Source organism: Collinsella sp. CLA-AA-H167 (assembly GCF_040095305.1).
Lineage (GTDB): Bacteria > Actinomycetota > Coriobacteriia > Coriobacteriales > Coriobacteriaceae > Collinsella.
On sequence record NZ_JBBNGA010000005.1, the window covers coordinates 1 to 57,671 of the forward strand.

55 protein-coding genes (1 of these 55 running past the window's edge) are annotated in these 57,671 nt (G+C 59.9%); 10 read left to right on the top strand and 45 right to left on the bottom strand.

What is annotated here, in order from left to right; genetic code table 11:
* A partial coding sequence (locus AAAT03_RS04375; protein WP_349102669.1) for a hypothetical protein occupies nucleotides 1-520 on the bottom strand: 520 nt, incomplete at its 3' end.
* 1,548 nt (nucleotides 521-2,068) lie between these two features.
* Here AAAT03_RS04375 and AAAT03_RS04380 point away from each other — a divergent pair.
* On the top strand, nucleotides 2,069-2,263 hold the full coding sequence (locus tag AAAT03_RS04380) for a ribbon-helix-helix domain-containing protein (RefSeq protein ID WP_349102670.1): 195 nt from the start codon (nucleotides 2,069-2,071) through the stop codon (nucleotides 2,261-2,263).
* 12 nt (nucleotides 2,264-2,275) lie between these two features.
* Here AAAT03_RS04380 and AAAT03_RS04385 read toward each other — a convergent pair whose 3' ends face one another.
* The 6 genes from AAAT03_RS04385 to AAAT03_RS04410 form a co-directional block, all read right to left on the bottom strand.
* Nucleotides 2,276-3,043, bottom strand: a complete 768-nt coding sequence (locus AAAT03_RS04385; RefSeq protein ID WP_349102671.1) for a HAMP domain-containing sensor histidine kinase — start codon at nucleotides 3,041-3,043, stop codon at nucleotides 2,276-2,278.
* A 657-nt stretch (nucleotides 3,044-3,700) separates the two neighbouring features.
* Nucleotides 3,701-4,363 (bottom strand): response regulator transcription factor, encoded by a 663-nt coding sequence (locus AAAT03_RS04390; protein ID WP_117770652.1) that lies wholly within the window; start codon nucleotides 4,361-4,363, stop codon nucleotides 3,701-3,703.
* A 45-nt stretch (nucleotides 4,364-4,408) separates the two neighbouring features.
* Nucleotides 4,409-4,567 (bottom strand): hypothetical protein, encoded by a 159-nt coding sequence (locus AAAT03_RS04395; protein ID WP_349102672.1) that lies wholly within the window; start codon nucleotides 4,565-4,567, stop codon nucleotides 4,409-4,411.
* 16 nt (nucleotides 4,568-4,583) lie between these two features.
* Nucleotides 4,584-5,399, bottom strand: a complete 816-nt coding sequence (locus AAAT03_RS04400; protein ID WP_349102673.1) for a lantibiotic ABC transporter permease — start codon at nucleotides 5,397-5,399, stop codon at nucleotides 4,584-4,586.
* Entirely contained in the window at nucleotides 5,399-6,169 is a 771-nt protein-coding gene (locus AAAT03_RS04405) for a hypothetical protein (protein WP_349102674.1), read from the bottom strand. The genes AAAT03_RS04400 and AAAT03_RS04405 overlap by 1 nt, the downstream gene beginning before the upstream one ends.
* Nucleotides 6,166-6,894, bottom strand: a complete 729-nt coding sequence (locus AAAT03_RS04410) for a lantibiotic protection ABC transporter ATP-binding protein (protein ID WP_349102675.1) — start codon at nucleotides 6,892-6,894, stop codon at nucleotides 6,166-6,168. Before AAAT03_RS04410 ends, AAAT03_RS04405 begins: the two co-directional genes overlap by 4 nt.
* A 396-nt stretch (nucleotides 6,895-7,290) precedes the next feature.
* Here AAAT03_RS04410 and AAAT03_RS04415 point away from each other — a divergent pair, with 396 nt between their 5' ends.
* From AAAT03_RS04415 to AAAT03_RS04440, 6 genes are all read left to right on the top strand, one after another.
* Nucleotides 7,291-7,995 carry a CDP-alcohol phosphatidyltransferase family protein gene (locus tag AAAT03_RS04415; protein ID WP_349102676.1) on the top strand — a complete coding sequence of 235 codons (705 nt, stop codon included), beginning with the start codon at nucleotides 7,291-7,293 and terminating at the stop codon, nucleotides 7,993-7,995.
* A 66-nt stretch (nucleotides 7,996-8,061) separates the two neighbouring features.
* Nucleotides 8,062-8,496, top strand: a complete 435-nt coding sequence (locus AAAT03_RS04420) for an FHA domain-containing protein (RefSeq protein WP_006236002.1) — start codon at nucleotides 8,062-8,064, stop codon at nucleotides 8,494-8,496.
* Between the two features lie 3 nt (nucleotides 8,497-8,499).
* Complete coding sequence (locus AAAT03_RS04425; RefSeq protein WP_055250118.1) at nucleotides 8,500-9,378, top strand: MerR family transcriptional regulator; 879 nt, start codon at nucleotides 8,500-8,502, stop codon at nucleotides 9,376-9,378.
* A gap of 40 nt (nucleotides 9,379-9,418) precedes the next feature.
* Nucleotides 9,419-9,949 (top strand): adenine phosphoribosyltransferase, encoded by a 531-nt coding sequence (locus AAAT03_RS04430; protein ID WP_118449692.1) that lies wholly within the window; start codon nucleotides 9,419-9,421, stop codon nucleotides 9,947-9,949.
* 32 nt (nucleotides 9,950-9,981) lie between these two features.
* Complete coding sequence (locus tag AAAT03_RS04435; protein WP_349102677.1) at nucleotides 9,982-11,100, top strand: NlpC/P60 family protein; 1,119 nt, start codon at nucleotides 9,982-9,984, stop codon at nucleotides 11,098-11,100.
* 178 nt (nucleotides 11,101-11,278) lie between these two features.
* Nucleotides 11,279-12,145: a DegV family protein gene (locus AAAT03_RS04440; protein ID WP_349102678.1), complete on the top strand. Its 867-nt coding sequence runs from the start codon at nucleotides 11,279-11,281 to the stop codon at nucleotides 12,143-12,145.
* Nucleotides 12,146-12,217: 72 nt separating this feature from the next.
* Here AAAT03_RS04440 and AAAT03_RS04445 read toward each other — a convergent pair whose 3' ends face one another.
* Together AAAT03_RS04445 and AAAT03_RS04450 are read right to left on the bottom strand one after the other, a co-directional pair.
* Nucleotides 12,218-12,829 carry a DUF1836 domain-containing protein gene (locus tag AAAT03_RS04445; protein WP_172674580.1) on the bottom strand — a complete coding sequence of 204 codons (612 nt, stop codon included), beginning with the start codon at nucleotides 12,827-12,829 and terminating at the stop codon, nucleotides 12,218-12,220.
* Between the two features lie 154 nt (nucleotides 12,830-12,983).
* The gene (locus tag AAAT03_RS04450) at nucleotides 12,984-13,922 is read right to left on the bottom strand and encodes an FAD-dependent oxidoreductase (protein WP_349102679.1); all 939 of its coding nucleotides are present in this window, start codon (nucleotides 13,920-13,922) and stop codon (nucleotides 12,984-12,986) included.
* Nucleotides 13,923-14,040: 118 nt separating this feature from the next.
* On the opposite strand from AAAT03_RS04450, the gene AAAT03_RS04455 reads away from it, so the two are divergent.
* Nucleotides 14,041-15,342: a glycosyltransferase gene (locus AAAT03_RS04455; protein WP_349102680.1), complete on the top strand. Its 1,302-nt coding sequence runs from the start codon at nucleotides 14,041-14,043 to the stop codon at nucleotides 15,340-15,342.
* 393 nt (nucleotides 15,343-15,735) lie between these two features.
* On the opposite strand, the gene dut is transcribed toward AAAT03_RS04455, so the two are convergent.
* Genes dut through AAAT03_RS04470 form a run of 3 tightly spaced genes read right to left on the bottom strand, consistent with a single transcriptional unit; the run spans nucleotide 15,736 to nucleotide 17,128 of the window.
* Nucleotides 15,736-16,179 (bottom strand): dUTP diphosphatase, encoded by a 444-nt coding sequence (dut, locus tag AAAT03_RS04460; protein WP_349102681.1) that lies wholly within the window; start codon nucleotides 16,177-16,179, stop codon nucleotides 15,736-15,738.
* Nucleotides 16,180-16,183: 4 nt separating this feature from the next.
* A complete protein-coding gene (gene nrdR / locus AAAT03_RS04465) occupies nucleotides 16,184-16,627 on the bottom strand; it encodes a transcriptional regulator NrdR (RefSeq protein ID WP_022093781.1) in 444 nt (147 codons plus the stop codon).
* A 51-nt stretch (nucleotides 16,628-16,678) separates the two neighbouring features.
* On the bottom strand, nucleotides 16,679-17,128 hold the full coding sequence (locus AAAT03_RS04470) for a LysM peptidoglycan-binding domain-containing protein (protein WP_161194491.1): 450 nt from the start codon (nucleotides 17,126-17,128) through the stop codon (nucleotides 16,679-16,681).
* A gap of 163 nt (nucleotides 17,129-17,291) precedes the next feature.
* Here AAAT03_RS04470 and lexA point away from each other — a divergent pair, with 163 nt between their 5' ends.
* Both lexA and AAAT03_RS04480 read left to right on the top strand, forming a co-directional pair.
* Nucleotides 17,292-17,936, top strand: coding sequence for a transcriptional repressor LexA (gene lexA, locus AAAT03_RS04475; RefSeq protein ID WP_117839906.1), 645 nt, complete (start codon nucleotides 17,292-17,294; stop codon nucleotides 17,934-17,936).
* On the top strand, nucleotides 17,936-18,640 hold the full coding sequence (locus AAAT03_RS04480; RefSeq protein ID WP_349102682.1) for a heparan-alpha-glucosaminide N-acetyltransferase: 705 nt from the start codon (nucleotides 17,936-17,938) through the stop codon (nucleotides 18,638-18,640). The genes lexA and AAAT03_RS04480 overlap by 1 nt, the downstream gene beginning before the upstream one ends.
* On the opposite strand, the gene hflX is transcribed toward AAAT03_RS04480, so the two are convergent.
* The 33 genes from hflX to thiI form a co-directional block, all read right to left on the bottom strand.
* The gene (gene hflX, locus AAAT03_RS04485) at nucleotides 18,625-19,914 is read right to left on the bottom strand and encodes a GTPase HflX (RefSeq protein WP_349102683.1); all 1,290 of its coding nucleotides are present in this window, start codon (nucleotides 19,912-19,914) and stop codon (nucleotides 18,625-18,627) included. The genes AAAT03_RS04480 and hflX overlap by 16 nt on opposite strands.
* Nucleotides 19,914-20,852, bottom strand: a complete 939-nt coding sequence (gene miaA / locus AAAT03_RS04490; protein ID WP_349102684.1) for a tRNA (adenosine(37)-N6)-dimethylallyltransferase MiaA — start codon at nucleotides 20,850-20,852, stop codon at nucleotides 19,914-19,916. The genes hflX and miaA overlap by 1 nt, the downstream gene beginning before the upstream one ends.
* Nucleotides 20,852-22,222: a tRNA (N6-isopentenyl adenosine(37)-C2)-methylthiotransferase MiaB gene (gene miaB / locus AAAT03_RS04495; RefSeq protein ID WP_117736849.1), complete on the bottom strand. Its 1,371-nt coding sequence runs from the start codon at nucleotides 22,220-22,222 to the stop codon at nucleotides 20,852-20,854. The genes miaA and miaB overlap by 1 nt, the downstream gene beginning before the upstream one ends.
* A 45-nt stretch (nucleotides 22,223-22,267) precedes the next feature.
* Entirely contained in the window at nucleotides 22,268-22,585 is a 318-nt protein-coding gene (locus AAAT03_RS04500; protein ID WP_006235982.1) for a stage V sporulation protein S, read from the bottom strand.
* Nucleotides 22,586-22,659: 74 nt separating this feature from the next.
* Nucleotides 22,660-23,745, bottom strand: a complete 1,086-nt coding sequence (locus AAAT03_RS04505; RefSeq protein ID WP_006235981.1) for an ATP-binding protein — start codon at nucleotides 23,743-23,745, stop codon at nucleotides 22,660-22,662.
* A gap of 1 nt (nucleotide 23,746) precedes the next feature.
* Nucleotides 23,747-25,297, bottom strand: a complete 1,551-nt coding sequence (gene rny / locus AAAT03_RS04510; RefSeq protein WP_089573375.1) for a ribonuclease Y — start codon at nucleotides 25,295-25,297, stop codon at nucleotides 23,747-23,749.
* Nucleotides 25,298-25,554: 257 nt separating this feature from the next.
* A complete protein-coding gene (locus tag AAAT03_RS04515; RefSeq protein WP_349102685.1) occupies nucleotides 25,555-26,247 on the bottom strand; it encodes a regulatory protein RecX in 693 nt (230 codons plus the stop codon).
* 11 nt (nucleotides 26,248-26,258) lie between these two features.
* Entirely contained in the window at nucleotides 26,259-27,407 is a 1,149-nt protein-coding gene (gene recA, locus AAAT03_RS04520) for a recombinase RecA (RefSeq protein WP_349102686.1), read from the bottom strand.
* A 257-nt stretch (nucleotides 27,408-27,664) separates the two neighbouring features.
* Nucleotides 27,665-28,195 carry a CinA family protein gene (locus tag AAAT03_RS04525; RefSeq protein ID WP_349102687.1) on the bottom strand — a complete coding sequence of 177 codons (531 nt, stop codon included), beginning with the start codon at nucleotides 28,193-28,195 and terminating at the stop codon, nucleotides 27,665-27,667.
* Between the two features lie 12 nt (nucleotides 28,196-28,207).
* Complete coding sequence (pgsA, locus tag AAAT03_RS04530; protein WP_099431788.1) at nucleotides 28,208-28,846, bottom strand: CDP-diacylglycerol--glycerol-3-phosphate 3-phosphatidyltransferase; 639 nt, start codon at nucleotides 28,844-28,846, stop codon at nucleotides 28,208-28,210.
* Nucleotides 28,847-28,855: 9 nt separating this feature from the next.
* A complete protein-coding gene (gene rimO / locus AAAT03_RS04535) occupies nucleotides 28,856-30,205 on the bottom strand; it encodes a 30S ribosomal protein S12 methylthiotransferase RimO (RefSeq protein WP_349102688.1) in 1,350 nt (449 codons plus the stop codon).
* Between the two features lie 27 nt (nucleotides 30,206-30,232).
* Nucleotides 30,233-30,730, bottom strand: coding sequence for a YajQ family cyclic di-GMP-binding protein (locus AAAT03_RS04540; RefSeq protein WP_022094699.1), 498 nt, complete (start codon nucleotides 30,728-30,730; stop codon nucleotides 30,233-30,235).
* A 26-nt stretch (nucleotides 30,731-30,756) separates the two neighbouring features.
* On the bottom strand, nucleotides 30,757-32,268 hold the full coding sequence (locus AAAT03_RS04545; RefSeq protein WP_349102689.1) for a helix-turn-helix transcriptional regulator: 1,512 nt from the start codon (nucleotides 32,266-32,268) through the stop codon (nucleotides 30,757-30,759).
* Nucleotides 32,268-35,051, bottom strand: coding sequence for a DNA translocase FtsK (locus AAAT03_RS04550; protein ID WP_349102690.1), 2,784 nt, complete (start codon nucleotides 35,049-35,051; stop codon nucleotides 32,268-32,270). Before AAAT03_RS04550 ends, AAAT03_RS04545 begins: the two co-directional genes overlap by 1 nt.
* 1 nt (nucleotide 35,052) lies before the next feature.
* Nucleotides 35,053-36,723, bottom strand: coding sequence for a ribonuclease J (locus AAAT03_RS04555; protein WP_349102691.1), 1,671 nt, complete (start codon nucleotides 36,721-36,723; stop codon nucleotides 35,053-35,055).
* 639 nt (nucleotides 36,724-37,362) lie between these two features.
* Nucleotides 37,363-39,609 (bottom strand): polyribonucleotide nucleotidyltransferase, encoded by a 2,247-nt coding sequence (locus AAAT03_RS04560; RefSeq protein WP_349102692.1) that lies wholly within the window; start codon nucleotides 39,607-39,609, stop codon nucleotides 37,363-37,365.
* Between the two features lie 149 nt (nucleotides 39,610-39,758).
* Nucleotides 39,759-40,037, bottom strand: coding sequence for a 30S ribosomal protein S15 (gene rpsO, locus AAAT03_RS04565; RefSeq protein WP_035138510.1), 279 nt, complete (start codon nucleotides 40,035-40,037; stop codon nucleotides 39,759-39,761).
* 138 nt (nucleotides 40,038-40,175) lie between these two features.
* Nucleotides 40,176-40,925, bottom strand: a complete 750-nt coding sequence (recO, locus tag AAAT03_RS04570) for a DNA repair protein RecO (protein WP_161154657.1) — start codon at nucleotides 40,923-40,925, stop codon at nucleotides 40,176-40,178.
* A gap of 15 nt (nucleotides 40,926-40,940) precedes the next feature.
* Entirely contained in the window at nucleotides 40,941-42,008 is a 1,068-nt protein-coding gene (gene era / locus AAAT03_RS04575; RefSeq protein ID WP_187361808.1) for a GTPase Era, read from the bottom strand.
* 12 nt (nucleotides 42,009-42,020) lie between these two features.
* On the bottom strand, nucleotides 42,021-42,398 hold the full coding sequence (locus AAAT03_RS04580) for a diacylglycerol kinase family protein (RefSeq protein WP_117635248.1): 378 nt from the start codon (nucleotides 42,396-42,398) through the stop codon (nucleotides 42,021-42,023).
* A gap of 9 nt (nucleotides 42,399-42,407) precedes the next feature.
* Complete coding sequence (gene ybeY, locus AAAT03_RS04585; protein ID WP_117564282.1) at nucleotides 42,408-42,917, bottom strand: rRNA maturation RNase YbeY; 510 nt, start codon at nucleotides 42,915-42,917, stop codon at nucleotides 42,408-42,410.
* Nucleotides 42,914-43,900, bottom strand: a complete 987-nt coding sequence (locus AAAT03_RS04590; RefSeq protein WP_349102693.1) for a PhoH family protein — start codon at nucleotides 43,898-43,900, stop codon at nucleotides 42,914-42,916. The genes ybeY and AAAT03_RS04590 overlap by 4 nt, the downstream gene beginning before the upstream one ends.
* A complete protein-coding gene (locus AAAT03_RS04595; protein WP_117776232.1) occupies nucleotides 43,881-45,173 on the bottom strand; it encodes a MiaB/RimO family radical SAM methylthiotransferase in 1,293 nt (430 codons plus the stop codon). The genes AAAT03_RS04590 and AAAT03_RS04595 overlap by 20 nt, the downstream gene beginning before the upstream one ends.
* Before the next feature lie 9 nt (nucleotides 45,174-45,182).
* Nucleotides 45,183-46,331, bottom strand: coding sequence for a molecular chaperone DnaJ (gene dnaJ, locus AAAT03_RS04600; protein ID WP_117776231.1), 1,149 nt, complete (start codon nucleotides 46,329-46,331; stop codon nucleotides 45,183-45,185).
* Nucleotides 46,332-46,412: 81 nt separating this feature from the next.
* Nucleotides 46,413-47,516 carry a DnaJ domain-containing protein gene (locus AAAT03_RS04605; protein WP_349102694.1) on the bottom strand — a complete coding sequence of 368 codons (1,104 nt, stop codon included), beginning with the start codon at nucleotides 47,514-47,516 and terminating at the stop codon, nucleotides 46,413-46,415.
* A gap of 58 nt (nucleotides 47,517-47,574) precedes the next feature.
* Complete coding sequence (hemW, locus tag AAAT03_RS04610) at nucleotides 47,575-48,807, bottom strand: radical SAM family heme chaperone HemW (protein ID WP_195404096.1); 1,233 nt, start codon at nucleotides 48,805-48,807, stop codon at nucleotides 47,575-47,577.
* Between the two features lie 2 nt (nucleotides 48,808-48,809).
* Complete coding sequence (gene dusB, locus AAAT03_RS04615) at nucleotides 48,810-49,853, bottom strand: tRNA dihydrouridine synthase DusB (protein ID WP_349102695.1); 1,044 nt, start codon at nucleotides 49,851-49,853, stop codon at nucleotides 48,810-48,812.
* 4 nt (nucleotides 49,854-49,857) lie between these two features.
* Complete coding sequence (gene lepA, locus AAAT03_RS04620; RefSeq protein ID WP_117776228.1) at nucleotides 49,858-51,669, bottom strand: translation elongation factor 4; 1,812 nt, start codon at nucleotides 51,667-51,669, stop codon at nucleotides 49,858-49,860.
* A gap of 96 nt (nucleotides 51,670-51,765) precedes the next feature.
* Entirely contained in the window at nucleotides 51,766-52,032 is a 267-nt protein-coding gene (rpsT, locus tag AAAT03_RS04625; RefSeq protein WP_022094714.1) for a 30S ribosomal protein S20, read from the bottom strand.
* Between the two features lie 133 nt (nucleotides 52,033-52,165).
* Nucleotides 52,166-53,128 carry a DNA polymerase III subunit delta gene (gene holA / locus AAAT03_RS04630; RefSeq protein ID WP_349102696.1) on the bottom strand — a complete coding sequence of 321 codons (963 nt, stop codon included), beginning with the start codon at nucleotides 53,126-53,128 and terminating at the stop codon, nucleotides 52,166-52,168.
* 78 nt (nucleotides 53,129-53,206) lie between these two features.
* Complete coding sequence (locus AAAT03_RS04635) at nucleotides 53,207-55,288, bottom strand: DNA internalization-related competence protein ComEC/Rec2 (protein ID WP_349102697.1); 2,082 nt, start codon at nucleotides 55,286-55,288, stop codon at nucleotides 53,207-53,209.
* A 218-nt stretch (nucleotides 55,289-55,506) separates the two neighbouring features.
* Nucleotides 55,507-56,184: a helix-hairpin-helix domain-containing protein gene (locus AAAT03_RS04640; RefSeq protein ID WP_349102698.1), complete on the bottom strand. Its 678-nt coding sequence runs from the start codon at nucleotides 56,182-56,184 to the stop codon at nucleotides 55,507-55,509.
* Between the two features lie 249 nt (nucleotides 56,185-56,433).
* Nucleotides 56,434-57,671 carry the 3' portion of a tRNA uracil 4-sulfurtransferase ThiI gene (gene thiI, locus AAAT03_RS04645; RefSeq protein WP_117773526.1) on the bottom strand. It continues 7 nt past the right edge of the window, so the window shows 1,238 of its 1,245 coding nt (coding positions 8-1,245); its start codon lies off the right edge, out of view — the gene reads right to left on this strand; it ends in the stop codon at nucleotides 56,434-56,436.

Sequence of the window (57,671 nt, forward strand, 5' to 3'; positions counted from 1 at the left end):
GCACGAGTATCGACGAGAGAAGGAAGGGAATGAAGGGAAGGAAAGACGGCACCATGGCAACGGCGTAAGGCAGGAAGGAAAGGAATGGCAGGTCGTTTGCGGAGGCCGGGATATCCGTGATGCCGGAGCTGCTCAGGGCACGGCAATATGCGAGCTCCGCGTCATTGGTCTCTCGGTCTCCCACGATGGACCCGGATTGGAAGCCTTCGCCCATGAGCGCGTAGTAGCTCTCGGCAGAATCGAGAAAGGCGGCGTCGGTTTGAGCGGCAAGGGCGGCGTTCGCGTATCTTGCAAGCTCCGCGTCAGCTTGCTGCTCTGGCGATAGGTCTGTGCCGTTGGCCTGGGGCGCGCGCGTATTGAATGCGTCGACAAAGCTCTGCATGCCCTGCTTCATAAAGAAGGGCCCGTAGATGGGTGAATTGAACGCAATGGGGACGGAAAAGGCTGCAGCGAGAACGAGCGTACAAATCCATGCGGCCTTGTCTCTTAGGATCAGTTTGAGAAGAAGTCGACAGTACATTTGGAAGCACCTACGTTCCTCAAAGAATCGTTAGATTAAAAGTAACAGACCGGATGAAGATGCGTGCGACGGGGGCGAGGCGAATGGCTGAGCGGTATCGATACGCGGGTTCAACGGCATCATATTGACCACGTAGATTATTAACTTGCATTTCTAACAGTTAAGGAGACGGGTGCTTTCCAGCACACTCCTTCGATGATGCCTTCCGCTAGTTGCTATGCCGGTTTCAGCCAACAAAGAATGTGCCCGGGCGCTCAGGTTCACCGTTAGCGTTGGCAACATATGAGATGGGCCAGACCCTTGCCGCGCGCCGATTGCGCGAGAGGTGTCGGGCTCCATGTTTATTCCACCTGCTTGTTATCAACCAGCTTCGTTCAACGTCAGACATTCAAGATGTCAGACGTCGAACCTGCGCTAAAGACGCAGCTGGGGCTACTAGTTGCCTACAATCGCTCGCGAAGCTCACCTGTTCGTGCGTGAATGTCTGACAGCTCCGTCAGACATTGTCGGACATTTGATTGTTCGACAAATGCGCACGTGGTCGCGTTCGCAAAGATAACTGAACGGTCGATGGGTGCGTTGAGACCGGAGCAAACGGCGGATGCCAGAAAAATGGCCTCACAGAATCGCACCCATGGTTGATAAAATTGACCGCCCGGGCGCAAATACCCGGGCGGTCAATTCATCCCCTCGTTCGCGATCCTGTTGGGTTTTGGGGCTTTGACATGTTGTTGACGGATGGATCAGCCGTACAGCTTGATCTCCCGGGGTTCCATGTGGTCGTCCCCCAATAAGACGTCCCTGATGTAGCCCTGCGGCAGGAACTCGACGGGCAGCACTGGGTCGTCGACGTAGCCGGGCACTGGGAGTAGGCGTGGCCTTTGGACATAGCGTGGCCGCCTGCCGGCGGTCGGACTGCCACTTCAGCCAAAAGCTCAGGCGCGCGCATTAAAATAATGAATATATCGCTTGATGGGCTTTTGACCAAGCATGAACATCGCAGGTAAATCCGTGTACCAATTTTTGGTACACGGATTTACCTGCGGTTTGTTGAAAGCTCTGACACGCGCTGTCGACTTCATTAAAATCGATTACCGATCAAGTCTTCCTATATATGCGAGCCCCAAGAAACTGCGCTGTGAACCTGAGTCCTCTATCGATCGGCCCGGTGCACCGGGCCGCTGTCCTCGAGCCGGCAACAGCTTGCCGGTCTCAAAACGTATGCCGTCCGGCACGACCGACAGCCGAGCCTAGTGCCCCACTCGAGCAGTGCCAGAACCCCGTGCCGGAACCCACGCAGACGATGGCAGGGGAATTCAGCCGCGGCCATCGAGGAGCCGACCTAGGGACGGCGCCCTCATTCCTCAATGGATTTCCGCCGCCCCTTATAGGTCTGGATTGATTTAATGCTTGATTTAATCCGGCTGAATAAGCCGACCATGGGCCGGTTGACATAATGTAAGGTAAAAGAGCAGATGCGGCCGTACGCCGGTGCGGGTGATGTGACAGAATGTAATACACGTATTGCATCTAACCGGGAGGTGCATCATGGCAACCGCCACCGCAGTCCTGAGAATCCCCGAGGACCTCTCGAACAGGTACGACCACCTGGCGAAGTCGACGGGCCGCACGAAAACCTTCTACATGACGGAGGCCCTCGCCGCGGAGATAGACAGGCTCGAATACGAGTACGGCCTCATGAATTATTCGGGAGGCGTTTGGTTGCGAGGCATGCCAGTGTGAGGGCCTGATTCGTCAGGCCCCGCACAGGGGGACCGCGATGGTGACCACCGCGCCGCCCGAGGGGCTGTTGGCGAGCGAGACGGAGCCCCCGTGGGCGCTCGCGGCCTCGGAGGCGACGTGGAGGCCGAGCCCGTAGTGGCGGCCTCCGTCGCGCGAGGAGCGGGACGAGTCGTCTGTGAAGAGGCGCTCGCAGCCGCGTTCGAGGGCGGCGGGAGAAAAGCCCGGTCCGTCGTCGGCCACCTCGATGACGAGGTGTCCGCCCGCGACGTCGCAGGAGACCGCCACGCGCGAGCGCGCGTGCTCGGCGGCGTTGGCCACGAGGTTCGCGGCGGCTCGCGCCAGGGCGGTTCGGTCGAGTAGGGCCTCGGGCGCGCCCGCGACAGCGGGGCCCGTGGCCGCGTTGAGCGTCACGCCTCGCGCCCGGGCGATCTGGGCGGCCTCGGCGAGGACCTGTTCGCAGAGCTCGGCCGGCCGCATGGGGGCCCTCTCCGCCCCGCCGGACCCGCGCGAGGCCTCGATGAGCAGGCGCACGTAGTCGTCGAGCCTTTCGACACTGCCGGCCATGTCGCGCACGGCGGCCGCGAGGTCGGCGTCTTTCTCGTCTTCCAGCTCCTCCGCCACGAAGTCGGCGTTGGCGCGCAGCACAGTAAGCGGCGTCTTGAGGTCGTGGGCGATCGACGTCATCTGCTCGCGCTGCCCCCGCTCCGCGGCCCAGCGGGCCTCGAGCGACTCGGCGAGGGAGGCCCGCATGGCGTCCATCGCGGCGAGGACGTCGTTCACCTCGCGCACATTGGTGCTGCCGACCGCGAAGTCGAGCTCTCCCGCGCCGACGCGCCCCCCCCGCCTCCGCGAGCGGCGCCATCTTGCGCGAGATCACGCGGCTCGCACGACGCGCCACGAGCGCGAGCGCGAGCGCGCTTCCCACAGCGGCGCCGACGAGCATGAGGTTCTGCGGGTTGGGAAGCAGGCTGGCGAGATCGCGCGAGACCCACTGCGGCAGGTACTCGCTGACGAGTGCGCAGGCCCCGCCGCCCTTGAGCGGGAACGCAGCGTAGGTGAAGCCCGAGCCCCCGCCCTCGATCTCCACTGTGCCCGGATCCGCGGCGAGTGCCGTACTGGCCATTTCCGTCGCATCCTCGAGCCGCGTGCCCTCGAGGTCTGTCATCAGCACGTATCCGTCCTTGTTCAGGATGAGGTAGCGGTAGGCCGTCGGCACGTCCTGCTGCCCGCAGACGCCGTCGCGTGCCAGGCCCTCCGCGACCTCGCGCGCATTGGCCGGCCCCCAGCTTGCCTCGTAGACGAAGCCCGCGTTGATCGCCACGGAGAGCACCATGAACGAGGCGAGCCACGCCGTGGCGACCGCCGCGAACGCGTAGGCGAAGTAGCGCGCGATGACGAAGGAGAGCGGCATGCCCCCGCGACCTCGCGCTCCGATCTTCAGAGCTGCCACTTGTACCCCATCCCCCAGACGGTCGCGATCGGATCGGCGCCGGCCTCGGAGAGTTTCCTCCGGGCGCGGCTGACCTGCATGGATATGGCCGCGTCGTCGGCGTCGCTCTCCCAGCCGAGCACCGCCTCGCGTATCTGCGCGCGGCTCATGACCTGCCCGGGGTGGCGGGCGAGGTACTCGCAGATGGCGTACTCGGTGGGCGTGAGCGGCACGGCCTCGCCGCCCACGGCGAGGCCGCGCGCCCCGAGGTCGATCCGCACCTCCCCGAAGGAGAGGGCGTGCGAGCGCGGCCGGCGCTCACGGCGTAGATGGGCCGCGACCTTGGCGCGCAGTTCCGCGGCCCCGAAGGGCTTGCGGACGTAGTCGTCGGCGCCCAGGCCGTAGGCGGCCACGGCATCCTCCTCGGCCACGCGCGCGGTCAGGAAGACGATGGGGCCGTCGAAGTCCGGGCGGATCTGCCGCACGAGCTCGAAGCCGTCAAGCCCCGGCATCATGACGTCGCAGAGCACGAGGTCGAAGCGCGAGAGGTCCATCCCCGGGACCGCCGTCGGGTCCGCCGCCCTGACGACCTCATGGCCGTCGCGGCCGAGGACGCGCGCGAGCGCGTCGAGGATCGCCCGTTCATCATCCACTGCCAGTATCCTCGCCATGTTCGACCTCCTGAAACTCTCGTCGGAATTGTACTAACGCCGCGCTCAGCGGTCCAGAGCCCTGCGCGCAGCCGCGGGCGCCAACATGACGATCTCAGGGTTGGGCAGCACGCGGTCGGCGATCGAGCGCAGCGCCGACCCCCAGCCGGCGTCGAGCAGGGCATTCCCGCCCAGAAGGAGCGCTGCGGAGAGGAGGGCGAGCATGGCGGCGAGCGGCCTCCTACGCATCTGCCCTCCCGTCCTCGAAGCGGCAGAACCAGGCGAGAAGGACGGCGTCGGCTGCCAGGGTGAGCACGAGGCCAGCGAGCGCAGTCGTGAGGAGTGGGCCCGCCGCGCGTGCGGCGTCGATGAAGGCCTCAACCCCGAGCGACCCCAGGCGCGCGGGCCAGGCGAGCGGCACCCAGCTCAGGGGCGTCGCCAGGGCACCGGTGAGCTCGCCGGTCATGAGACCGTGCGCAAGTCCGCCCACCGAGAAGAATGCGAGGAGCATCCCCGCCGCGCCGCCGCCGATGGCGGCGTTGCGGCCGAGGCGCAGGGCCACGCCGAGCCCCAGCGCGTAGAGGGGCAGGCTGCCCAGCACGATGCCCGCCCAGGCGACCGCAAGCGGAGCGGGCCCGAGCGGCAGGCGCCCGGCGACGGCGAGCACGGCCCCGAACACGCCGAGCGCCACGGCCAGCGCGCCCGCGCCGAGCGCCGCAAGGGCGAGCAGCTTCGCCGCTACGGCGCGCCCGCGCGAGGGGACCGCCGTGAGGTTGGCGAGGCGCCCGGCAGCGCGCTCCTCGTCCACGGCGAGCCCGCAGACGATGGCGGACATGAGCGGCATGAGAGCGCCGAGGAACTGGGCGTAGGCGTCCGCGCTCAGCGCCGGGTCCCATCGGGTTACGGAGAAGTACTCGCCGCAGGCAAGACCGGCTGCCAAGCCGCAGACGAGATGCATCGCCGTGAGCGGGGAGCGCGCCAGGCGCAGGGCCTCGGAGAGCAGGGCCCGCGGGAGAGTCATGCGCGGCATCGGGTCGGAGAGTCGCGTCACGGCCATCACCTCTCCTCGGAGCGCGCGAACCAGGCCGCGCCCGCCGCCGTGAGCGCGGCGAACGCGAGCGCGCAGACCGCAAGGCCCGCCAGCGTGAGCATGCCATCCGCCGCGAGCGCCCCGCCGAGCGCCATGTCCGCCGCGAGTGGCTCGCCGCTCGGCAGCACGGGGATGAAGCTCGTGGGGATGACCATGCTCGCCGACGGCGGAAAGAGCTGCGGCAACGGCACCAACGACCAGGCGAACCCACCCACGAGCTGCGCGACGAGCGGGCAGAAGATGCCCGCGAGCATGCCGAGCCGCACCGTGAGAAAGAGCCCTGCGGGGATCATCCACGCCGCGGTCACCGTGTTGACGAGCGCGCAGAAGAGCATCGTGAGCGTACCCGCGGCCGTGAGGCCCTGCGAGGAGAACGCCGATCCCGCGAGGTAGATGCCGAAGACCACGAGGTTCGAGAGCGTGCAGAGCGCGAGGCACCAGAGCGCCTTGGCCCACCAGGCGCGCCCGAGCGGGAAGCCCAGGCCTAAAAGCCCCCGCATCCGCGTGCGAGCGTCCGCCCGCGCGACGCACGCCACCACGAGCGAGAGAGACACGGGCAGGAAGAGCGCGTACCAGTAGTTCCACGCGCTGAATATCTGCACGCCCCGGTAGGGCATCGCGCCGAGCAGCGGCATCGGCAGCGCCATGAGCACGGCCAGGCGAACCGGTGCCGCGTGGCGCGACTTCAGGGCCTCGGCGCGCAGGCCCGCGAGCAGGCCGCCTTTCTCGCCCGTCATGCCGCCACCTCCCCGCGCGCTCGTCGCCCTTCCCGGCAGAAGCTCATGAAGAGTTCCTCGAGGTCCTGCCCGGGCCGAAGCGCATCCTCGTAGGCGAGGCGCCCCTCGCAGATGATGCCGATGGTGTCCGCCATCTGCTGCACCTCGGAGAGGATGTGGCTCGAAACGATCACCGTCGTACCCGCCGCCGCGAAGCCGCGGATCTGGTCGCGCAGCTCCTCGATGCCGATGGGGTCGAGGCCGTTGGTGGGCTCGTCGAGCACGAGCAGGCGTGGCCGGGCGATCAGCGCCAGCGCGAGCCCCAGGCGCTGCCGCATGCCCATCGAGAAGCGCCCGGCGCGCTTCTTCCCGGTGTCCGCGAGGTCCACGGCGGCGAGCACCTCATCTATGCGGCTCTCGGGAAGGCCCAGAAGCGTGGTACGCACGCGCAGGTTCTCGCGCGCGGTGAGGTTGGGGTAGAGCGGCGCCTCCTCGATGAGGCTGCCGATTGCGTAGAGGTCCTCGCGGCACCAGGCGTGCCCGGCAAAGAGGATCTCCCCGGCCGTCGGCCGCAGCATCCCGCAGATCATCTTGAGCGTTGTCGACTTGCCGGCGCCGTTGGGACCGAGCAGCCCGTACACCTCGCCCCCGCGGATATGAAGGCTCACGTCGGCCACGGCGTCCTGCGCCTGGTCGCCGCGGCCGAAGCGCTTGGTGAGCCCACGCGTCTCGAGCATGTAACCCATGGGTTTATCCTTTCTCTTCCGGGCGCGCGGGCCGAGCCACCGTGCCCGCGCGCCTTACCTTTCGGGTTCACCATCCATGGTGGGGCGCGTTTCTAACGAAGCCGTAACGGCCGTTGGGTTCTTTTAGCGCCAACCCTTCTCGACCCGCACATCATGATTAATTTGCTTAAGGCAACAACTTTCCCGATCGATGTAATCACCGAATCAAAACGTGTACATCAGCCATCAAAGATGCCGAAAAATGTCATATTTGGAGGCTGATCTACACAAATGCAGAATCCCGCACAACCCAGTAGCATCCTCCATATGTCTGGACTCTCTATGCTCGCGCTGGATAGACATCGCCGGAACGGGTATAGTATCGAAAGTTTTGTCGTTAACCAGCGGGGGAGTCCTGTGGGCATCAAAAAGAAGATCAAAAAGGAGCTTATCGGCACTTCCGATTACCCGTCGAATAAGATCTTTACGATCTCCAATTTCATCACCTTTACGCGCCTGATCCTCACCCTGGTATTTCTGTACCTGTTTGTGACGGATAACAACCGCGTCATCGCCATCGTTATCTACGCCGTTGCCGCCTCCACCGACTGGATGGACGGTCAGATCGCCCGCATGACTAAGACGGTCTCGTGGCTCGGCAAGGTCATGGATCCCATTTGTGACCGTGCGCTGCTGTTCACCGGCGTACTTGGGCTGGTGGTCCGCGGAGAGCTGCCCATCTGGGTCTGCGTGCTCATTATCGGCCGCGACATCTATCTGGGCATCGGCACGCTTATCGTGCGTCATTATCACCCTCGCCCCATCGATGTCGTCTTTCCCGGAAAGATTGCCACTGCGCTGCTCATGACCGGCTTCTCACTCATGCTGCTCGGGTTCCCCGTTGTTGGCGGCCTGCACCTTTTACCTCCGACACTCGCGGCCTTCCCGGGTCTCAACGGAAGCTCGGTGCCCCTCGGCATCTTCTTTGTGTATGGCGGCGTGATCTTCTCCATGCTCACCGCTGTCATCTACTCCATTAAGGGCGGAGCGGCCATTAAACAGGCTCTCGCGCATCCCGAGGACGAGGACATCGACTTTCTGAACCCCGAAATCGAAGACTGATTCGTTGGGGTATGATTACGTACGGTTCATTATTTGCGGCTCGTCCGCGATAAGTTAGGGGTTGTCATGGACAACATGGTTAACAATATGCCTCAGAATGATAAGACTGCTGACGCTACCTGCGTATTCCGCGTGCCTTCAAGCGATGTCACCGTTCCCGACCTCATGGCCAACGTGCGCATCACCGCCCCCGTTCTGTCCATCGTCAAGGGTCCGCAGACTGGTGCCGCCTTTGAGCTCGAGGACGACGTGACCACCATCGGCCGCGATCCTGCGAACGGCATCTTCCTCAATGACATGACCGTTTCGCGCAGCCACGCGCGCATTATTCGCGAGGGCCTCGGCGCTCGCATCGAGGACTTGGGATCGCTCAATGGCACCTGGGTCGACGGTGCCATCGTCAATGCAGCCCCGCTGCACGACGGCTCTTCCGTCCAGATCGGTACCTTTACGCTCATCTACCACGAGAGCACGCCGGAGCGCATCGAAACCGGTGAGTAGGGCATGGCCGAACGCAACTATCTGAGTATCGGCCAAGTCGTCAACCTACTTCGAGGCGCATATCCCGATCTTTCGAACTCAAAAATTAGATTTCTAGAGGATGAGGGGCTCATTACCCCTCATCGTACGCCTAAGGGATACCGTCAGTACTCTAAGGAGGACGTTGATCGCCTGGAGGTCATCCTGCACTTGCAGAAGACCCGTTACATGCCGCTCAACGTGATTAAGCAGCGCTTGGAAAACGCTACGGACCTGTCAACGCTCGCCTACGAGGTGGGCTTGCTGTCCGATGTTCCGCTCAAGACGGAGCCCAAGGAGACTAAGCAAAAGCTGCATCCCATCGAGACCATTCCCGATATGCTGGGCGTCGAGATTTCGTTTATCCGCTCGCTCGCCGAGAACGACCTCATTCGCATCATCAAGAGTCCGCAGAATCGTGAGCTCGTCGATGGTCGCGATTTCCCGATCATCCGCTACTGCTCCGAGCTGTCACGCTTCCATATCGAGCCCCGCAACCTGCGTCAGTACGTGTCTTCCGCCAACCGCGAGTCCTCGATGTTTGAGCAGGTGCTCGTGAGCATGCTCGGAATGGATACCTCCGATGACGAGCGCGACGCCAAGCTCGAGCGTGCGTTTAAGAAGCTTCACGACCTGACCGAGGGTGTGCACACTGCGCTGCTCAAGAACCGCGTTTTTGAGTCGCTCAACGCCGTGGTCGAGGACGCCGACATTGATGCACTCGATGAGGAAATCGCTCGCTCCGAGTCCACCAAGGCCAAAAACGAAGAAACTGCCGCGCCGGCTTCGCACGAGGATTCTCTCGTAAAGCCGCTCAAGGTCGTCGCCCCTTCGCAATCCGGCACCGTCACCGCGGGCAAATAACCGCTGCTGATATTTCGGCAACCCATTGAAAGGTCATGCAATGTACGACTTCGAATCTCAAATCGTCGACATCCCCGACTATCCCGAGCCCGGAGTCATCTTTAAAGACATCACGCCGCTCTTTGGCAATCCCGAGGCGCTCAAAGCCATGACAGATACCCTCGCCGAGCACTTTGCCGGCATGGGGATCACCAAGGTCGTGGGTCCCGAGGCTCGCGGCTTTATGGTTGGCGTACCGGTGGCTGTAGCCCTTGGCGCCGGCTTTGTTCCCGCACGTAAACCGGGCAAGCTGCCGCGCGAGACCGTAAGCCAGAGCTACGAGCTCGAGTACGGCACCGATTCAATTGAGATCCATGCCGACGCTATCAGCTCTAAAGATACCGTGTTGATTCTGGACGACTTGGTCGCGACGGGCGGAACCGTCGAGGCAACAGGTAAACTGGTGCGAGATATGGGCGCAAAGCTTATCGGTTACGGTTGTATACTTGAGCTTGCGTTTCTCAACCCGCGCGAGAAGCTCACGCCGTCTAATGACGATGTGGAGCTCTTTAGCCTGGTGACGGTAGACTAGCCGTTACCCTTAGTTACTGGAAAGGAAGCTACATGCGCACAGCAAACACGCACAAAAACATGGCACGCTGCGCTGCTACGGCAACCCTCGCTTGTGTTTTGGGCTTGGGCCTCGCGGCTCCTGCCTACGCCGATACCGCATCCGACCTTGCCGCTGCTCGTACGAAGCTCGAGCAGATCGGTACCCAAACTCAGCAGATTTACGATGAGCTCGCCACGCAGACGCAAGCGCTCGATCAGACTGCTGGCGAGATCACGCAAAAGCAGCAGGAGATCGCCGATGGTCAGGCCAAGCTCTCGACCTATGTCGCCGGCGAGTACAAAACCGGCGGTCTGAGCCTGCTTCAGGTTCTGACGGGTGTCGATGATCTGAGCGATATGCTCAACCGTCTGTTCTACTACGGCAAAGTTTCCGATAAGCAGGCTCAGACCATTCAAGAGGTAAAGGAGCTTAAGCAGCAGCTCACCGATAAGCAGGCCGAGCAGGAGAAGAACGTCGCCACCACGCAAAAGAAGGTCGACGAGCTTAACGCCCAGCAGGCTGAAGCCCAGAACGTCGTAAATTCCCTGGATTCGCAGCTGCAGGCCGAGCTTGCCGCCGAGGCCGAGGCCAATGCCGCGCTGCAGGCCGGCATCAACGCTAGCACCGCCGAGAAGGCCACGGTGAGCAACGAGACTGCCGGTACGACCGAGAACACCAACAACGGTGGCGGTACGACCAACAACGGCGGCAACACGCCTGCACCCGCTCCGGCTCCTGCCCCTACGCCGCAGCCTTCGACGCCCCCTCCGGCTCCGACCCCTTCTGCGCCGAGCCAATCGGTTGACGGCGGCTCCGTTGTTTCGCGTGCCTATAGCAAGCTTGGTTGTGCTTACTCCTGGGGTGGTATTGGACCGAACAGCTTTGACTGCTCCGGCTTTGTGAGCTACTGCCTCACGGGTCGTTACTGCCGCCTGGGCACCACTGGTGACTTTATGGGCTGGGCTCGTGTGTCCGATCCACAGCCCGGCGACGTCGTAGTTAACTCTTATCACACCGGCATCTACATCGGTAACGGCCAGATGATCCATGCTTCCGACTACAGCACGGGCGTAATCATCAGCTCCGTCGCAGCCGGTATGAACAACAACTACATCTTCGTACGCTACTAATATTATTACTACAGCGAACGAACGTGGGTCTCGCGATCTTGAGTCACGAGGCCCATTCTTTTTGCCCCTACAGTTTGCCTTAAGATTAGGAGACTATCTAGTATTCAAAACTAGATAGCCGTCCAATCGATCTTAAAGACGGCTATAATTGTTGAGGAACAAATAGAAAGGACCCTCAATGAGCTGGGCACTTATCTCCGATTCGAGCTGCAATCTTCGCGATTGGCAACCAACCGCACCTCATACCACCTTTGCATTTGCACCCCTAAAGATCCGAGTAGGAGAGCGCGAGTTTGTCGATGACCTCACGCTCGACGTTCACGAGCTCAATTGCACCGTGCAGGCGGAGTCGAGCGCTTCTTCGAGCGCCTGCCCGAGTGTGGGTGAGTGGGCTGAGCTTTTTAAGCTTGCCGACAAGACGATTTGCATGCCCATCTCCGAGGGCGTCTCGGGAAGCTACAATGCCGCAGCCACCGCACGTGACATGGTGCTTACCGAGGAACCCAACCGTCAGATTCATTTGGTTAACTCGCGAGCCGCAGGTGGCAAAATGGATCTAATCTTCCTGCTGTTCGATCGCTATCTTGCAAGTAACCCGGACGTTTCCTTTGAGGACGCCTGCGCTTACTTCGATAGCCTCGAGCAAAACAGCAAAATCCTCTTTAGCCTGTGCAATTACGAAAATCTCGCCAAGGCCGGACGTATCCCCAAAGCGGCCGGGGTCATCGCCAATAAACTCAACATTCGAGTTTTAGGCACAGCAAGCGAGGCGGGAGAGATTAAGCTCGTTGGTCACACCCGTGGCGAAAAGAAGATGCTTGGCAAGATTGTCGATACCATGGAGGCCGAGGGCTTTACCGGCGGCGAGGTCGTTATCGACCATGTCGAGAATGAGACGGGCGCCCAGGCACTTGCCAGCCGCATTGCGGAACACTGGCCCGGCTCTAAGACCATCATCATGCCCTGTAATGGGCTAGATTCATATTATGCCGAGATGCACGGTCTTATTATCGGCTACGGCATGGGCGTGGCTTCGGGCCGATAATGTCCAACTAGACAAACGCGCGGGCGGGATAACGGGCCAGTGGCTCTTTATCCCGCCCATCTTATACCTCGGTTAGCTATTAAACCCATTGAACTTAAGGTAGCTCATCAGGTATGCCTTCGAAACGAAGGACGATACAGCACTGCGTACGAGCAACGACTCACGCGTAACCTGATGTGCGGTATCGGGCACGGGAGTCTGCTCAACGGAAAACGCCGCACGAATCGATGCCTCGAGCTGATCGACCACATAATCGAAAGCCGTCGGAGCGTCGTAGCTCAAGCGCTGAATATTAAAGAGCGCCTGAACCGCAGCGATGGGCAGCACCTGCTTAAAGATACAAATGGCGATGAGACGCGCAATCTGCTCACGGCCATACTGCTTTTTAACCGGAGCAGGAACGAGGCCGACCTTCACGTAGTTATTGATCATCGATGGCGTGATAACGGGCTGCTCTACGCAAATCGAAAGCGGCTCCATCCACAGCGCAACATATTCAATAACTTGATCGCGATAGAGCGTTACATTGGGCAGCTGTTCATAGCGCGGCAGGCTCAACGCGTTGAGTTTACCGACCATATCGGACTGAATAAATGCATCCGGCAGCACCGTCGGCTGAATATCCTCCGGCTTAATGCTGACCGATGTATCTGACATCGGGATAACATGTTTAGCGTGGTTCATAAGAGGCCTCCGTTCGTTTTCTATATTGTATTCTAGGTTATCTAGTTTTACATACCACATAGCCGCAAAGTAAAAGTGGTTGGGCGGCACATTGATGCACCGTCCAACCACTTTGCTTAAAGACAGCAACCTTACATAAGATATATTATCGTACTTATCCACGGAGAAACGCGTATGCGTTCGTTGCCGCTATGGCTCCGTCCGAAACAGCGGTCACAACCTGGCGTAAACGTTTGGAACGGATATCGCCAGCGGCAAATAGACCTGGCGTGCGGGTCGCCATGGATTCATCAGTCAGAATGCCGCCATCAGGCGCCAGGTCGACTAGATGCTCAACAAGCTCGGTATGTGGCTGCGTCCCCGTAAAGACAAAGATGCCAAACGAGCCGGGCTCAAATGACTCGGCATGAGTTTCCCCAGATGCATTGTCCTTAAAGGTAATCGTCGTTGGCATGGCTTCGCCCGAGAGCTCCACAATACTAGTTTGGTACCTAACTGTAATATTGTCCTTTGCGAGTACTTTCTGAACAACACCATCGGGCGCACGGAACTGGTCGCGGCGCAGCACGATGGTCACACTGCTGGCAATGTCGGACAGGAACAGCGCCTCTTCGCATGCCGAATTGCCACCACCGATTACAAAAACCTGCTTGCCGCGGAAAAACATGCCGTCACATGTTGCGCAATATGAAACGCCACGACCGCGATACGTATCCTCGCCTGCGAAACCTGCCGGACGCGGCGTGGCACCCATGCAAGCGATTACGCTCGAGGCCAGCGTATCGCCCATATCGTGATGCACCGTAAACAACGCTGCATCGGCATCGTAATCGATACCCGTAACCATGCTCCATGTAACCTGTGCTCCCAGGCCCTCTGCATGCTGCTGAAAACGCTCGCCAAGTTCGGCGCCACTCAGGAGCGGGAAACCCGGATAGTTCTCGACCTCATTGGTTGTGGCGATCTGTCCTCCCGACATGCCCTGCTCAATCACGGTCGTCGTCAGGTTGGCACGCGCAGCATAAATGGCGGCAGCATAGCCCGCGGGGCCGCCACCGATAATCGCAACATCGATCGGCTTATCGGTAGTCATGAAGCGTCCTTTCGTCGAAACGTTGTCGTTCTTTGCGCTCGTACCCAAATTTACGTGAACGTGACACTCATGCACTACAATGATAAATCCGTATTACAAAGCTGAAGGGGAGTTATCGATGGACCAGGCGCAGACGAGTGACGACGCTCCCCTGCTCACGCACAGCACTCCCCAATCGGAGCAAACCACGCTCCTGGCTCAACAAAAACCTCTCGTGACCATCGTGCACGCCTCCGTTGGCTCGGGCCACAAGGCCGCCGCAAATGCGATAGCGCAGGCATTCGACCTCATCCGCGGCACCAATGGCATCCCCGAGGATATTGAGATTGAAGTGCTCGATATCCTTGATTTTGGACGTATTAAATTCGACGGCAATAAGACCGCGGCTTCTTTTACGGGAGCCACGCGCCCCATTTACGACCTGACCTGGCGATATACGCTTACGGGACATCTTCTCTGGGGTGGCGGAACGGCATGGTCGCGAATTATGTTCCCCGCCTTCAACGAATATATTCGTAGCCGCAGGCCCATAGCCGTGGTTGCAACGCACATCACAGCAGCCAATGTTGCCGTGGGCGCCCGCGTAATTACGGGTATCGATTATCCGGTCATCTGCGTACCGACCGACTACGAAGTCGAGGGATGGTGGCCCCACAAGGACACCGATTTATTCTGTGTTGCCAACGAATTTATGGCCGAAACGCTGCGTCCGCGCAAGGTGCTCGAGACAAAGATTCGCATTACCGGCATTCCTATTCGCGCCGGATTCGACACGGATTACGATCGCGAGGAAGAGCTAGCTAAGTTCAACCTCCCCACTGACAAGACCGTCGTGCTGGTAATGGCCGGTGCCAGTTTGCCTCAACCGTACGTTCGCTTTCGCGCGGAGATGGACCGCACCCTCCCCTTCCTACGCAGCTTCGAAGACATGCACTTTGTCTTTTTGCCGGGCAAAGACACCGAATATGCCACCCGCCTCAAAACGCTCTTCGACGCCATGAAGCTCGAAAACGTCACGGTTCTGGACTATGTCGATGATATGGCAGCGCTTATGCACGGCTGCGACCTGGCAATTCTCAAATCGGGCGGACTCACCGTCACCGAATGCCTGTGCGCACACCTGCCGATGATCCTGCTGGGCAAGTCCTATGGCCAGGAAAAGGCCAACACCACCATGCTCACCGGCATGGGCGCCAGCATGCATGTCACCACCGCACGAGAGCTCATCGTTACCCTACGTCACTTGCACGATCATCCCGAATCACTCAAAGCCCTACTCATCAACGGCGAAGTACTACGCCGCCCCCACGCAGCCGAAGACATAGCCATCGCCGCCATGGAGCTCGTAGGCAAACCCCAAAAGCGCAAAAGAGTCTTCTGCCGCTTCTACTGGGGCGGAAAACCCGCGCATATCCGCTAGCGTCTTTATGTCCGCTTACCTGCGGGAGGCCCCTATATATCATCCCATGCTCAAACATTCTCGCTTCGCTGCGAAACTGCGCGTGGGACGATATATAGGGGCCTCCCGCAGGTAAGCTGCGTTTACGTACTAGCAGCTATACCAGATTCCCCTCCAGTAGAATCTGCAAAGGGGAACCAGAAAATATAAATACAGTAAGTCGATGCGACAAAGGAGGCGTCCCTTTATCGCATCGACTTACTAGAAAAGTAAATATTGTTTCAAGCGAGTAACCGCCCGCCTGCCTCTCACACATATCGTTCCACGCGCAGTTTCGCAGCGAGCGAAGCGACGCGAGAATGTTTGAGCATGGAATGATATAGGTAAGCCCCGGGCGGGAGGGATACGAGCGCCCTAGGCGATGCCGCTGGAGCCGAAGCCTCCGTTGCCTCGGTCGGTTTTGTCTAGTTCTTCTACTTCTATGAGGTTGACCGTGGGGACTTCTTGGATGACGAGTTGGGCTATGCGGTCGCCTTTATTGATTTGAATGTTAATGGAGGGATCCAGGTTGATGAGGATAACCTTGAGTTCTCCTCGGTAGTGGGCGTCGATGAGGCCCGGCGTGTTGACTATAGACAGGCCCTGCTTGATGGCCAAGCCGCTGCGGGGCTGAACGAAGCCGGCGTAGCCATCGGGCAGGGCGATGGCCAGCCCCGTAGAGACCAGACGGCGTTCGAAGGGCTTCAGGACGCAGTCCTCGTTGGAGCGCAAATCCAAGCCGGCATCGGTGGGATGGGCGTAATTGGGAAGCTCGACGGTGGGGTCGAGACGCTTTATGTTGACGGTAATGTTGGACATGGAATCACCTTAGCTTGTCGAGCTCTTGCAGAAATTCATCGACGTCTTTGAAATCGCGGTAGACCGAGGCAAAACGGATGTACGCAACCTTGTCGATCTTGGCCAAGCGCTTGAGCACCATGTCACCCAACTCATGGGACGTGACGGCCGTCAGCGTGCGAGAGCGAAGCTCGACCTCGATGTCATCGATAATCTCATTGAGCTTCTTAGTGTCGATATCGCGCTTGATGGTGGCGCGCATCAAGCCGACAAGAAGCTTATTGCGATCGAACCGCTGCTTAGTTCCATCTGACTTAATGACCTCGATAGGGTCCTCGCATCGCTCAAACGTTGTAAAGCGGTAGTTACACGAGCAACATTCGCGACGGCGCTTAATGGTGTTATTTGACTCCTGCATACGGGAATCAACGACGCGGGTATGTGCCTTGCCGCATTTGGGACAGCGCATGGTACCTCCTCTTAAACGATAACAAGGGTACCATGCGCAGCGCGATAATGATTACGAACGAGCAGGAACCTTAAGATGCGCACCGGCGGCGAGCGAACCATGCTCCAGATGATTGACGCTACGGATCATGTCGGAAGTCTCTTGCGTGGAAAGGCCTTCGATTGGATATTCTTCGGCAATCGACCAAAGAGAATCGCCAGGCTGAACGCGAATGGTCTCGTAGGTAATGTTGGAAACGGACTCGGCATACGCGGCGTGACGAGTGCTAAAGACCGACATAGCGAGGACAAAGAAGAGCGTAAGCGCAACGGCGACGGCGACAATCGTCGGAACCTTCAGGGCAACGCGGGCCGGCGCGACTACAGCCTGCTGATTGCGCGCAGGCTTTACGGTCAAAGGCTGAAAGCCGGAGCGGCCACCCTGAACAACCGTAAAAGTGGGTTCTGCAGGCGTCTCGAGCTTAAGGGCGAGGTTTCCCTGGACCATATTCGTTACGTTCATCATGTTCTCCTCTCGCGTGTTTTGCTGAGAACAGTTTTATCAAGCCGCGCGGACAAAAATGTCTAGCGCGAGAACGAATGTTCGGTTATTATTATCTTCGAACAGTTGTTCCTGTCAAGCAAAATTCGAACATTTGTTTGACATGGGTAGAGAGGATGCCCTGATGGCTCGCAAAATTACCAAGCGTCAGCAGCAAATTTACGACTTCATCAAGGAATATCAGCAGGAGAAGGGTTATCCGCCCAGCGTGCGCGAGATGGCTTCTGCCGTGGGCCTTTCCTCCCCCAGCACCGTGCACGCCCATCTCTCTGCCCTTGAAGCGCGCGGGCTACTCAAGCGCGATGCCACCAAACCGCGCGCCCTGGAACTCTTTAACGAGGATGGTTCCTCTGTCTCAATTTCTAAATCTGACGAGCCCACCGCACCTCGCGGAACGGTCTCGCTGCCGCTCGTTGGTCGCGTCGCGGCTGGGATTCCCATTCTGGCCGAGCAGAATATCGAAGACACGTTTACTATCCCGACCGAAATCGCCACTGATCAGGGTTCCTTTATCCTTGAGGTGCATGGGAGCTCAATGATCAATGTCGGCATCTTCAATGGCGATTACATCATCGTCCGTGAACAAAAAAGTGCCATGAACGGCGAAATTGTCGTGGCCATGATTGATGGTTCGGCGACCGTCAAGACGTTCTACAAGGAGCAGGGACGTGTGCGCTTGCAGCCCGAGAACGACGCTATGGAGCCCATCTATGCGACGAACCCCGTTATTTTGGGTAAAGTTGTCGGTTTAATGCGCCGGTTCTCGTAATGCAAAAACGCATCACCATCTTTGATACCGTCCGCGGGTTTACGATGATTTCTATGGCAGGATTTCACGCTTGCTATGATCTCGCCTACCTGTACGGCTGGGATATGCCCTGGTTTACCCAGTCAGTCTTTCAAGACATCTGGCGCGCCAGCATCAGCTGGGTATTTTTGTTTATCGCGGGTTGGATGTGCACTCTTTCGCGCAACAATATCAAACGTGCCGCCAAATACGCCTTAGCAGCACTCGTTGTCTGGTTGGCAACAACACTTGTCTCAGTCGACGATTCGGTTAATTTTGGCATCATCTACTGCATGGCCGCATGCACCGGCATCGTGGCGTTGACCGATCCCGTCCTTAAGAAGATAACGGCGAGATGGAGCATGCCCCTATGCCTTGTGTTGTTCGCCCTCACCTGGAGCATCCCCAAAACGATCTACCCTGTCCCCTACCTGGCGTGGCTGGGATTTCCGAGCCCTGGGTTTGTCTCAGGTGATTACTACCCCATCATCCCGTTTATCTTTATGTATCTTGCAGGATACTTCGCCGCACACATAGCGCAGAGTATCGATAAGACCGTCCCTAGCTGGGCCTACGCCAACCCCCTGCCGGCGCTCGCCAGCCTTGGACGTCACGCTCTCCCCTTTTATCTGCTGCATCAGCCCATCATTCTGGGCATTTTGGAGCTCGTCTACTCGGTGCGATAACGCTCGAGCCGCGGTGCAATACGAGCCGGCAACTTCACCACAATGCGAACGCCGTCCTCGAGATATTCCTCATGCAGAAGGGTTCCCTGCTCATGCACCAGCGTGATGAGAGCGCCCTCGCGATACGGGATATCAGCGGAGAGCAACACATCGGTGGCAGCTGCCTCGCGAGCAATGCGATCGACGAGATCGTCGAGCCCCTCGCCCGTTTGGGCCGAGAACAGAACGGCCTCCGGATAGCGACGACGGAAACTCAATCGATCAACGCTATCGAGAAGATCGATTTTATTGAATACGGTCAGCGTTAAACGCTCTCCGGCGCCGATCTCATCAAGCACGCGGTCGACAGCCTCCAGCTGCCGCTCATAGTCCTCGTCAGACGCATCTACGACTTTGAGAATTAGATCGGCACCCAACACCTCGGAAAGCGTCGATTTAAAGGCATCGACCAGACCATGCGGCAGTTTTTGAATAAAGCCGACGGTATCGGTAATCGTCATGCCGCGACCGCCGGGCAGGCGATACGAGCGCGTCGTCGGGTCGAGCGTAGCAAACAACTTGTCCTGCGAAAGTACCGTAGAGCCGGTCAGACGATTGAGCAACGTCGATTTACCGGCATTGGTATAACCGGCTAACGCGACGCGAAACGCCGGTGACTCAATGCGGTTCTTGGATTGAACATCGCGACGCTGTTCAACCTGCTTGAGCTCACGACGAAGCGCAGCGATCTTATTACGAATGAGGCGACGGTCGACCTCAAGCTGACTTTCGCCCTGACCAAAACGTGAGCCGATGCCGCCGCGCGTCTGCTCCTTGGCGAGATGGCTCCACATGCCACGCAGGCGAGGCAACAAATATTGAAGCTGTGCCAGCTGTACCTGCAGGCGTCCCTCACGCGTCTGAGCATGCAGGCCAAAGATATCCAGGATCAGTGCTGTACGATCGATAATCTTTACCGGCTCGCCCACGGCTTTCTCCAAATAGGATTGCTGCGAGGGGGTCAGGTCGTCGTCAAAAATAACGACATCGGCATCCATGCGATGCACCAGGCCGCACAGCTCTTCAACCTTACCGGAACCGATAAACGATTTAGGATACGGCTTTACCAAACGCTGCGATAAGCGTGCCACGCACTGGGCACCAGCTGTGTGGGCAAGACGCTCCAGCTCATCAAGCGAGCGATCGAGCGGCCATGCATTGTCGCGCCACTCAACACCAACTAAAATGGCACGCTCGGGCTCGGGTGCCGTGGGAACAAGGGGGAAACGGGCCATTAGGCAGCCTCAATACGATGCAGGATATCCTCAACGACCTCGTCGATCGTACATTCATCCATATCAAACCACACGATACGGTCATCGCGCTTAAACCACGAAAGCTGACGCTTGGCATAACGACGCGAACGCATCTTAATGAGTTCGCGAGCCTCATCCATGCTCATCACGCCATTGAAAGCATCGATGATCTCTTTATAGCCAATTGCCTGCATCGACGTCAGGGCATCTCCCAGCCCCTGGTCCATAAGACCGCGGACCTCATCGACAAGACCCTGCTCAAACATCAGATCGACGCGCAGATTAATGCGCTCGTAGAGCACCTCGCGATTACGCGTCAGACCAAACCATAGGGCATGATAATGCTCGCGCGGAACACTAAACTGCGACTTTTGCTGCGCATAGGAGACGCCATCATCATGCATCTCGAGCGCACGAATCACACGGCGCACGTTATGGGGATGAATAACAGCAGCCGATTCTGGATCGCGCTCGGCAAGCAAGGCATGCAGTTCTTCCTCGCCAATACGCTCGGCAAGCTCCTGATAGCCCGCACGGCGATCGTCCTCAAGTTCACCCGAGGGAAAGTCCATCTCATCGAGGGCGGCCTTGAGATACAGCCCCGTACCTCCGCAAAAAACCGGCAGGCAACCCGAACCAAGGAGACGTTCAACATGCGCGCGAGCGTCAGCCTGATAAAGCGCAGCAGAATATGCCACACCCGGCTCTACAATGTCGACGAGACGCAGCGGCGCCGTGCACTCATCGGGCGCCATCTTTGCGGTACCGATGTCCATGCCACGATAGATTTGCATCGCATCGCACGACAGCACTTCGGACGAAAGACGAACTGCCAAACGGTCGGCAACATCACTCTTACCAACCGCCGTCGGACCGACAATCGCAACGGCGGAAAGAACTGCCCCGGGAGAAACCATTAGCGCGGCTCGCCCACAACGGAGCCGGACAAATACCAGGTCTTGGCAACGTCAACGTCAACATCAACGATCTTACCAACAAGCTGATCGATGCTGTAACCCTCGGGGATAGGCGCATGCACGGTCTGATTCTTGGGACTCTTGCCCAGCAGGACCGCGTCGTTCTTTTTACTCGTTCCCTCAATGAGCGCCGGAACCACAGTATGAAGCTCACCCTGGTTATACTCGTGTGCCGTGGTCTCGATAACCTTAACCAGACGGTTGAAACGCTCGAGAATAACCTCATGCGGCGTAGGATCGTCAATCTCGGCGGCCGGGGTACCGGCGCGCTTGGAATAGATGAAGGTATAGGCCTGAGCATAGCGGACCGTCTCGGCAAGTGAGAGCGTCTGCTCAAAGTCTTCTTCAGTCTCACCCGGGAAGCCAACGATAATGTCGGTCGAGAGCGCGATATCGGGCATGCGGTTGCGAATGCGATCGACAAGGCCCAGATAGTACTCGCGTGTATAACGGCGATTCATCTCTTTGAGAATCCGCGTCGAACCTGACTGGACGGCCAAGTGCAGCTGCGGCATAACGGCAGGCGTCTCGGCCATGGCGTCGATGGTCTCGGGCAACAGGTCCTTGGGATGCGAAGACGTAAAGAAGATGCGCTCCACGCCCGTATCGCCCACGGCACGCAGCAGATCGGCAAAACGCGGCTTGCCAAACAGATCGCGACCATATGAGTTAACGTTTTGGCCCAGCAGCGTAATCTCACGCACGCCCTGGCGCACCAAACCGGTCACCTCGTCGACAATCTCCTCGAAGGGGCGGCTCTTTTCGCGACCGCGCACGTACGGCACGATGCAATAGGTGCAGAAATTATTGCAGCCCGTCATGATGGGCACCCAGGCGTGATACTGAGTCTCGCGATGCCACGGCATGCTCATGGCATCCGTATCCTCATGCTCATTGGTGCGGATATGACGCTTACCATCAAGAAACGCCTCGGCAATGAGCTCGGCCACATGTGCAATGGAATGCGTGCCAAAGATGACATTGACGTTATCGACGTTGGTGAGCAGGCCCTCGCCATCGCGCTGCGCGATGCAACCGCCAACGGCAACCACGCGCTTGCCCGAAGGCGAAGGCGGCAGGCTTTTGCAGGAATTGCACTGACCGTACAGGCGAGTATCGGCGGCCTCGCGCACGCAGCACGTCATGAAGACAACGATATCGGCATGCGCGGGATCGAGCGCCATGAGGCAGCCATACGAATCAAGCAGACCGCTCACACGCTCGGAGTCGTGCTGATTCATCTGGCAGCCAAATGTGCGGATAAAGTAGGTTTTACCGGCAAGAATATCGCGTACGGAACGCTGGTCCATGTGCATAAGTCCTAACGATGGGGAGCAAAACGAGGCAAGCAGAAGCTATGCCACAGGCTTAACATCATCCATGACGACGTTATCCATAGCAGCTCGATTGATCTGGTGAACGTAGATAGAAAGGCGGATGGCCGTGCGCGACTCCCCGTTAATGAGGATGTCGGAGAACACGGGCGCGCAGGAAATATCAAAACCGGTTGGAATCAAAAAACCGCGCGCGATAGCAACGGCCTTAATGGCCTGGTTGACGGCACCGGCGCCGACACACTGGATGTTGACGGGTACACCATCCTTGACCATGCCGGCGATGGCGCCGGCAACGGACGCGGGCGATGATTTGCTTGATACCTTCAGGCAATCCATGAAGAAACTCCTGCATTTAAAAGTACGTTTTAACTGCAATAACTGTATCGTACCGAGTGGACTCGGTAAAGGCACTATTCCTCTTTGGCAAGATCAAAGGTCACGGTAATTCGATCACGCGAAACACGAATCTTTGGGTCGCCGCAAAGGTTGAGATAATACCGGGCAGCAAGGTCATTAAAGTCGCGCTCCACAGCACGCGAAAACTGTGCCATGTCATCCTTGGCAATACGTAGCCCGCGACGATCCTTCGCGAGATCGACAGGAGCCGGCGCATGCGAGGACGAATCACGCTCGCGCAGCAGACGCGCGGTCACACCGCGAACGGGCTTAATCTGCCCTGCCAAAATGCGATGGGCCGTGCGCTCGGACATCTCAAGACCCAAACCCGAACAAATACGGATAAAGTCCTCGGCATCAGAAGCAAGGCCTAAACGATCGACAACCGGAAGCTCGCTCTCGTCATCAATGAACAGGAGACGAGACGTATCGAGCCGACTTGACGCTTGAGCATAAAGGGTCGCGGCAATCTCAGACGGAGAACCGAGATAGACATCGCAACCACGCAACTCCTCGAGCGCAAACTCACAAGCAGCGCGAATAATATTATGTGGACCGCGAGCGCAGACATAACGTCCGTCCTCATCCTTGACGGCCTGGGGCCAGCTGGACTGATCGGCACGCTCACTGAGACGGTCGGCCGCAACGCTCACCTTGAAGGCTGAACCAAGATCGACGCCGGACGTGACCACACGGGCCTCGTCGGTGTTCTGCTTGATCGAAAACAATGCCATGCCACGACCGTGAACGCCCCAACGGTCCATCTTCATGCTCTCGAGCTTGGAGGTAACGCGGGCATCAAAGATTCGCTCTTGCATATCCTGCGGAACGCCAGAACCGTTATCCAGAAAGACAAGCGTGCGGACGCCATCTTCCTTGGTCGTGGCGAGATAGACCTTGTCGGCGCCGGCATCGCGAGCATTACGGAGCATTTCGATGACGATGTCCTCGACATGCTGAATGTCGTGCTTAGCCTGGCGCCGCTCGGCCTCCGAAACGCGGAGGCGGACATACCCCTCGCCAAGGTTCTCCTCGACGCGAAGGTTGCCCTCCCCCGACATCGACGCGATAAATGAGATGAGCTCGTTCGCGTCGCTCATGTTATTTAGCGATATCGACAGCGCGGCTCTCGCGAATCACGACGACGCGCACCTGACCGGGATACTCCATCTCTTCCTCGATCTGATGGGCGATATCGTGAGCCAGAACCGTGGACTGGGCATCGGAAATCTTGTCCGGCTGGACCATGACGTGGACCTCGCGACCGGCCTGCATGGCATAGGTACGTTCGACGCCGTCATGAGAGTTGGCGATCTCCTCGAGCTTCTCAAGACGCTTGATGTAGTTCTCGGCAGACTCGCGACGGGCACCGGGGCGAGAGGCAGAGACAGCATCGGCGGCCTGCACCAGGACATCGAGCACCGTGTTGGGGTCGACATCGGCATGGTGAGCCTCAATAGCGTGGACGATAACGGGCTTCTCGCCATAACGGCGGGCAAGCTCGGCGCCGATGACGGCATGCGGGCCCTCGACGTCGTGGTCGATTGCCTTGCCCAGGTCATGAAGCAGGCCGGCGCGCTTGGCGGTCACAACGTCCAGGCCAAGCTCGGAAGCCATCACGCCGCACAGATCAGAGACCTCGAGGGAATGCTGAAGCACGTTCTGACCAAACGAGGTACGGTAGCGCAGGGCACCAAGGGTCTTGACGATCTCGGGGTGCAGGTCGTGGATGCCGGTATCGAAGGCAGCCTGCTCGCCAGCCTCGCGCACGCGCTGCTGAACCAGGTCGGCGGCCTTGTGATACATCTCCTCGATACGGGCAGGGTGAATGCGGCCGTCGGCGATTAGGTTCTCGAGGGCGACACGGGCGGTCTCACGACGGACCGGGTCGAAGCTCGAAAGAACGACGGTCTCGGGCGTGTCGTCGATCACGAGGTTGACGCCGGAAACCTGCTCGAAGGTCCGGATGTTGCGACCCTCGCGACCGATGATACGGCCCTTGAGGTCATCAGAGGGAATGTGCACGGAGGTAACGGTGACCTCGGCAGTGTGGTCGGCAGCGCAGCGCTGAATCGCCAGAGACAGAATCTCCTGGGCGGTCTTGTGGCACTCGGCGCGAACCTGCTGCTCGGACTCGCGAATGATCGTGGCGGCCTCGTGGGTGACCTCGCCGCGAACCTTATCGAGGAGCTCCTTGTGGGCGTCCTCGCGGGTAAGGTCGGCGATACGCTCGAGCTCGGAGGTCTGCTTTGCGCAGAGCTCCTCGAGCTCACGGGAGCGCTTCTCGACCTGACCGGCCTGGCTGGACAGCTGATGCTCGCGCTTGTCGAGAGCGTCGTTGCGGCGATCGAGGGATTCCTCGCGCTGCATCACGCGGTTCTCGAGCGTACGAATCTCGTTCTTACGCTGCTTGTCCTCGGCCTCAGCGGCCTGCTTGTTCTTGATGATCTCCTCTTTAGCCTCGAGCAGAGCCTCTTTTTTGAGGGTCTCGGCCTGACGCTTAGCATCACCGATCAAGGACTCAGCCTGTGCGTGTGCCGACTGAATCTTTTCGTCGGCCTCGTGAAGACTACCCTGCTTGGCGGTGCGCATGTAGGCAATGGCGGCGATGGCACCCAAAACGATGCCAACGAGCGCTGCGATGATAGGCATGCTCACTCCTTTTTATGGATTCGTTACACAACAAAGCGAACCGTCCTTACGAACGGCTCGCGACATTTGAGTAATATGGGCGCAGCTTATGCGGGTCGGATACAGGTAAACATATAAACAAACTCATCACAGATGAGCACATATCACAAAGCAAATGACAGTGTTTATCGTACGTTGAACCACAACAACTGTCAAATAAATGGCCCCAGCGCGGCGGCTAAAACGCGGTGAACGGCAGGGCCACAAAACGCATATGCCTAAACCGCACATTCCTCACGTTCGGCATCGAGACGTGCCTTAACGGCATCGGCGGCGATGTGATACGAGAAGCCCTTGCCCATCAAAAACCGAACCAGTTTTTCGAATCCGCGCGTCTCTGGAACACGCCGCTTGGCGAGCAGGGCTGACGCACGCGCCAAATCGTCTTCGACGGCAAAATAATCCTCGGGATAACCGGGAATGTCATCGAGCACGACATGACGGCGCTTGAGCTCGGTCTCGATTTTACGCTGTCCCCAACCGCGCCGCTTGCGTTCCTCGATAAAGTACGAGCAAAAGCGGTTCTCGTCTAAAAAGCGATACTCGGCGGCGCGCTCGACGGCGAAATCGATCGCGGACTGGTGAAAGCCATAGCGAGCCAGCTTGTCACGGACCTCACCCGTCGCATGGTCGCGGCGCGATAACATCTCGGTCACCATGGTAAGCGCACATTTACGCTCGATGAGCTGCACCGCATCACGATAGTTATCCCAATCACAGGGAAGATCGGGACGGTTTTTGACATACAGCCGCGCGACCCGCACGGGGATCCAAATGGACCGCTCAAAACCGCCCTCAAGCTCACAATCGATATGTGCGCAAGGCTTTTTGGACGCATACCCGCTCGAGAACGAGGAGGCCGCCTTCTTATCGGGAAAGACGACCGTGGCCTCGGTCACCGTATACGACATGAGCGTAACCGCTACTCGTCGTCATCATCGAGCATGGCGGAACCATCGATGGCGTAAAGCTCGTCAAGCTCCTCAGGCGCAGGCTGATCGGTCAGCTCGACCTCGGACGGAGCATCGTCATCAAACTCAAGCCCGCAGGCAAGGCGGACCTTATGCTCAATCTCGTCGGCGCAATCGGGGTGTTCGCGCAGGAACGCCTTGGCGGCCTCGCGACCGTTGCCGAGCTTGTCCTCGCCATAGGCAAACCAGGAGCCCATCTTCTTGCAGATACCGCACTCGACAGCCATGTCCAGAATTGAGCCCTCCTTAGAGATGCCAGTACCGTACATGATGTCAAACTCAGCAGAACGGAACGGAGCTGCCACCTTGTTCTTAACGACCTTGGCGCGCACGCGGTTACCGATAACCTCGTCCTTAAGCTTAATGCTGTCGATGCGGCGAATGTCGATACGCACCGAAGAGAAGAACTTAAGGGCGCGGCCGCCCGTCGTAGTCTCGGGGTTGCCGAACATGACGCCGATCTTCTCACGCAGCTGGTTAATGAAGATGCACGTCGTGTTGGACTTGGACAGCGAGCCGGCGAGCTTGCGGAGCGCCTGGCTCATCAGGCGAGCCTGAAGACCGACCGTAGTGTCGCCGATTTCTCCCTCGATCTCGGCACGCGGGGTCAGCGCGGCGACGGAGTCGACAACGATGGCATCGATGGCACCAGAACGCACAAGCATGTCAACGATTTCGAGCGCCTGCTCACCCGTATCGGGCTGGGAAATGAGCACCTCGTCGATATCCACGCCGATGCGCGCAGCATACGTGGGATCGAGCGCGTGCTCAGCATCGATAAATGCCACAACGCCACCCATTGCCTGGGCCTCGGCCAAGATCTCGAGCGAAAGCGTCGTCTTACCGGAGGACTCGGGACCGTAGATCTCGACGATTCGGCCGCGCGGCACACCGCCGATACCCAGAGCGGCATCGAGTGCCAGAGCTCCCGTAGGGATGGCCTCGACCTCGAGCTCGGGGCCACCGTCGCCGTACCTCATGATGGAACCCTGGCCGAATTTCTTCTCGATCTCGGCCTTGGTGGTGGCGATCATCTCATCGCGCTCTTTACCCGTCGTGCGAGCATGAACGGTACGTACGGGACCTGAATTCTTGGCCATGAATAGCCCTCCTCTTAACAACCTGCATCGATAATAAACGAACGGCTGTTCGTGGTCAACCGTTCAGATAAATCATATGCAGCCGACCTTTCCAAAAACCAACCAAACGCCGACCAAACACTGACCAAATGCTTGACCACAAAGGACCAAATATGAACAAGGCAGGCAAAATTACGTCTACAACCAGCACAAACGCCAAATGAGCCTAAGGTCCCTATCTCCACAATTAAGGGGCCCGAAGGCCCCTTAAAACACGTCTATTCCATAGAGTTAAGCACAAGGGCAATGCGTCCCAATGCCTCCGCGACCGCATGGGCACGAACACACGAACGGTCGCCCTCATAGTGGCAGCGCACAGAGTCCACGACCGGCACTTCCCCATCAGCCGCGCGATACGCCCAGCCAATATAGAAAGTGCCAGCCGGATCGTCCTCAGTGCCGCCGCCGGGGCCGGCATAACCCGTTGCGCTCACTGCAATATCGCTCTGGTACAGCTCCAGCGAACCCGCCGCCATCTCGCGCGCGGTCTGATGCGACACCGCGGTATAGCGGTCGAGCGTCTCCTGATCAACACCCAAAACGCGATGCTTGGTCTCATCGCAGTAGGTCACCGCACCGCCACGCAACACCGCCGAGGCGCCCGGGATATCGGCAATCGTCGAGGCGATCATACCTGCTGTCAGCGACTCAGCCGTCGAAACCGTCACGCCCCGAGCGCTCGCGCGCTCGACAATATGACGCGCCAGCTCTTCGTTATGTGCGGAAATCTGCTCAAAAGAGTCCGTCATAACCACCAGGACCTAGACCGAAAAGACGATCTTGCGGCAGTTCCAGAAGTACTGGGCGCCCGAGATAACGGTCAAGACAACGGCAACGGCGTACAGGAAGCGCGACACCGAGTAGATGCCGAGCGTCAGCGCCACCGGGCCAAGGTGCAAGCCGGCCATCGCAAAAACGCACAGGTAACCGCAGATGGAGACCATCGTGGTCGCCGTCTTATACTTGCCGAGCTTATCGGCCGCAACGACAACGCCGGCGGCACTCGCAACCATGCGCAGGGCGCTTACCAGCAGCTCGCGGAACAAGATGATGAACACGGACCAAACCGACACGGCACCAAAGTCCAAGAATAGCAGCAGGGCCGAGAATACGAGCAGCTTGTCGGCGATGGGGTCCAAGAATTTACCGAAGTCGGTAATCTCGTTGCGCGAGCGCGCCAGGTAGCCGTCAACCTTATCGGTGCACGACAGGATGACGTACAGAATGAAGGCAGCGGCGGCGAGCGGGCCGTCGAAGGTGCTCCAATCTGTACCGGCAACACTCGTGTGAGAAAGCGCCGACACGATCATGAACACCGGGATAAAGACGATGCGAACGCACGTCACGATGTTGGCGGGCGTCCAAACACTCGTCAGTTCCTTATTGCTCTCGTTTGCCACGACGCTCTCCTACTCCACAACATGGCCGATAAGCTCATAGCAGAAGCTATCGGTAAACTCGACCGTCAGAATATCGCCCACAGATGCCTCGCTGGCATCCAGATGCACCGCGCCATCGGAATCAGGCGCCTGGAACCAGGCATGTCCGATCAGCTCGGCGCCGTCCTCGGTCTCTTCGATACCGTCGACAATCACCTGGGCGCGCTCGCCCACATGTGCGGCAGTTGCAGCAAAACCGAGCGACTCGGCCAGGTCCATGGCCTCCTGGGCGCGCTCGAGCTTGACCTCTTCGTCGACCTGGCCCTCCATCTTGGCGGCCAGGCTGCCCTCCTCCTGCGAGTAGGCAAAGACGCTCGTGTAGTCGAAGCCGACGGTGTCCATAAAGTCGATAAGGTCGCGGAACTCATCGTCGGTCTCGGTCGGGAAGCCGACCATGGCCGTGGAACGAATCACGATGCCGGGGATGCGCTCACGCAGATCGCGGAACAGGGCCTCGAGCTCCTGGCGCGAACCAGAACGGCGCATAGCCTTGAGGATGCGCGCGTCGCAGTGCTGCACGGGGATATCGATATATGGCAGCACCTCGGGCGTATCACGAATGGTCTCAATGAGCTCGTCAGTCATGCCCTCGGGCTGCAGGTAGAGCACACGAACCCAGACGTTCTGCGGACGCACGGCCTCGGCGACGGCGCGCAGCAGCTGCGCCAAATTGCGCGGCGAGCCATCGGTGACGTCTTCGTCGGCAAAGTCGGTGCCCCAAATACCCGTGTCCTGGCCGATCAGCACGATCTCGCGCACACCGCCGGCAACCAGGTCGCGCACCTCGGAGATAATGCTCTCGGCATTGCGCGAATGATAGCGACCGCGAATATAGGGGATCATGCAGAAGCTGCAGAAGCGGTTGCAGCCATCGGAAATCTTGACGTAAGCAACGGCGCCCTCGACAGTGCGCTTGACTTGCGGAATATAGGCAGCGATCTCACGCTCGACACCCAGCACGCCATCGATGACCGCCACGATGCCGTCCTCCTCGTCGGCCTTCACAAAGGCAGCGACCTCGGGCAGTTCATCGGGCAGGTCGTCGCCATAGCGCGACGGCACACAGCCGCACATGACGATGGGACAAGAACGAACGCCGTCCTGAACCTCGTTGGCGAGCTCGAGCGTGGTCTCGATGCTCTCGGACGTTGCGGAGGCGAGGAACGAGCATGTATTGACGATGGCGATATCGGCATCCTGTGGGTCGAATGCCTCCTCGTAGCCCGCGGCGGTCAAAAGAGAACGCATGCGGTCGGTGTCAACCTCGTTCTTAGCGCACCCGAGGGTGATGTAGAGCACGGAGCCCAACGGTGTATCCATGTTGGAGAGCAGTCCTTTCGAATGATATTAGCGGTAGTTGGTGAACTGCAGCGGCTGGCCGTAGTCCTGGTCGCGCAGGAACTGAATCACGGTCTGCAACGCGTCCTTCGAAGCAGAGGAAACACGCAGCTTGTCAGCTTCGATGGTCACCTTGACCTTGAGCTTTTGGTCCTTGATGTCCTTGTTGATCTTCTTGGCGGTCGCCTGGTCGATACCCTCGACGATATGGCCGAGCACGCGCACGGTGCCGCCCGATGCCGCCTGCGGAGCATCCCACGAAACAGCCTTGAGGTCGATGCCGCGCTTGATGAGCTTGGAGCTCAGGACATCGATGATCTGCTTGGAGACAAAGTCGGCCGGGGCGTTGATCGTAAAGAGCTTGTCGCCCTTCGAAAGCTCAATCGTGGCGCCGGAATCCTTCAGGTCATAGCGCTGGGAAATCTCGCGCGTGGTCTGCTGGAAGGCGTTGTCGACCTCTTGCATGTTGACCTCGGACACGACGTCGAAGCTGGAATCTTTAGCCATGATGTTTCCTTTCGCGTACGAGCGGCTTAGTAGTTATCGTACGAATAGTCGGTAGAATCGGTGGGCGTCTGGCCGTCAGTTGCGGTATCGGCGCCATCCGTGGACTGGGCATCGGTGCCGTCGGTGGTGTCGGTACCATCGGTGGTGTCGGCACCATCAGAACTTTCACCATTCTCGGAATCAGTCGTCTCCTTCTTGGGAACGGTGATCGTCACACGCGCCACGCCCGAGGTCTTGGTATCGTAACGGACCTTTTCGCCGTTCTTGGTAACGGTGACATCGGAAGGCTTGGACGTGGTGATCTCGATCGAGGACTCGGGCGTGTACTCCTGCTCAAAGGGACCAGTCGCCTGGGCACCATAGACCGACTTGCCGTCGACCTTAACCTCAATCCAGGCGGTCTTTCCCTTGGCAACGGAGACCTTGACCTTCGTTACCTCGTTCTCTTCCTTTTTAGCCGTCGTCTTGGTGGCGTCAGAATCGGTCGACTCATCCGTCGCCTCATCGGTGTCTTCGTCCTCGTCGACCGTTTCAGTCTTCTTAGAAGACTTCTTGGTCGCCGTCTTGGTAGAAGTGGGCGCCTCGGGCGTGGTCTCGGGCGTCGAGGATGCACAGCCGCGCAGAAGTACCACGATGAGCACGATCAGCAGCAACGCCACGGCACCGATACCGGCGTAGACGATACGCGGATCGAGCCCGTTGTTTTGAGGAGCACGGGAACCGCCGCGTCCACGACTGGAACTGCTGCGGCCGCCTCCCTGAGGCATACGACCACGATTGCTATCGGAACGGCCGCGATAGCCACCCTGGCCCTGAAGGCTGCGCTGACCCGAACGGGGCGCAAGTTCACCGCGGCCTTGATAGCCACGCTGGCCCGAACGCGGAGCCGAAGGGCGCTGGCTATACGGCAGTGGTTGAGAGCGAAGACGCGGCGTCACCTGCGTGGTGTCGGCATCCGCATAGCCACCGCGAGAGCGTCCGGTGGAGACACCACGGTAACCGCGATCGGAATAGCCGCTGTCGCCGTAGCCGGCACGAGGGTCACGCGCCACGCCGCGAGCAGCGGGGAGTGCACGATCGTCGGGCATCGGCGTACTGCGGAACCGATCGCGCTGAGAACGGATTTCCTCACTGGACCCCGTCTCGGTAATATAGCCAGCCTGCTGCGGACGCTGACCATAACGCGTTGAGCGACCACCCTGAACCATCAAGAAGCGCCCATTATCCACCGAGGAACGCGAATTGACATAGCCGGCGGCGTCCTGAAAACGACCGCCCTGCTGCGACGTCTCGCGCTCGTATGCCATCAGCTCGTCAAAGTAGGCATTGACGACCTCGCGTGGATTGAGGCCCAAAAAGCGAGCATAGCTCGAAATCATGCCCTGCGCATAGCCGCGCGGCGGCATCGAAGCAAAGTTACCGGTCTCGAAAAACTCGATGATCTGCGGCCTGATTTTGATGGTGTTGGCGACCTGCTGAATGGAAAGGCCCATTCGGCGACGCTGCTCGAGCAGCATGTCACCAAAGCGTGCAGCCATCAGAATCCTCCAAACTCACGATCTTCACGTGCCATCTCGGCGTCGACAGATTCCAGCGCGGCAAGCCCCTCCTCGTCCAACAGGACCTCGCGCGGCTTGGAACCGTCGGGCGGGCCGACGACACCCTTTTCTTCCAGCATGTCCATAATACGCCCGGCGCGCGCATAGCCAACCTTCAGACGACGTTGCAGGCCAGATGTGGAGCCCAGCTGCGATTCCACCACAATATGGGCGGCTTCCCAGATGAGCGGATCATCGTCTTGCGGCTCGGCGACTCCGGTGCGGACAATGCCGCCGCCACCCGCCATGGACATGGAAGCGGGCGCCACGGCGGACAGAATCTCCTCGTGGTAGTCGGGCTCGCTCTGCGACTTGACGAACTCGACAATCTCGTTGATTTCGTCGTCCGAGACAAAGCAGCCCTGAATACGGCGAGGCTTGCCCCAGTCGACCTTGGAGAACAACATGTCGCCCAAACCGGTGAGCTTCTCGGCGCCCATCTGGTCGATGATGACGCGCGAGTCGATGCCCGTGGCGACGTTAAAGGCGATGCGGTTGGTGATGTTAGCCTTGATGAGGCCCGTCACCACGTTGGAGCTGGGGCGCTGCGTGGCCACGATAAGATGAATACCGGCGGCACGGCCCAGCTGTGCAATACGCACGATCGAGGCCTCGACATCCTTACCGGCGACCATCATCAGGTCCGAAAGCTCGTCGATGATGATGACCAGGTAGGGCATCTTTTGCGGCGGGTTGTCGTAATGCTCAAACTCGCCGGCGGCCTGCTTTTCATTGTAGGTCGAGATCTTACGCACGTTGAGACGCTCGAAAACCTTCAGGCGACGCTCCATCTCGGACACAGCCCATTGCAGAGCGCTCGCGGCCTGCTTAGGCTCGGTCACCACGGGCACATAGAGATGCGGCAGACCGTTATAGCCCGCAAGCTCGACGCGCTTGGGGTCGACCATAATCAGGCGAACGTCCTCGGGAAGGGCGCGCATGAGCAAGGTCGTGATGATGGAGTTGATCATCACCGACTTACCAGAACCAGTCGTACCGGCGATCAACAGGTGAGGCATCTTGGCGAGGTCGGCGACGACCGGCGTGCCCTCGGCGTCACGGCCGATAGCGAGCTCGAGCGGACCGCCCTTCACATAGGGCAGCACATCGCCCAGGTTGACATTTTGGCGCTTGCGATTGGGGATCTCGATACCCACGAGCGAGGTGCCGGGAATCGGCGCGAAGATACGTACCGACTGGGCGGCAAGCGATAACGCGATGTCGTCCTCGAGGCTCGAGATTTTGCTCACACGCTCGCCCTCACCGGGCTGCAGCTTAAAAGTCGTCACCGTGGGGCCGGCGATCCAGCCGACCACGCGGGCACTGCGGCCAAACTCAAGCAAGGTGGATTGCAGTGACTCAGCGGTCTGCTCCAGCTCCTTATCCGAAGACGCGGCGGAAGCCGACTGCGGGTTGGCATGTAGGATTTCGAGCGGCGGAAGCTTGAGGCCGTCCTCTTCTTCGCCCTCGGCGTCAGTTGCGGTGTCGCTCGCTCCCCCATTGTCAGCCGCAGCAGGAGCGACAGAGGCCGTAGAGGTTGAGGCGTCAGCGACCTTGGGGTGCTTCAGGAAGTCGGGGATCTGGGGTGCGGCCGAGACGGGATTCACGGAAAACGGCGGCTCGGACTCGTCAACCTTGTCCGGATCGTCCTCCATCGAAAGCTGTCCGGTGACCTGGCCGCGCTTTGCATGGCGACGCGGCAGCAAAGTTGTCTTTGCGGTCTCAATCGGAGCCTCGTCGTCCTCGTCATCGCCCTCGGTGAGCTCAATCTCGCTATCGGACCAAGACGGGTCGGGCTCACTCGTATTGAGCTTGGGAACCGTCTTGCCCTTCTTGGCATGACGGCGCGGCAGCAGCGTCGTCTTAGCGCGCTCGGCCTCCACGGCATCGGACACGTCGACAAACGGATCCTCATCCTCGCCGTCATCGTCTAAAACCGGGTCCGCATCGTTGCCCATGACCGTGGTCATGGCAGTATCGGAGCCCTTTTGACGAAGAATGCTCAGATGCGGGCGGGCGACGCCAGGCACCGACAGGGCCCCATCGTCACCCCACGGGCTCGCGTTAACATCGGAACGACGGCGTTCGGCAAAAACTGCCGCACGATCGCGGGCTGAGCGCAGCACGCCGCCCACCGAAAATCCAATGATAACCAGGCCCACAACGACAAGCCCCAGCAGGACTACCATGGCGATAGGCTTACCCAGGGCATTCTGCAGCGCACTCGCAATAAACGCACCGATGTAGCCACCCGAGGCGGACAGATTTTGCGGCGTGAACATAAGGTCGCACGAGTCGCTCGTACCCGGCACCATCAGCGAAAGAATGGAGACGACGGCCACAAAGACAACAGCACCGCCGGCAACCGAACGCGCGTTGAGCGGCGAGTCCTCGCCCAAAAAGAGCGTGGCGGCAAACAGCAGGATGACAATCGGCAGCACGTAGGCACCCAGACCAAAGCCAAGGTGGTAGAAACCGGCAACAGCGGCCGTCACGGGCGCCGTTGCCGGGGAAATCACGGCAATAAAGGACGCAATAGCCAAAACGGCAATGACCACACCGGCGATATCGCGATTGGCCGAAGGCTCGACCAGGGGCTCGAACTCATCGAAATCGGCCTCGTGGCCCTTATTGGCACGCAGATGGGAACCGGCACCCTTAGCAGATGCCGGCTGGTTGTTGGCTTTATTGCCCTTGGCGTTTTGTGCAGATCCGCGCGCCAAACTAAACCTCCATGACGACCGGAATGATCATCGGACGGGTGCGCGTACGGCTCCATATAAAGTTGGAGAGCGAATCGCGCACGGCCTTGCGAATGGCATCGGAGCCGCTGCTGGTAAAGCTAAACTTGCCCTTCTCGATCGTCTTCATGATGGATGCGGAGGCATCCTCGGAGAACTGGTCGTCGATGGCAAACGAGACACCGCGGCCCGAGAACTCGATGGCCTCGATCTTCTTGTGCTTGAGCGAGACGATGGCAACGGCCGTGACCATACCGTCGTTGGCGAGCTTTTGGCGATCGCGTAGGACGATGGGGTCGGTATCGCCGATGCGCAGGCCGTCGACATAGACGACGCCGGACTCGACGGGCGTACCGCGTTTGACGATACCGCCGCGCATCTCGAGCGTGTCGCCGTTATCGAGGATAAAGATATGATCGTCCTTGAGACCCATCTTACGGGCCAGCTGGGCATGGGCGCGTAGATGCACGGCCTCACCGTGAACCGGCATAAAGTACGTGGGCTTGGCCATGACCATCAGGAGCTTGAGCTCCTCCTGGCTACCGTGACCGGAGACGTGGACGAGAGCGCGGTTCTTATCCCACACGTCGCAGCCGAGCTTGGCCAGGCTGTTGACGACCTGCTGGACGGCTTTCTCATTGCCGGGAACAGGAGTTGCCGAGAGGATAACGGTATCGCCCTCGTGAATGGAGAGCGTCTTGTGCTCGCCATTGGCCATGCGGGACAGGGCCGACAGCGGCTCACCCTGCGAACCGGTGCACATGACGACAATCTTATCGTCGGGCAGGTTATCAATGTCGAAGGCATCGATGATATCGGCGTCATCGATGTTGAGGTAGCCCAGCTCACGCGCCACGCGGGTGTTCGTGAGCATGGAGCGACCGGTCACAACGACCTTACGGCCGCACTTGCGGGCGGCATCGCAGATCTGCTGCAGACGATGGATGTGGCTCGAGAACGACGCGACGAACACGCGACCCGGGGCATTCTTGATGGCGTGCAACAGGTTGGGACCAACCTCGGCCTCGGACTTGGTAAAGCCGGGAACCGTGGCGTTGGTGGAATCTGAGAGCAGCAGGTCGATGCCCTGCTTGGCAAAACGGCTGATAGCGGCATAGTCGGGCGTGACGCCGTCGATGGGCGTCTGGTCAAGCTTAAAGTCGCCGGTGTGCATAACGGTGCCCTGGTTGGTGCGAATAAACACGCCCAGAGCGCCGGGGATGGAGTGCGTCATCGAGAAGAAGTCGAGCGAGATGCCGCCGAGGTTGACATGGCTGCCGCCCTTGACCTCACGGAACTTGGGTGCGCGGATGCGGAACTCGGAGAGCTTGCCCTCGATGAAACCAAGCGTCAGCTTGCTCGAGAAGATGGGCACCTTGTTGTTGAGGTCCTGCAGCAGGTACGGAAGCGAACCGGTGTGGTCCTCGTGGCCGTGGGTGACGATGATACCGCGGAGCTTCTCCTCGTTCTCCAGAACATAGGTGTAGTCGGGAAGCACCAGATCGATACCAGGCTGGGAGTCATCCGGGAACATGAGACCGGCGTCGACGAGCACCATGTCGTCGCCGCACTCGAAGACCGTCATGTTCTTGCCGATGCCGTCAAGGCCGCCAAGCGGGATAATCTTCAAGGGAGATGATTTCTTAGTTGCCATAGGTTAGTTTGGTTTCCTTTCTTCGAAACGGGTCTGGAACAACCGACGGGGCGCTTCTGGCAAACCGACCGACGGGAACGTACAAACATGCATCGCAGAGTCGATGCAATAACCACAGTATGATACCCATTTGCACAACAACAGACCACCCATGCATCAAAGCCCCATCTGAACTGGTCTATCCCGCCGGTTTCCCGTGGGGCGGGCACTGATGAAGTTTCCTGCTCTACAGTCCTGCTCACGACGGAGGCCACATTAAGTGGCCTCCTGTTCGTGCGGAACTCGCGATAAACTTCATCAGTGCCCGCCCCACGGGAAACCTGCCAAAAAGGGACAGGTTTATTTTGGTCGGTTTTATCTGGGAAGATGCTGCTGCGGCTATCTACAGATCTGAAATCTGACTACTGAATAGACTGTCTAACTAAATTGCGAGCGGCACTAACCAGCCCTTTTGCTTGCGCCCGGGAGGGGCGCATATGAAGTTTATCGCGAGCTCCGCACGCAAAGGAAAGCACTTAATGTGCTTTCCGTCTTGTGCAGGACTGTAGAGCAGGAAACTTCATATGCGGCCCTCCCGGGCGCAAGCAAAAGGGCGACCCCTTAGGAGTCGCCCTTGCATGAGCTGCTTATGTACGGCTGTTACTCGGCGTCGTGGTGACGGCGGGGCTTGCGGCCTCCGTTGTCACCGGGACGGCGCGGACGGTCGTTGCGCTCGGAGCGCTCGCGACGCGGACGCTCACGACGCTGGAAGTGCTCACCGTCGCCCTCGGAGGCACCCTCGGCACGAGCCGGAGCCTCAGGCTTGTCAAGACGATCGAGCGAGATCTTGCCGCGATCATCGACCTCGATGACGACGACCTTGACCTCGTCGCCCACGTTGAGGACGTCCTCGACCTTCTCCACGCGGCCCTTGGCGACGCGGGAGATGTGCAGCAGGCCGTCCTTACCGGGCAGCAGGTTGACGAAGGCGCCGAAGGGCTGGATGGAGACCACACGACCGGTGTACTCCTCGCCCGGCTCGGGAACCTTGATGATGAGCTTGATGCGCTCGACAGCCTGATCGACGGACTCGCCAGTACCGCCGACAAAGACGGTGCCGTCCTCCTGGATGTCGACCGAAGCGCCGGTCTCATCCTGGATGCCGCGGATGACCTTACCGCCGGAACCGATGACGTCGCGGATCTTGTCGGTCGGAACCTGGATGGAGACGATACGCGGGGCGGTGCTGCGCGTGGTGTGGCGCGGCTCGGGGATCACATCGAGCATCTTCTGAAGGATGAAGGCGCGACCCTCCTTGGCCTGCTGCAGGGCGCGGGCCAAGATGTCAAAGGTAAGGCCAGTGGCCTTGTTGTCCATCTGCAGGGCGGTGATGCCCTCGGTGGTACCGGTGACCTTAAAGTCCATGTCGCCCAGGAAGTCCTCGAGACCCTGGATGTCAGACAGGACCACGGTCTTGCCCTCCTCCTGGATCAGGCCCATGGCGATACCGGAGACCGGGCGCTTAATGGGCACGCCGCCGTCCATAAGGGCGAGCGTGGAGCCGCAGGTCGAAGCCATCGAAGAGGAGCCGTTGGACTCCATGACCTCGGAGACCACGCGAATAGCGTAGGGGAACTCGTTCTCGTCGGGGAGCACCGGGAGCAGGGCGCGCTCGGCCAGGTTGCCGTGACCGATCTCGCGACGCTTGGGGCTGCCCATGCGACCGGTCTCACCGGTGCAGAAGGGCGGGAAGTTGTAGTGGTGCATGTAGCGCTTGCCCTCGGTGGGCTCGATGGTATCCAGACGCTGGCCCTCGTTGAGCATGCCGAGCGACAGGACGGAGAGCACCTGGGTCTGACCGCGCTGGAACAGGCCGGAGCCGTGAACGAGCGGCAGGTAGTTGTCCTTCACCATGATGGGACGGATCTCGTCGGCGGCACGGCCGTCGACGCGCTCGCCGGTCTCGACGACCATGGTGCGCATGGCCTTCTTCTCGAGCTTCTTGAGCGCCACGGGGATCTCGCGCTCCCAAGCGGCCTGCTCATCCTCGGTGAACTCGGCGCGGATGGACTCCTTCAGAGCCTCGACCTTACCGATACGGGAGAGCTTGTCGGCATCGCGAAGGGCGGCGGCCATCTCGTCGTAGTGGGCGAAGATGCGCTCCTGGACCTCCTCGACGGGCTGGTCGAGCGGGTACTCCTTCTTGACGATGGCGCCGTTGACCTGCTCCCACTCGGCAACAAACTCGTCCTGGGCCTGGCAGAAGGCGGCAAGGGCCTCCTGGCCAAACTTCATGGCGGCGAGCATGTCGTCCTCGGAGATCTCCTCGGCGCCGGCCTCGACCATCGAGATGAAGTCGGCAGAGCCGCCCAGCTCCAGGTCCAGGTCGGAGTTCTCGCGCTCCTCATAGGTGGGGTTGACGATAAACTCGCCGGTCTCCACGTTACGGCCGATGCGCACGCAGGCAAGCGGGCCCTCGAAGGGCACGCCGCCGAGCGTCATTGCCAGGGAAGCACCCATGACGTTGATGACGTCAAAGGGGTTGACCTGGTCGGCGACGAGCGAGGTGGCGACGATGTGCACCTCGTTGCGGAAGCCGTCCGGGAAGCTCGGACGAATCGGGCGGTCGATCATACGGGCCGTGAGCGTGGCCTTCTCGCTGGGACGGCCCTCACGCTTGAGGTAGCCACCCGGGATGCGGCCGGCGGCGTACATCTTCTCGTTGAAGTCGACGGTCAGCGGAAAGAAGTCGTAGTTCTTACGCTCCTTGGAGACGACCACGGTGTCGAGCATCGTGGTGTCGCCCTGCTTGACCAGACAGGCGCCGGTGGCCTGCTTGGCAAGCTCGCCGGACTCAAAGGTGTAGGTCTTGCCGTACAGCTCAAAGGTCTTGGATACGAGTGTCATTGTTCTCCTTTACCCCACAGGCCCCTTGCCTGCGGGCTTCTCATGTGACGCGGGCCCCCTGCCCCCGCCACGCTTCAGAGCGTGATTGTTCGCGCCCTTACACAAAAAGAGCGCCCCGCTGCGCAGGACGCTCTTAGCATGTACAAATCCTACTGGATGTTGTCGCGGATGCCCAGAGCCTTGATGAGCTCACGGTACTCGACAATGTCGTTCTTCTTGATGTAGGAGAGAAGACGACGACGACGGCCGACGAGCATGAGCAGGCCACGACGGGTGTGGAAGTCCTTCTGGTGGGACTTCATGTGCTCGGTCAGCTCCTTGATGCGCTCGCTCAGGATGGCGACCTGAACCTTGGGGTTGCCGGTGTCGACCGGGGTGTTACCGAACTGTGCAGTCAGCTCCGCCTTGCGCTCTTTGGAAACAGTCATTGTTTCACCTTTCGTTTTACGTCGCCCGCGGGCGACTCGATTCGCCTCGGACTGGGAAGCCGCCGGTGGAGCGAGCAACCAAGGTCGAGGTACCAACAGGTCGGTATGTTACCACAAGCAGCCTGCGCCTGCGCATCATCACCGACCCAACATGAATTCCATCGCACGGAGACGTTGATCGGTGTGCGTCGCAGCCCACACGTGCGAAAGCCCGAGCAAAAACGCCGCAGTATGCGGGTCGATCTTTTGAGCCATAAGCTCGTCGAAGGTCATGCCCATAAGGGCGCGCAGCCAGGCGACCTCACCGGTCGACACCAGCTCGGCACCGGGCACGCTCGACGCGCACGACCCGCACATGAGGCCGCCCGCCTGGGGCGAAAAATACGACAGCATCGGGTCTCCGCACAGCACGCAGGCCGAAAAATCGGGTCGGTAGCCAACGTGCGACAGCAATTTAAAAACAAAGGCCGCCACGAGCAGGTCCATATGTGCCGCGTCGAGCCCGCTGCCGACAAGTGTGAGCGCCCGCTGCGTGATGGCAAAGGTAAACGGGTCCTCGGCGTCCTCGAACGAGCACACGCGCGCGACCTCGGCGATCGCGCTTGCGGCGCATGTCATCTCGTAATCGGGAGCAGCGCCGAGCGGCGCCTCCATAAGCTCGGCCTGGGAAACCACGTCGAGCGACCGTCCATGCGCAAGCAGCAGATCAACGGTACAGAACATCTCGCAGCGCGCAGCCAGGCGTCCGCCGGGTTTGCGGGCGCCCTTTGCCACGGCACGAACCTGCCGACCCCGCTCGTCAAGCATCGTCAGGATCAGGTCCGTCTCTTTGAGCTTCGTCTTATCGAGGACGAGCACCATCGTGCGATATGTCCGGGAGCCTGCCATTCGCGCCGCGTGTCCCTAATCCTCGGCGTTATAGCCAAAGCGGCGAATCTGGGCCTCGTCGTCACGCCAGCCGGCCTTGACCTTCACGTCCAGCTCCAAAAAGACCTGGGTGCCAAAGATGCGCTCAAGGTCGCGACGGGCGTCGATGCCGATATGTTTGATCATCTCGCCGCCCTTGCCGATGATGATGCCCTTTTGGCCCTCGCGCTCGACGTAAATGGTGGCGTGCACGCGCAGCACCTTCTTGGTCTGCTCAAGCGCATCGCAAATCACGCCCACGGAGTGCGGGATCTCATCACGGGTGCGGCGCAAGACCTTCTCGCGCACAAACTCGGCAACGAGCGTCTCATCGGAAGCGTCGGTACCCATGTCCTCGGGGAACCAACGCGGACCCTCGGGCAAAAAGTGCGCAACGGTCTCGATGAAGGCATCGACGTTAAAGTTCTTGACCGACGACGTCACGATCTCGTCGTCATATTCCATAAGCTCGTGGGCGGCCTTAAGCTGCTCCATGACCTGTGCGGGGTCGGCTTCATCGGCCTTGGTGAGCACCAGGACCTTCTTGGAACGGGCATTCTTGACACGCTCGGCAACCCAGGCGTCTCCCCTGCCGATCGGTTTAGTGGCATCAATCAAAAACGCGACAACATCGACATCGTTCAGCTCGAACAGCGCGCTCTTGTTGAGCTCGGACCCTAGACCGTCCTTGGGCTTGTGGATACCCGGGGTATCGACAAAGACCAGCTGGTAGCCGGGGCGGTTGACGACGGCGCGCATGCGGCGGCGGGTCGTCTGGGCCACAGGCGAGGTGATGGCGACCTTTTTGCCATAGCAGGCGTTGAGCAGCGTTGACTTACCGGCGTTGGGGCGGCCGACCAAGGCCACGAAGCCACTGCGGAAACCGGGCTCAACGTCGCCAAAGCCCGCGAGGCTGTCGTCCTCATCGCACAGGGCGTCGAGTTCCTCGTCGCTCATGCCCTCAAACGGGTCGAACTCCTCGACTTCCTCATAGGCCTCGGTCGCCTTAGCATCCGGGGACTCGTCGTCCAAAATTTCATCGATAGGCTGCATATTGTCGGACATGGGAATCCCTTTCTAAATAAAGCCGAGCGCGTGGGCAAATACCAGCAAGCCCACAATCGCGGCGGTGATTGAAAGTACGTATACCGAGGCGGCGGCGATGTCCTTGGCGCGTTTTGCCAGCGGATGGAGCTCCTGGGTCGCCAGATCGACAATGGCCTCCATGGCGGTATTGCACAGCTCGCCGTGAATCACCAGGCCGCAGCAGATGATAATCGTGGCCCACTCGGCAATGTCGAGCCCCACGATGCAGCCGGCAATGATGGTGCACACGCCCGCTACGAGCATAACCTTAATGTTGCGCTCGGTCTTGACAGCGGTGACGAAGCCCTCCATGGCGTAGGAGAACGACTTTAAAAAGGACGGATGGTCCTTGTTCGATCCGGGAATCATAAGCGGCTCCTAGTCGTGGGCATGATTGGTGATGGGGCCAACGTGAACGAGTTTGGGGTCCTCGCCGCGCTCGAGCGCCAGATCGCGCAGGATAGCGTCCTCGCGGGCCTCCATGACCTCGGCCTCGTCGTCCTCGATATGGTCATACCCCAGCAGGTGCAGCATTCCGTGTACGAGCATCAGGCGGCACTCGTCGGCAGGGCTATTGCCAAAGCCGGGGGCCTGACGGGCAATGACCTGCGGGGCCAAGATGATATCGCCGAGCTCGAGCGTCTCGTCGGCGGGAATATCCTCGTCAAAGGCCGAGTCGCATTCAAACGAGAGCACATCGGTGGTGCGGTCGATGCCACGCCACTCGTGGTTGAGCTCGTGCATCTCGTCCTCGTCGACATACGAAAGGGAAATCTCGACTTCACGTTCAACGCCCTCGGCGGCAAGCACAACCTCGCAGATGTGCTCCACCTCCTGCGCGTCGAGCAGCGTATCGAGCTCGGCATCGTTGCTGATCAATACACTCAACGGGACTCCTTTCGGTCGCGCGAGCGCTGCTCGCGCACGTCATCATAAGCATCATATGCCTCAACGATACGACCCACTAGGGCATGGCGCACCACGTCGGCGCGCTCCAGGTGTGCAAACGCCACATCGTCGACACGGCCCAAAATCTTCTCAACATCCGCCAAGCCACCACGACGACCCACCAGGTCGCGCTGACTCAAGTCGCCGGTAATCACGAACTTGGAGTTGAAGCCCAGGCGCGTCAGGAACATCTTCATCTGCTCGGGTGTCGTGTTTTGTGCCTCATCGAGCACCACGAACGCATCGCTCAGCGTACGGCCGCGCATGTAGGCGAGCGGGGCGATCTCGATCACGCCACGTTCCATAAGCTCATCGGTGCGCTCGCGATCCATCATGTCAAAAAGGGCGTCGTAGAGCGGGCGCATGTACGGATCGATCTTTTCCTCGAGGGTACCGGGCAAAAAGCCCAGGTTCTCCCCCGCCTCGACAACCGGGCGCGTCAAGATTAGGCGACCCACCTCGTGACGCTTGAGCGCGGCAACGGCGAGCGCCATGGCCAGATAGGTCTTACCGGTACCGGCGGGACCCAGGCCAAACGTGATGGTATGCGAGCGGATGGCGTCAACATAGCGTTTTTGGCCGAGCGTCTTGGGACGAATAACGCGGCCGCGATACGACAGCAGCACGTCATCGCGCAGCGACGAGGCATCATGCTCTCCATCGCGCAGGACAGCCAAGCAACGCGAGACATCGTCGGCAGACAGCGTGCGTCCGGCAGCCGCCTCGCGAAAAGCATGCTCAAAAAAGCGCACCACGAGCTCGACCTCATCCGGGTCACCGCTCACGGCGATACTGTCGCCACGGGCGACCACGTGGGCGCGAACCAAGCTCTCGAGCGCACGAAGGACGCCGTCGCCGGCGCCCAAAACGCGCGAGGGATCAATCCCCTCGGGAACGGTAAGTCTAATCTTCGAGGCTTCCATGAACCTCCCTGCGCGCATGGACCAAGCCGGAATCATCGACTTCGATGATAGCAACATCGAGCAGGCACGGGGCTGTAAGTCCACAGGTATCGTCAAGACGGGCATGATGGAACGAGCCGAGCGTCAGGTTGTCACCATACTCGAGCACGGCGCGCTCAACGGTTCCCACGCGACGACGAACATCGGCGATGGCGAGTTCCTGCGCCGCGGCCCGCATACGGCGGCTGCGCTCAGCCATAACCTCTGGCGGTACCTGGTCGGGCATATCGGCGGCAAGTGTGCCGGGACGCTTACTGTAGCGGAACACATGCATGCGCGAAAAGCCCACGCGACGGCATAGCGCCAGCGACTCCTCGAACTCCTCATCCGTCTCACCGGGAAAACCGACGATGACGTCGCACGAAAGGGACGCCTGAGGCAAGTTGGCGCGAATCATGCGCACCGTATCCTCAAACGCCTCGGCGCTATAGGGACGGCCCATGCGATGCAAGGTCGCCGTGCAGCCGGACTGCACGGGCAGGTGCAAAAACGGGGCGATACGCTGCGGATAGCGCGCCATAACCTTAAGCAGGCGCTCAGAGATATCCATGGGCTCGACCGAGGAAATGCGCACATGCGGAATAGACGTGCGCTCCATGATGGCCTCGAGCAGCTCATCGATTTCGACATGCTCGTCGGTCGCGCTCTTGCCATCGTAGGCACCCAGGTTCACACCGGTCAGCACCACCTCGGGCACGCCGGCCTCCTGGGCCTCGCGAACTTGCTCGAGCACGGACTCGACGGGCACGGAGCGCTCGGGGCCGCGTGCCTTCCACACAATGCAATAGGTGCAGCGATGGTTGCAGCCGTCCTGAATCTTCACGCCCAGGCGAGAGCGACCGAGCGCATCGACCACGTCGCCATCGCTACAGGCGGGCACGCTATCGGATTCAACACCCAGCACCTCGCAGACGCGCTCGGCGACGTCAATCTTGGACGGCTCGGCGATCACGCGATCGGAGAGCTCCAGCAGCTCCTCGGGATGCAGGTTGACGACGCAGCCGGTTACGACCACGTAAGGCTCGCCCGGATAGGCCAGCGCATGACGAACGGCCTTACGGGTCTTGGCCTCGGCCTCGCCCGTAACGGCACAGGTGTTAATGACGATCAGGTCGGCATCCTGGGGCTCCACCATAGCAAAACCCAGGCGCATAAGATCGGCAGTGATACGGTCAGACTCAACCCGGTTGACACGGCAGCCGAGGTTGACGACGGAAATATGGGGTGCGAGCACGCGGGCTCCTTAATCGAGGATATCGTCGAGGGCACTCTTGATACGGTCGGTCACCGACTTCTTACCGGAAGCGACGTCATCGCCCATCTCATCGGCAAAAGCACGGAGCAGCTCGCGCTGCTTATTGGAAAGATTGGTGGGAACGACCACGCGCAGTTGCACGATCAAGCGGCCACGCGAACCGCCACCGCCAATGCGCGGCATGCCGTAATTATTGACGCTCACGGTGTCGCCGTACTGGGCGCCGGCGGGGACGCACACCTTAACGACCTCGTCGGGCATAATGCCCTCGACCTCGATCTCGCAGCCGAGCGCAGCCTGCGCAATCGAGATATCGCTCACCAGGTACAGGTCGTCACCGTTGCGCTTAAAGCGCTCATGGTCGGCAACGCGCACGTTGACAATCAAGTCGCCCGAAGGCTCGCCGCGAAGACCGGCCTCGCCAAAGCCGCTCACACGCAGCTGTCGACCGGTCGAAACGCCGGCGGGAATATCGATGTCAATCTTTTCATGCGAAGGCGTGCGGCCCTGACCATCGCAGGTCTCGCAGGGATGGTCGATAACCGTGCCCTCGCCATGGCAGTCGGGGCAAGGCGAGGAAGACTGAACCTGGCCCAAAAACGATCGCTGAACCGTCGTGACATAGCCCGTGCCGTGGCAGCGGCCGCACTGCTTTTCCTGTGCGCCCTCTGCCCTACCGGTGCCATTGCAGTCCTCGCAAGGAGCAAGGCGGTCATAGCTGATTGTCTTTTTGCAGCCGAGCGCCGCCTCCTCGAGCGTCACCGAAAGCGAGATGGCCATGTCACGACCGCGACGACGCTCGCGACGGCTGCGGGCGCCACCGCCGGCACCGCCGCCAAAAAACGACGAGAACAAGTCGTCCATGCCCATACCACCAAAGATATCGTTGATATCGACGTAGCCCGAACCACCAGGGCCGTCGGCAGTGCCGTAACGGTCGTAGTTAGCACGCTTCTGCTCATCGGAAAGAACGGAATAGGCCTCGTTGAGCTCCTTGAACTTGGCCTCGGCCTCGGGGTCGTCCGAAACGTCCGGGTGTACGGTACGGGCCTTCTTTAGAAACGCGCGCTTAATCGTCCGCGCGTCGGCATCCTTGTCGACGCCAAGTACCTCGTAGTAATCCCTATTTTCCGACACGACCGAATCCTTCCGACTTTCATTATTGTCACAGTGCGTCCTATACCCAAGCTGGGCCAACCGCAAACAGAGGGTTTGATGTTATTGCATTCCGTAAGGCGAAAGCATGGCCCGTTGCGAGCAGCTCGCGAACCAAACCGACACGAGCGCGAACATGAAGCCATTGGCAAAACCGTTGGCAAACTGCATCGCACCGCGCTTCCACCACAGCAGGCTGCGATGAAGCACGCCGTCCGAAAGCACCATGAACAGGCCCATGGTAAACGGAATAAAGCACATCACGGCAAAGGCCGAGAACACTCCCGAGATGGCCGACAGCACCAAAAACGGCGCCACAATGCCCATCAGGTAAAAGCCAGTACGAGCTTTGCCTTCCAAGCGCTCGGCCTCAACATGGGCGCGGCCGACCAGGTCGCCGCCCGCGGCACCGTTAGTGCCAGCATGGCCCATGCCGCTAATGCGGACCTCGTCGCCATCGTGCGTGCCGGCAGGAAACTCAATCGTCTGCTCGGAGGTCACACGGGTTCGCCCGCTGCCACCGCAATCGGGGCAGGGGTCGGCCACGACCTTACCGGAACCGCCGCACTCGGGGCAGACCGACTGGAACGTGCCCGCACCAAACAGGAAGGACAGGTCGACGTCGATGTGGCCGCGGCCACCGCAGCTCGGGCAGGTATGGGCATGCTCAGACGAAACGGAGCCCGAGCCGCCGCAGTTGCTACAGGTATCGAAGCGCGTGTAGCGGACGGTCTTGCGGGCACCGCCCTTGGCCTCCTTGGCGTCGAGTTTGATATCGACGACCACGTTGGCGCCGTTCTCGGGATTGTAGGCAGCCTGGCCGCGACGCTGCTGGCCCCAGGCGCCACCAAAGGGAAAGCCGCCCTCAAAGGGATTGCCATAGCCCGTGCTGCCGGCGTAGCCGCCACCATAGGGCGAAGCCGTAGGAGCACCGGCAAAGGGATTGCCAGAACGCATGGCGTCGTAGCGCGCACGTTTTTGCTCATCCGAAAGCACGGCGTAGGCCTCGGAAACCTCTTTAAACTTTTCCTCGGCATCCGGCTCTTTATTGACGTCCGGATGGAGCTTACGAGCCTTTTGCTGGAAGGCCTTTTGAATATCACGCGAGGTGGCGTCCTTGGAGACACCCAGAATCTCGTAGTAATCTTTTTCGTTCATCGTCGCCATGCGCGGCAACCTCCTGCTCACAGCAGCGTATATATTCCGGTAATTCTACCCGAGCGGCTTAAGCTAGATCCCAAAACAGCTCGAACAGAACATTTCCATCGAGCCAGCCCAGATGGGTCGGCGCCAGACGAGCTCGAACATGGCCCGCGACGACATCTGCCGAAGTGAAGGGTCCCTCATGACCCCAGAGCGTCTCGGGCACCCAAGTGGCAAGACCCAATTCGAGCGCACGATCGCAGGCAGCTGCCAGCTCGCCCGTTGGGATGACGCAAGCTGCACGAGCCAACAGGTCGGACGCAACACCGCGCGTCATGCGACAAGCGAGCATCAAGTCTTCGGCGACAGCCTCGCGCTGCGACAGATATTCGGCCTCGAACGCCGTCGCGTCATCGTCACGTTGCACCAGACGCACGCGGTACGCATCGCCTCGAGAAGACACGCCGGGGAACAAACCTGCAAGACGGTCGAAATCCTCGTCGTCGAGCATGCCCGCGGCAGAACGACCCAGGCCCAGGTAGCCCTGTCCGGTCCAGTAGGCAATGTTATGGGCGCACTCATGGCCATCGAGCGCGTAGCTTGCCACCTCATACGGATGATAGCCGGCCGCACCCAGGCGCTCACGCGCCGCGTCCATGCACGAAGCCTGAAAATCCTCGTCGGGCTCGAGCGACTCGTCACGGCACGCCATGCGATAGAGTGGCGTGCCCTCCTCGAGCGTGAGCGGGTAGACCGACACATGATGAGGCGCCGCCGCCAACACGACATCGAGCGTGCTCCGCCAGCTTGCGGCCGTCTGCCCGGGAAGGCCGCACATCAGGTCGCACGACACATCGAGGCCAGCATCCTTCACCGTCGCGATAGCCGCAAGTGCCCGATTAGCATCGTGAATGCGGCCAATAGCGGCCAGCTCGGTATTGTCGAGGGTTTGCACGCCCAGAGAGATGCGCGTGACACCCGCCTCGGCAAGCGCGGTGGCGAGCTCAGCGGTCAGGGACTCAGGATTGGCTTCGCAAGTAAATTCAACGGGTTTGCACCACATGGAGATACGCCGGGCAAGTTCCACCAGGCGCTCCCCTGCCAGCGACGGCGTGCCGCCGCCTACGTAGACTGTGCGGACCTGCCCGAGTGCCCCAGCGTTGCCAAAGGCATCGAGCCGCGCATACAGCTGCTCAAAATAGGCATCGAGCGCAGCATCCAGGTCGCACGGAGCAAAGCTGCGCGAGTCAAAGTCGCAGTACCGGCACTTTTGGGCGCAAAACGGCACGTGCACGTACAGCGCGGTAACGGCCACCGTTAGGCCTCCAGCGGATGAGCAGGCACCGACTCGCCGGCGGCAAGCGCGGCCTCGCAGACCACCACGTCGCGCTCGATATCATCGACCAGCGCCATGAACTCCTCGTACGTAGAGCAACGCACCACCTGAGCGCGCCAGGCGGCGGCATGGGGCATGCCCTTTAAGTACCAGCTTGCGTACGTGCGAGCACGCGACATGAGCGGCAGAAGCTCATGCGTCAACGTCAGGTGCTCGCGCAGAGCCTCCAGGCGCTCGACCGAGGAGCGAGAAGGAACCGGCATGCCATCGAGTGCAAGGGCTCGGGCATCGCCGAACACCCACGGATTGCCGTAGATGCCGCGCGCGATAAACACCGCGCTGGCACCCGAGCCGTGCAGATGCTCAGCAGCGTCCTCGGCCGAGAACACATCGCCCGAGCCAATCACGGGAATCTCGACAGCGCCGGCAACCTCATCGACGACCGACCAATCGGCCTGGCCCGTGTAGAGCTGCGTGGCGCAACGACCATGCACGGCGACTGCGGCAGCCCCTGCGCCCTCAAGCATCTGGGCAAACGTCGCGGCATTGCGGTCCTCGGCATAAAAGCCCTTGCGGATCTTCACGGTCACGGGAACATGCGCCGCGCCCACCGCTGCCTCGACGATTCTTTCGGCCAGGTCGGGCGTGCGCATAAGCGCCGAGCCCTCGCCCTTGGTAACGACCTTGCGAGCCGGACAGGCCATGTTGATATCAATCAATGACAGGCGATCGCCAACGCGCTCCTCGACGGCGGCGACGGCGCTCGCAAACTGATCGGGCTTGGAGCCAAAGAGCTGCACGCAAATCTGCTGCTCCTCGTCGGCCGGTAGCACCAGGCGCCACGTCTTATTACTGGCATAGGCAAGGCCTGCCACGCTCACCATCTCGCTGTAGGCAAGGTTGGCACCGCGGCGGCGACACATGATGCGATAGGCAGGGTCGGTCACGCCCGCCATGGGAGCCATAAGGAACGGCTGCTCGGCATAGGCGCCCAGCAGCCGCAGACTATATTCGGAAAGAGCCATAGACCTACTCGTCCACCTTGAGGATCGCCATAAAGGCCTCCTGCGGGACCTCGACCGATCCGATGGCCTTCATACGCTTCTTGCCCTCTTTCTGCTTCTCGAGCAGCTTGCGCTTACGCGAGATATCGCCGCCGTAGCACTTAGCAAGAACGTCCTTGCGACGCGCCTTGACGGTGGAACGGGCGATGATCTTGTTGCCGATAGCACCCTGGATGGGCACCTCGAACAGCTGACGCGGGATGATCTCCTTGAGCTTGTCGCACAGGCCACGGGCCAGGCCATATGCCTTGTCCTTATGGACGATAAACGAAAGCGCGTCCACCTCGTCGCCCGAAAGCAGGATGTCGAGCTTGACGAGCTCAGAGGGGCGATATTCGTTGAACTCATAGTCGAGCGAGGCGTAACCCTTGGTGCGGCTCTTGAGCTGATCGAAGAAGTCCAAGATGAGCTCGGCGAGCGGCATATCGAAGCGCATCTCGACCGATTTGCTCGTCAGGTGGATCATGTCGGTTGTGACGCCGCGGTGCTCGATGGCGAGCTGCATGACGGCACCCGTGTACTCAGGCGGGCAGATGATCTTTGCCTTGAGGTAGGGTTCCTCGATACGATCGATGCGTGTGGCCTCGGGAAGGTCCTGCGGACTGCGGACATCGATCATTTCGCCGTCGGTCTTGTAGACGTGATAGTCGACCGAGGGACTCGTGGCAATGAGGTCCAGGTTGAACTCGCGCTCCAGGCGTTCCTTGACGACTTCCATGTGCAGCAGGCCCAGGAAGCCCACGCGGAAGCCAAAGCCGAGCGCCACCGAGGTCTCGGGCTCCCACACCAACGACGGGTCGTTGACGTGCAGCTTATCGAGGGCGTCACGCAGGTTCTCGTAGTCCTTGTTGTCGATCGGGAACAGGCCCGTGTAGACCATGGGCTTGGCCTCGCGGTAGCCCGGCAGAGGCTCGGGGCAGGGGTTCGAAGCCCACGTAAGGGTATCGCCCACGCGCACAGCCTCGGGGTCCTTCAGACCCGTGACCACATAGCCAACCTCGCCGACGGTCAGCGCGTCGACCGGGGTCTCGGCAGGACGCTTGACGCCCACGCCGTCGACCAAAAAGTCGCCCTTGGCCTGCATCATAAGCAGGGTATCGCCCTTTTTGATGGAACCATCGAAGACGCGCACCGTAGCCACCACACCGCGATACTCGTCAAAGTACGAATCCAAAATGAGCGCTTTGAGCGGAGCGTTTGCATCGCCCTTAGGCGGCGAAATCAAAAAGACGATGGACTCCAGCAGATCGTGAATGCCCTCGCCGGTCTTGCCCGAGACGCACACGGCATCATCGGCGGGAATCGCCAGGTCGTCCTCGATCTCGGTCTTAACCTCGTCGGGATGGGCCGAGGGCAGGTCGATCTTGTTGATGGCGGGCACAATGTCCAGATTGGCGTTCATGGCGAGCGTCGCGTTGGAGACGGTCTGCGCCTCGACGCCCTGCGTGGCGTCGACGACGAGCACCGCGCCTTCGCAGGCGGCCAGCGAGCGCGAGACCTCATAGGTAAAGTCAACGTGGCCCGGCGTATCGATCAGATTGAACTGATACGTCTCACCATCGTCGGCGTCATAGGAAACGCGGACGGCATTGGACTTGATCGTAATGCCGCGCTCGCGCTCGATATCCATGGTGTCGAGCAGCTGCGACTCCATGTCGCGTTCGTCGACGGTATGGGTGAGCTCGAGGATGCGGTCGCTGATCGTGGACTTGCCATGGTCGATATGCGCAACGATCGAGAAGTTGCGGATGTGGGAAATGTCAATTGAAGTATTCATGCGGACTATCTTACCCGAGCGGTACAAAAAATGGAGCCTGTTCCATAAAACAGGCTCCATTTATGCGCGTAATCTGTGTGGTGTGAAATTTACAACTTAGGCGTTGATGCTGTTCACGAGCTTGGCAAGACCGGACTTGCGGTTGGAAGCCTGGTTCTTGTGGATAACATGCTTGGCGGCAGCCATGTCGAGACGCTTGGTGACGGTCTTGAGCGCAGCCTGGGCCTTCTCGGCGTCGCCCTCGGCGACGGCGGACTGGACGTGCTTGGTCAGCGTCTTGAGCTCGGACTTGACAGCCTTGTTACGCATGCGAGCTGCCTCATTGGTGCGGATACGCTTCTTCTGAGACTTGATGTTTGCCACTTCTGGAGTTCCTTTCGAGTTCCTTGCAAAAAATGTATGACACCTCTGAGACACGGTGAGGTCATGCAAGCGCCTACTATAGCACGCTCCCTCTCAAAGGGATAGAACGAATTTGTCAAATAGGCAGGTATCATCACGATTTTCTCAAGATGTTCGTAATCCAGAGCAAAAGCGCCGTCTGAGAATCGGCCGAACCCTTGAGCGCGAGCTCCACATCGACCGCACCCTCGAGCGCTGCGATGAGCTCTGCCATCGAAAAGCGACGTGCCCAGGTCAGGTGATTCTTGACCTGCCAGGACTGGAGCTTGAGCGTTGCGGCCAGCTCGCGACCCTGCCCACGCGCGTCGAGCGCCTTGGCGACGATAAGCTCGCGAATGCGACCGCACAGCAATGTGTAAGTCCACACGTAGCTCTTGGAGGGCAGGAACTTAAAGAGCTCGAGCGAACGCCGCATATCGCGAGCCGAGACGGCGTTGAGGAAGTCCCAGGGTTGGACCTCGGCCGTACGAACAATCCAGCGCTCAACATCGGCAAGTTCAATCTGAGGCGACTCGACCATCTGGGCAAGCTTAGCCAAGTCGTTATCGAGCATGCGCGTGTTTTCGCCCGAACGCGAGACGAGCTCCTCGGCGGCCGCCGTCGAAATCGACTTACCGCGCTGCGTCGCCATCTGCTGAACACGGCGCGGCAGTTCCCAGCGCTTGGTACCCGAGCAATCGACGATAGCCTTCTTGTCGATCTTGGCGATTGCCTTATACAGGCGCGTATTCTTGGCAAGTGAGTCGGCGATGATGAGGCAGACCGTTGTGGGGCTGGGACTCGCCAGATACCCAACGAGCGGCTCCGAGACCGCCTTGGCGAGCTTTGAGCAGCCATCGAGGATTACCAGACGAAACTCACTGCCCATCGGAAAGGTGTTAAGCGATCCGATAATGGACTCGATATCGGGGTCCTTGGTCATGTCTCGCTCGTCGAGGTTGAACTCGACCATACCCGATTTTTCCAGACGCGCTTTCATACGCGAGACGGCGTGGTCGCGCTTAACTCCGTCGGTACCGACGATCAGATATGCCGGCAGCAAACCGGTTTCGGACATTGCGCCCCCCTCCCGCAGGCCTTCGTATTCGTTCCGTGCCATTCTAGCCCAGAGGCCCACCACACGCCAACGACGTCGTCACGGTCGCTGGCATCGCATCGCAAAGCAATTCGCAGTCGGTGTGACGGTAATGTCGCCGTGTTCGATGGTACACGCGAACACACCACCCGCTTCCTTAACGGCATCGATACAGGCATCGGACGGATGGCCGTATCGATTCCCCTCACCGGCGCTTGCGAGGGAAAGCTCGGGCTTCAGGACGTCCAGCAACTCGCCATCGACTGAAACCTTGGAGCCGTGATGCCCAAGTTTAAGGACATCGATATCCCCCACCTCCTGCACGAATTCCCGCTCTTGGTCGAGCTCGGCATCACCGGTGAGAAGTATTCGCAGGCCCTTGCCTTCCTGAACATAAGAGAGCAGCAGGACAAGCGAGTCCTCATTTCCCTCGCCATCCACGAACTCGAATGGCCACATCACGCGAGCGCAAAATAAGCCGATGTCGACCGTATCCCCACGGCGCACCTGCCGATACTCCACGCCAGGTCGGTTCAATACCTCGGCAGGAGCATCCTCCAGCGCATCCGCCGCCACGGCAATCGTTCCGACCGAAAACTGTTCGAGCACGGCAGGCAAACCACCCCAGTGGTCCTCATCCCAATGCGTCACAAAAACGGCATCGATATGGTGCACGTTATTGCGAACCAACGCCGCAACCACACGCTCGTCGAGCCCGCAGTCGACGAGAGCTACTGCGCCGCCTTGGCGGATAAGAATCGCATCGGCCTGGCCCACATCGAGCACCGTCACCGAAGGCGGAGCGAATCGATCCCAATAGACGTACGGAATCGCAGCCAAGAGCATCAGGCATGCAAGCCCCGCCGCCATAGGACGTGCACGGGGACGCGGCCACCAGACCAGCAGAACCGCCAGAAAACACGGCACTAGGTAAATCCACATGCTATCGGGCGGCACGCTCACGTATGCACCCGGCACGGCGGCAAACAGCTGCTCGAAGAACAGCGCGCAACGGGCGGCAATCATGGGCACAACGAGCGCCCAAGTCCGCAACGGTCCCACGAGCGAAAAGGGAGCCAGCACGATCGACACAGCGAGCAGTACGCTCACCACCGGACCGATGACCGCATTTGCCAACGGAGCAATGAGCGAGAATGTACCGAAGGCAGGAATGGTAATGGGAAGTGTCGCCAGTTGTGAGCACAGCGTGACGGAAAGCACGCTGGCAAAGCCTGATGGCACACCTAGCTCACCCAAAGCGTAGGTCGCATAGGGACAAAAGCACAGAATGGCTAAGACGCTGGCACACGAGAGTTGAAAGCCCATCTCGAACAGCACCGTCGGCCGCAGTAGCACAAAGATGGACATGGTTACGAAGAGTGCCGAAAGGCCGTGCCGACGACGCCCCGCGCCGTTTACGACAAGCGTCACGAACACCATGCAGCACGCACGCACGGCCGAGGGAGACGCCCCCGTAAAGGCAGCATAGCCGACAAGCGTTATCGCCAATATCGCCCGCTGAAGACCACGTGAGCACCGAGTCTTTTGCAATACACCCTCGATTACAAACCCCACGATAGCCAAATGGCTGCCCGAGACGGCGATAAGATGCGCCGTTCCCGTCACCGAAAACCAGTCGCCCGCCGGCTGGGCGCGCAGCTCGGCCGAACGACCCCAGGCGACACCGGCTATGAGCGCCCGCGCCGGGTCGGTCGCAGGCGCGATGGACGCAAGCAGCCCATTTCTCAGCCGAAGCAGCGGCACCGGAGAGCCCTCATCGACCGACACGACTCGAACGGCTTTAGCCTTGCGCACCTCGCCTCGGAGCACGCGCGATCGTCCATATGCATCGTTCTCAAAACGTGAAACGCGACCGATAACACGCACGTGCGCCCCGACCTTGAGCTCACGATCACACGATAGGCGAATCGTTGCCAAGTTCTTACCGTCCGCGCGTGCCTCGCAGGTATAGGAATACACGTCGTCGTTTATGGATGGATCACCCTGCACGACAAACTCGAGGCCGCTTGCCGCTCGACCGTCGAGCGCCCTCGAGGCGCTGAGCGCACCCACAGCCCACCACGCCGAGACGACCGCTCCCGCCACGAGACCGACGGACGCGGCATACAGCCACCGCTTCAAAGGGGCAAGCCTCGCACAAGAGTGAGCCAGCACAACGAAAACCGCTGCCGCAACGGGAATGGCCCATAGCGGCCCGACCGCCGTCGCCCGCTCCCTCAGCAGCGCATCAGCGGCTATGCTGAGCACCAAGGCGCAGCTCACGCACATGCCGGCACACAGGGCCATCGTCCACGGAATCAGGGGCCGCGGAGGTATCACGTGCTCTCGCTCGGTCGCACTCATACGCAGATGCAATCTTTGATTTTGGCAAGCTTCTTCTCGCCGATTCCCGACACGCGCATCAGATCGTCAACCGAAGCAAAAGCACCGTTCTTTGTCCGCTCATCGATAATCGACTGTGCCATTGAGGGACCGATTCCCGAGAGCGTCTGCAGCTCTGCCGAGCTTGCCGTATTAATGTTTACTAGGCCTGTTGCGCCACCGACGCCTGATGATGCGGAAGCCCCACCATCAACACCGGCTTCCGCAATGGACACCTGCTGCTCCCCTACCGTTGGAACGTGAATTTTTTGTCCATCAGTGACCTTGGATGCACGATTAAGCCCCGTAACGTCTGCTTCGGGCGCCAGCCCGCCGGCGGCATCAATCGCCTGAGCCACCCGCGCCCCGTCTTTGAGGCGATATACACCGGGTGACACCACGGCGCCATCAACATCGACATAGACCTCTGCCGCGGCAGACGCCTTAGGCGAAGAGCCTTCGGATGTCTTTCCGCTCGAAGCATCGCCGGATCCCGGCACCACTAACGTGCCCGAACCATCAGTGCGCTCAAACGACACACCGCCGGCACCGCCGCCAAGGTTCGCCATCGCCAGCCCACTCGCCATCGCAATGACGACCAGTATCGCCATCACCACTGCCTTATGACCGAGCAGCTTGCCCGCCCAGCGGTCCATCTTTTTGACTCATTCGTGTTGTTCGCGCTGCGCCATAGCAAAACCTCCCAACACCATCGTGTCAGGAAAGGAGCTCCACAACAGCCACGCCCCAAAACCGGTTTTTGCGGTCAAACCAAAAACCGACCAAAACCTTGCACAAATCTGTCCATTTATTCAGGCAAACGTCAGCAAATGAACACTTAGCCGCAAAATGCCCAGATAGCAAAAGACCGACGATGCAGGCGCATCGTCGGTCTATGCACAAATTTACTCGTGATCTTGGTAAATCTCACGCGGAGCAAGCTCCGAATGTTTGCGTTTTAAGGTCTTAGGGGCCTTATATGTGTTGCTCTCGAAGTCGATGTACTCGGTCTGCTTGAGCAGGCGCTCAATCATCTCCTCATGGTCGAACAGCTCCCAGGCCTCGTGCACGGCATCGAGTTTGGCGTGCGTCTCGGGACGACGCGGCATAAACAGCGTGCAGCAGTCGGGAGCGGCCTCAGTCGAGATATCGAACGTACCGATCTCCTCGGCGCGTGCGATGATCTCCTGTTTGTCCGAACCGATGAGAGGACGGAACACGGGAATCTTCACGGCTTCGTTGACGGCCATGATGTTCTCAAGCGTTTGGGAGGCAACCTGCCCAAGCGATTCGCCCGTAACGATGGCCCTGGCACCCTCGATGTGTGCAATGCGCTCAGCAACCGAATACATAATGCGGCGATACATGATCACGCGCAGGTTGCTGGGACAGGTGACCGAAATCTCACGCTGGCAGTCGCCAAACGGCACCACGTACAGGCGGCCGATCTGGACACCCGGCTCAAGCGCACGGATGATGTCCTGCACCAGGTATTCACTCGTGTCGGGCGTCTGCGGACGACCGGAGAAATGCACCGGCACGCACACCGCGCCGCGACGCGCGAGCATCCAGGTCGCCACCGGAGAATCGATACCCGACGACAGAAGCGTCACGACCTTGCCGGCAGAACCCACCGGAAGGCCGCCAACGCCGCGCTCGGAGCGCGCATACACGTAGACACTACCCTGAACCACCAGAACGTGCACCATCGCGTCGGGGTCGTGCATCTGGACCTTTTTATCGGGAAACACCTCACACAGCACCTCGCCAACCTGTCGATTGATATCGATCGAGGTGAGCTCATAGTCAGTATTGGAGCGCTTGGCGTGCACCTTAAACGAATCGAAGGAACCAAACTCGCGCAGCGCCTTCACAGCGGCGGCGCAGTACTCCTGCGGGTCGCGGTTGGTGTGATACGCCAAAGACACACGGGCAACGCCGGGGACGGTGCGGATGACACGCGCCGCCTCGTCGGCCTGATGCTCGTTAAAGGTCACGAGGATATAACCGGAAATTCGAGACACGGCGTTCACGGAAAAGGCGGCCAAGGCCGCCTTGATGTTATCCATGAGGATATGCTCAAAATGTGCGCGGTTCTTGCCCTTCAGCCCAACCTCGTGATAGTGGACTAGGCAGACGCGAG

Excerpts from the sequence above, each read along its gene's own strand:
- AAAT03_RS04380 (WP_349102670.1), top strand. The coding sequence starts at position 2,069 with ATGGCAACCGCCACCGCAGTCCTGAGAATCCCCGAGGACCTCTCGAAC.
- AAAT03_RS04390 (WP_117770652.1), bottom strand. The coding sequence starts at position 4,363 with ATGGCGAGGATACTGGCAGTGGATGATGAACGGGCGATCCTCGACGCG.
- AAAT03_RS04395 (WP_349102672.1), bottom strand. The coding sequence starts at position 4,567 with ATGCTCGCCCTCCTCTCCGCAGCGCTCCTTCTGGGCGGGAATGCCCTG.
- AAAT03_RS04400 (WP_349102673.1), bottom strand. The coding sequence starts at position 5,399 with ATGGCCGTGACGCGACTCTCCGACCCGATGCCGCGCATGACTCTCCCG.
- AAAT03_RS04405 (WP_349102674.1), bottom strand. The coding sequence starts at position 6,169 with ATGACGGGCGAGAAAGGCGGCCTGCTCGCGGGCCTGCGCGCCGAGGCC.
- AAAT03_RS04410 (WP_349102675.1), bottom strand. The coding sequence starts at position 6,894 with ATGGGTTACATGCTCGAGACGCGTGGGCTCACCAAGCGCTTCGGCCGC.
- AAAT03_RS04420 (WP_006236002.1), top strand. The coding sequence starts at position 8,062 with ATGGACAACATGGTTAACAATATGCCTCAGAATGATAAGACTGCTGAC.
- AAAT03_RS04425 (WP_055250118.1), top strand. The coding sequence starts at position 8,500 with ATGGCCGAACGCAACTATCTGAGTATCGGCCAAGTCGTCAACCTACTT.
- AAAT03_RS04430 (WP_118449692.1), top strand. The coding sequence starts at position 9,419 with ATGTACGACTTCGAATCTCAAATCGTCGACATCCCCGACTATCCCGAG.
- AAAT03_RS04435 (WP_349102677.1), top strand. The coding sequence starts at position 9,982 with ATGCGCACAGCAAACACGCACAAAAACATGGCACGCTGCGCTGCTACG.
- AAAT03_RS04440 (WP_349102678.1), top strand. The coding sequence starts at position 11,279 with ATGAGCTGGGCACTTATCTCCGATTCGAGCTGCAATCTTCGCGATTGG.
- AAAT03_RS04445 (WP_172674580.1), bottom strand. The coding sequence starts at position 12,829 with ATGAACCACGCTAAACATGTTATCCCGATGTCAGATACATCGGTCAGC.
- AAAT03_RS04450 (WP_349102679.1), bottom strand. The coding sequence starts at position 13,922 with ATGACTACCGATAAGCCGATCGATGTTGCGATTATCGGTGGCGGCCCC.
- AAAT03_RS04455 (WP_349102680.1), top strand. The coding sequence starts at position 14,041 with ATGGACCAGGCGCAGACGAGTGACGACGCTCCCCTGCTCACGCACAGC.
- dut (WP_349102681.1), bottom strand. The coding sequence starts at position 16,179 with ATGTCCAACATTACCGTCAACATAAAGCGTCTCGACCCCACCGTCGAG.
- nrdR (WP_022093781.1), bottom strand. The coding sequence starts at position 16,627 with ATGCGCTGTCCCAAATGCGGCAAGGCACATACCCGCGTCGTTGATTCC.
- AAAT03_RS04470 (WP_161194491.1), bottom strand. The coding sequence starts at position 17,128 with ATGAACGTAACGAATATGGTCCAGGGAAACCTCGCCCTTAAGCTCGAG.
- lexA (WP_117839906.1), top strand. The coding sequence starts at position 17,292 with ATGGCTCGCAAAATTACCAAGCGTCAGCAGCAAATTTACGACTTCATC.
- AAAT03_RS04480 (WP_349102682.1), top strand. The coding sequence starts at position 17,936 with ATGCAAAAACGCATCACCATCTTTGATACCGTCCGCGGGTTTACGATG.
- hflX (WP_349102683.1), bottom strand. The coding sequence starts at position 19,914 with ATGGCCCGTTTCCCCCTTGTTCCCACGGCACCCGAGCCCGAGCGTGCC.
- miaA (WP_349102684.1), bottom strand. The coding sequence starts at position 20,852 with ATGGTTTCTCCCGGGGCAGTTCTTTCCGCCGTTGCGATTGTCGGTCCG.
- miaB (WP_117736849.1), bottom strand. The coding sequence starts at position 22,222 with ATGGACCAGCGTTCCGTACGCGATATTCTTGCCGGTAAAACCTACTTT.
- AAAT03_RS04500 (WP_006235982.1), bottom strand. The coding sequence starts at position 22,585 with ATGGATTGCCTGAAGGTATCAAGCAAATCATCGCCCGCGTCCGTTGCC.
- AAAT03_RS04505 (WP_006235981.1), bottom strand. The coding sequence starts at position 23,745 with ATGAGCGACGCGAACGAGCTCATCTCATTTATCGCGTCGATGTCGGGG.
- rny (WP_089573375.1), bottom strand. The coding sequence starts at position 25,297 with ATGCCTATCATCGCAGCGCTCGTTGGCATCGTTTTGGGTGCCATCGCC.
- AAAT03_RS04515 (WP_349102685.1), bottom strand. The coding sequence starts at position 26,247 with ATGTCGTATACGGTGACCGAGGCCACGGTCGTCTTTCCCGATAAGAAG.
- recA (WP_349102686.1), bottom strand. The coding sequence starts at position 27,407 with ATGGCCAAGAATTCAGGTCCCGTACGTACCGTTCATGCTCGCACGACG.
- AAAT03_RS04525 (WP_349102687.1), bottom strand. The coding sequence starts at position 28,195 with ATGACGGACTCTTTTGAGCAGATTTCCGCACATAACGAAGAGCTGGCG.
- rimO (WP_349102688.1), bottom strand. The coding sequence starts at position 30,205 with ATGGATACACCGTTGGGCTCCGTGCTCTACATCACCCTCGGGTGCGCT.
- AAAT03_RS04540 (WP_022094699.1), bottom strand. The coding sequence starts at position 30,730 with ATGGCTAAAGATTCCAGCTTCGACGTCGTGTCCGAGGTCAACATGCAA.
- AAAT03_RS04545 (WP_349102689.1), bottom strand. The coding sequence starts at position 32,268 with ATGGCTGCACGCTTTGGTGACATGCTGCTCGAGCAGCGTCGCCGAATG.
- AAAT03_RS04555 (WP_349102691.1), bottom strand. The coding sequence starts at position 36,723 with ATGGCAACTAAGAAATCATCTCCCTTGAAGATTATCCCGCTTGGCGGC.
- AAAT03_RS04560 (WP_349102692.1), bottom strand. The coding sequence starts at position 39,609 with ATGACACTCGTATCCAAGACCTTTGAGCTGTACGGCAAGACCTACACC.
- rpsO (WP_035138510.1), bottom strand. The coding sequence starts at position 40,037 with ATGACTGTTTCCAAAGAGCGCAAGGCGGAGCTGACTGCACAGTTCGGT.
- recO (WP_161154657.1), bottom strand. The coding sequence starts at position 40,925 with ATGGCAGGCTCCCGGACATATCGCACGATGGTGCTCGTCCTCGATAAG.
- era (WP_187361808.1), bottom strand. The coding sequence starts at position 42,008 with ATGTCCGACAATATGCAGCCTATCGATGAAATTTTGGACGACGAGTCC.
- AAAT03_RS04580 (WP_117635248.1), bottom strand. The coding sequence starts at position 42,398 with ATGATTCCCGGATCGAACAAGGACCATCCGTCCTTTTTAAAGTCGTTC.
- AAAT03_RS04590 (WP_349102693.1), bottom strand. The coding sequence starts at position 43,900 with ATGGAAGCCTCGAAGATTAGACTTACCGTTCCCGAGGGGATTGATCCC.
- AAAT03_RS04605 (WP_349102694.1), bottom strand. The coding sequence starts at position 47,516 with ATGGCGACGATGAACGAAAAAGATTACTACGAGATTCTGGGTGTCTCC.
- dusB (WP_349102695.1), bottom strand. The coding sequence starts at position 49,853 with ATGGCTCTTTCCGAATATAGTCTGCGGCTGCTGGGCGCCTATGCCGAG.
- lepA (WP_117776228.1), bottom strand. The coding sequence starts at position 51,669 with ATGAATACTTCAATTGACATTTCCCACATCCGCAACTTCTCGATCGTT.
- holA (WP_349102696.1), bottom strand. The coding sequence starts at position 53,128 with ATGTCCGAAACCGGTTTGCTGCCGGCATATCTGATCGTCGGTACCGAC.
- AAAT03_RS04640 (WP_349102698.1), bottom strand. The coding sequence starts at position 56,184 with ATGGACCGCTGGGCGGGCAAGCTGCTCGGTCATAAGGCAGTGGTGATG.